General features: G+C 68.5%; 50 protein-coding genes and 1 pseudogene (2 of these 51 only partly in view). 29 read left to right on the top strand and 22 right to left on the bottom strand.

What is annotated here, in order from left to right; genetic code table 11:
- Both rpsA and ACFRAQ_RS33395 read left to right on the top strand, forming a co-directional pair.
- Positions 1 to 62, top strand: the end of a protein-coding gene (rpsA, locus tag ACFRAQ_RS33400; RefSeq protein WP_357285909.1) for a 30S ribosomal protein S1. 1,405 nt of this gene lie to the left of the window's left edge; the window shows 62 of its 1,467 coding nt (coding positions 1,406-1,467); its start codon lies beyond the left edge, outside the window; the stop codon is at positions 60 to 62.
- Positions 63 to 242: 180 nt separating this feature from the next.
- Positions 243 to 1,766, top strand: coding sequence for a phospholipase C (locus tag ACFRAQ_RS33395; protein ID WP_379106858.1), 1,524 nt, complete (start codon positions 243 to 245; stop codon positions 1,764 to 1,766).
- 115 nt (positions 1,767 to 1,881) lie between these two features.
- Here the strand turns inward: ACFRAQ_RS33395 and ACFRAQ_RS33390 are convergent, their stop codons facing one another.
- Entirely contained in the window at positions 1,882 to 2,100 is a 219-nt protein-coding gene (locus ACFRAQ_RS33390; protein ID WP_379106856.1) for a hypothetical protein, read from the bottom strand.
- Between the two features lie 288 nt (positions 2,101 to 2,388).
- Between ACFRAQ_RS33390 and coaE the strand changes: the two are divergent.
- Positions 2,389 to 3,333 (top strand): annotated as a pseudogene (gene coaE, locus ACFRAQ_RS33385) (dephospho-CoA kinase); the annotation flags it as partial.
- 76 nt (positions 3,334 to 3,409) lie between these two features.
- Here the strand turns inward: coaE and ACFRAQ_RS33380 are convergent.
- A complete protein-coding gene (locus ACFRAQ_RS33380) occupies positions 3,410 to 3,910 on the bottom strand; it encodes a DUF402 domain-containing protein (protein ID WP_379106976.1) in 501 nt (166 codons plus the stop codon).
- Between the two features lie 236 nt (positions 3,911 to 4,146).
- On the opposite strand from ACFRAQ_RS33380, the gene ACFRAQ_RS33375 reads away from it, so the two are divergent.
- The gene (locus ACFRAQ_RS33375; protein WP_379106854.1) at positions 4,147 to 4,623 is read left to right on the top strand and encodes a hypothetical protein; all 477 of its coding nucleotides are present in this window, start codon (positions 4,147 to 4,149) and stop codon (positions 4,621 to 4,623) included.
- A 73-nt stretch (positions 4,624 to 4,696) separates the two neighbouring features.
- Here the strand turns inward: ACFRAQ_RS33375 and ACFRAQ_RS33370 are convergent, their stop codons facing one another.
- Positions 4,697 to 5,281 (bottom strand): DUF402 domain-containing protein, encoded by a 585-nt coding sequence (locus tag ACFRAQ_RS33370; RefSeq protein WP_379106851.1) that lies wholly within the window; start codon positions 5,279 to 5,281, stop codon positions 4,697 to 4,699.
- A gap of 366 nt (positions 5,282 to 5,647) precedes the next feature.
- Here ACFRAQ_RS33370 and uvrB point away from each other — a divergent pair, with 366 nt between their 5' ends.
- Complete coding sequence (gene uvrB, locus ACFRAQ_RS33365; RefSeq protein ID WP_379106849.1) at positions 5,648 to 7,813, top strand: excinuclease ABC subunit UvrB; 2,166 nt, start codon at positions 5,648 to 5,650, stop codon at positions 7,811 to 7,813.
- 95 nt (positions 7,814 to 7,908) lie between these two features.
- Here the strand turns inward: uvrB and ACFRAQ_RS33360 are convergent, their stop codons facing one another.
- The gene (locus tag ACFRAQ_RS33360; protein ID WP_379106847.1) at positions 7,909 to 8,379 is read right to left on the bottom strand and encodes a VOC family protein; all 471 of its coding nucleotides are present in this window, start codon (positions 8,377 to 8,379) and stop codon (positions 7,909 to 7,911) included.
- A gap of 56 nt (positions 8,380 to 8,435) precedes the next feature.
- Here ACFRAQ_RS33360 and ACFRAQ_RS33355 point away from each other — a divergent pair, with 56 nt between their 5' ends.
- From ACFRAQ_RS33355 to ACFRAQ_RS33345, 3 genes are all read left to right on the top strand, one after another.
- Entirely contained in the window at positions 8,436 to 9,299 is an 864-nt protein-coding gene (locus ACFRAQ_RS33355; RefSeq protein WP_379106845.1) for a DUF6597 domain-containing transcriptional factor, read from the top strand.
- Positions 9,300 to 9,388: 89 nt separating this feature from the next.
- Positions 9,389 to 9,808: a DoxX family protein gene (locus ACFRAQ_RS33350; protein ID WP_379106843.1), complete on the top strand. Its 420-nt coding sequence runs from the start codon at positions 9,389 to 9,391 to the stop codon at positions 9,806 to 9,808.
- Between the two features lie 349 nt (positions 9,809 to 10,157).
- Positions 10,158 to 10,610 carry a universal stress protein gene (locus tag ACFRAQ_RS33345; protein ID WP_357097823.1) on the top strand — a complete coding sequence of 151 codons (453 nt, stop codon included), beginning with the start codon at positions 10,158 to 10,160 and terminating at the stop codon, positions 10,608 to 10,610.
- Between the two features lie 113 nt (positions 10,611 to 10,723).
- Here the strand turns inward: ACFRAQ_RS33345 and ACFRAQ_RS33340 are convergent, their stop codons facing one another.
- Positions 10,724 to 13,009, bottom strand: a complete 2,286-nt coding sequence (locus tag ACFRAQ_RS33340) for a HelD family protein (protein WP_379106841.1) — start codon at positions 13,007 to 13,009, stop codon at positions 10,724 to 10,726.
- Positions 13,010 to 13,167: 158 nt separating this feature from the next.
- Positions 13,168 to 14,502 carry a diguanylate cyclase domain-containing protein gene (locus ACFRAQ_RS33335; RefSeq protein WP_379106839.1) on the bottom strand — a complete coding sequence of 445 codons (1,335 nt, stop codon included), beginning with the start codon at positions 14,500 to 14,502 and terminating at the stop codon, positions 13,168 to 13,170.
- Positions 14,503 to 14,823: 321 nt separating this feature from the next.
- On the opposite strand from ACFRAQ_RS33335, the gene ACFRAQ_RS33330 reads away from it, so the two are divergent.
- The gene (locus ACFRAQ_RS33330; RefSeq protein ID WP_379106837.1) at positions 14,824 to 15,825 is read left to right on the top strand and encodes a beta-ketoacyl synthase N-terminal-like domain-containing protein; all 1,002 of its coding nucleotides are present in this window, start codon (positions 14,824 to 14,826) and stop codon (positions 15,823 to 15,825) included.
- 50 nt (positions 15,826 to 15,875) lie between these two features.
- On the opposite strand, the gene ACFRAQ_RS33325 is transcribed toward ACFRAQ_RS33330, so the two are convergent.
- Together ACFRAQ_RS33325 and ACFRAQ_RS33320 are read right to left on the bottom strand one after the other, a co-directional pair.
- Positions 15,876 to 17,624, bottom strand: coding sequence for a GAF domain-containing sensor histidine kinase (locus tag ACFRAQ_RS33325; RefSeq protein WP_379106835.1), 1,749 nt, complete (start codon positions 17,622 to 17,624; stop codon positions 15,876 to 15,878).
- 71 nt (positions 17,625 to 17,695) lie between these two features.
- Positions 17,696 to 18,343 carry a response regulator transcription factor gene (locus ACFRAQ_RS33320; protein ID WP_357097132.1) on the bottom strand — a complete coding sequence of 216 codons (648 nt, stop codon included), beginning with the start codon at positions 18,341 to 18,343 and terminating at the stop codon, positions 17,696 to 17,698.
- A 261-nt stretch (positions 18,344 to 18,604) separates the two neighbouring features.
- Here ACFRAQ_RS33320 and ACFRAQ_RS33315 point away from each other — a divergent pair, with 261 nt between their 5' ends.
- Both ACFRAQ_RS33315 and uvrA read left to right on the top strand, forming a co-directional pair.
- Positions 18,605 to 19,441, top strand: a complete 837-nt coding sequence (locus ACFRAQ_RS33315; protein WP_379106833.1) for a sigma 54 modulation/S30EA ribosomal C-terminal domain-containing protein — start codon at positions 18,605 to 18,607, stop codon at positions 19,439 to 19,441.
- A gap of 146 nt (positions 19,442 to 19,587) precedes the next feature.
- Positions 19,588 to 22,590, top strand: a complete 3,003-nt coding sequence (gene uvrA / locus ACFRAQ_RS33310) for an excinuclease ABC subunit UvrA (RefSeq protein ID WP_379106831.1) — start codon at positions 19,588 to 19,590, stop codon at positions 22,588 to 22,590.
- Positions 22,591 to 22,649: 59 nt separating this feature from the next.
- Here the strand turns inward: uvrA and ACFRAQ_RS33305 are convergent, their stop codons facing one another.
- The 4 genes from ACFRAQ_RS33305 to ACFRAQ_RS33290 form a co-directional block, all read right to left on the bottom strand.
- Positions 22,650 to 24,503, bottom strand: a complete 1,854-nt coding sequence (locus ACFRAQ_RS33305) for an ATP-binding cassette domain-containing protein (RefSeq protein ID WP_379106829.1) — start codon at positions 24,501 to 24,503, stop codon at positions 22,650 to 22,652.
- Positions 24,504 to 24,539: 36 nt separating this feature from the next.
- The gene (locus ACFRAQ_RS33300; protein WP_379106827.1) at positions 24,540 to 25,736 is read right to left on the bottom strand and encodes a type III polyketide synthase; all 1,197 of its coding nucleotides are present in this window, start codon (positions 25,734 to 25,736) and stop codon (positions 24,540 to 24,542) included.
- An 82-nt stretch (positions 25,737 to 25,818) separates the two neighbouring features.
- Complete coding sequence (locus tag ACFRAQ_RS33295) at positions 25,819 to 27,210, bottom strand: fatty acid desaturase (protein ID WP_379106974.1); 1,392 nt, start codon at positions 27,208 to 27,210, stop codon at positions 25,819 to 25,821.
- A gap of 305 nt (positions 27,211 to 27,515) precedes the next feature.
- Complete coding sequence (locus ACFRAQ_RS33290) at positions 27,516 to 28,346, bottom strand: LppX_LprAFG lipoprotein (protein ID WP_379106825.1); 831 nt, start codon at positions 28,344 to 28,346, stop codon at positions 27,516 to 27,518.
- A gap of 403 nt (positions 28,347 to 28,749) precedes the next feature.
- On the opposite strand from ACFRAQ_RS33290, the gene ACFRAQ_RS33285 reads away from it, so the two are divergent.
- Positions 28,750 to 29,586, top strand: coding sequence for a class I SAM-dependent methyltransferase (locus tag ACFRAQ_RS33285; protein WP_379106822.1), 837 nt, complete (start codon positions 28,750 to 28,752; stop codon positions 29,584 to 29,586).
- Positions 29,587 to 29,592: 6 nt separating this feature from the next.
- Complete coding sequence (locus ACFRAQ_RS33280; protein WP_379106820.1) at positions 29,593 to 30,201, top strand: TetR/AcrR family transcriptional regulator; 609 nt, start codon at positions 29,593 to 29,595, stop codon at positions 30,199 to 30,201.
- A gap of 75 nt (positions 30,202 to 30,276) precedes the next feature.
- On the opposite strand, the gene ACFRAQ_RS33275 is transcribed toward ACFRAQ_RS33280, so the two are convergent.
- Positions 30,277 to 30,645 carry a DUF1844 domain-containing protein gene (locus tag ACFRAQ_RS33275; protein WP_213560615.1) on the bottom strand — a complete coding sequence of 123 codons (369 nt, stop codon included), beginning with the start codon at positions 30,643 to 30,645 and terminating at the stop codon, positions 30,277 to 30,279.
- Between the two features lie 332 nt (positions 30,646 to 30,977).
- Between ACFRAQ_RS33275 and infC the strand changes: the two genes are divergently transcribed.
- From infC to ACFRAQ_RS33255, 4 genes are all read left to right on the top strand, one after another.
- Positions 30,978 to 31,676, top strand: a complete 699-nt coding sequence (infC, locus tag ACFRAQ_RS33270; protein WP_357286021.1) for a translation initiation factor IF-3 — start codon at positions 30,978 to 30,980, stop codon at positions 31,674 to 31,676.
- A gap of 64 nt (positions 31,677 to 31,740) precedes the next feature.
- A complete protein-coding gene (rpmI, locus tag ACFRAQ_RS33265) occupies positions 31,741 to 31,935 on the top strand; it encodes a 50S ribosomal protein L35 (protein ID WP_033090982.1) in 195 nt (64 codons plus the stop codon).
- A gap of 69 nt (positions 31,936 to 32,004) precedes the next feature.
- Complete coding sequence (rplT, locus tag ACFRAQ_RS33260; RefSeq protein WP_040807291.1) at positions 32,005 to 32,385, top strand: 50S ribosomal protein L20; 381 nt, start codon at positions 32,005 to 32,007, stop codon at positions 32,383 to 32,385.
- Positions 32,386 to 32,492: 107 nt separating this feature from the next.
- A complete protein-coding gene (locus ACFRAQ_RS33255) occupies positions 32,493 to 33,296 on the top strand; it encodes a TrmH family RNA methyltransferase (protein WP_379106817.1) in 804 nt (267 codons plus the stop codon).
- A 6-nt stretch (positions 33,297 to 33,302) separates the two neighbouring features.
- Here ACFRAQ_RS33255 and ACFRAQ_RS33250 read toward each other — a convergent pair whose 3' ends face one another.
- On the bottom strand, positions 33,303 to 33,875 hold the full coding sequence (locus tag ACFRAQ_RS33250; RefSeq protein ID WP_357285957.1) for a TetR/AcrR family transcriptional regulator: 573 nt from the start codon (positions 33,873 to 33,875) through the stop codon (positions 33,303 to 33,305).
- A 105-nt stretch (positions 33,876 to 33,980) separates the two neighbouring features.
- On the opposite strand from ACFRAQ_RS33250, the gene ACFRAQ_RS33245 reads away from it, so the two are divergent.
- Positions 33,981 to 35,432 (top strand): MFS transporter, encoded by a 1,452-nt coding sequence (locus tag ACFRAQ_RS33245; protein ID WP_379106814.1) that lies wholly within the window; start codon positions 33,981 to 33,983, stop codon positions 35,430 to 35,432.
- Between the two features lie 28 nt (positions 35,433 to 35,460).
- A complete protein-coding gene (locus ACFRAQ_RS33240) occupies positions 35,461 to 35,982 on the top strand; it encodes a hypothetical protein (protein ID WP_379106812.1) in 522 nt (173 codons plus the stop codon).
- On the opposite strand, the gene lipB is transcribed toward ACFRAQ_RS33240, so the two are convergent.
- Complete coding sequence (gene lipB / locus ACFRAQ_RS33235; protein ID WP_379106810.1) at positions 35,960 to 36,631, bottom strand: lipoyl(octanoyl) transferase LipB; 672 nt, start codon at positions 36,629 to 36,631, stop codon at positions 35,960 to 35,962. The two genes, ACFRAQ_RS33240 and lipB, sit on opposite strands and share 23 nt — an antisense overlap.
- Before the next feature lie 185 nt (positions 36,632 to 36,816).
- Between lipB and pheS the strand changes: the two genes are divergently transcribed.
- From pheS to ACFRAQ_RS33220, 3 genes are all read left to right on the top strand, one after another.
- Positions 36,817 to 37,875 carry a phenylalanine--tRNA ligase subunit alpha gene (pheS, locus tag ACFRAQ_RS33230; RefSeq protein WP_379106808.1) on the top strand — a complete coding sequence of 353 codons (1,059 nt, stop codon included), beginning with the start codon at positions 36,817 to 36,819 and terminating at the stop codon, positions 37,873 to 37,875.
- A gap of 32 nt (positions 37,876 to 37,907) precedes the next feature.
- Entirely contained in the window at positions 37,908 to 40,409 is a 2,502-nt protein-coding gene (pheT, locus tag ACFRAQ_RS33225) for a phenylalanine--tRNA ligase subunit beta (protein ID WP_379106805.1), read from the top strand.
- Between the two features lie 65 nt (positions 40,410 to 40,474).
- Complete coding sequence (locus ACFRAQ_RS33220; RefSeq protein ID WP_379106803.1) at positions 40,475 to 41,260, top strand: alpha/beta hydrolase; 786 nt, start codon at positions 40,475 to 40,477, stop codon at positions 41,258 to 41,260.
- Here the strand turns inward: ACFRAQ_RS33220 and rho are convergent.
- Positions 41,247 to 42,419, bottom strand: a complete 1,173-nt coding sequence (gene rho / locus ACFRAQ_RS33215; RefSeq protein ID WP_379106801.1) for a transcription termination factor Rho — start codon at positions 42,417 to 42,419, stop codon at positions 41,247 to 41,249. The genes ACFRAQ_RS33220 and rho overlap by 14 nt on opposite strands.
- 210 nt (positions 42,420 to 42,629) lie before the next feature.
- On the opposite strand from rho, the gene ACFRAQ_RS33210 reads away from it, so the two are divergent.
- From ACFRAQ_RS33210 to ACFRAQ_RS33195, 4 genes are all read left to right on the top strand, one after another.
- Entirely contained in the window at positions 42,630 to 43,139 is a 510-nt protein-coding gene (locus tag ACFRAQ_RS33210; protein ID WP_379106799.1) for a hypothetical protein, read from the top strand.
- Between the two features lie 24 nt (positions 43,140 to 43,163).
- Positions 43,164 to 44,204 carry a hypothetical protein gene (locus ACFRAQ_RS33205; RefSeq protein WP_379106797.1) on the top strand — a complete coding sequence of 347 codons (1,041 nt, stop codon included), beginning with the start codon at positions 43,164 to 43,166 and terminating at the stop codon, positions 44,202 to 44,204.
- Between the two features lie 202 nt (positions 44,205 to 44,406).
- Entirely contained in the window at positions 44,407 to 44,847 is a 441-nt protein-coding gene (locus ACFRAQ_RS33200; protein ID WP_379106794.1) for a hypothetical protein, read from the top strand.
- A gap of 329 nt (positions 44,848 to 45,176) precedes the next feature.
- Positions 45,177 to 45,899, top strand: coding sequence for a helix-turn-helix domain-containing protein (locus tag ACFRAQ_RS33195; RefSeq protein WP_379106792.1), 723 nt, complete (start codon positions 45,177 to 45,179; stop codon positions 45,897 to 45,899).
- On the opposite strand, the gene ACFRAQ_RS33190 is transcribed toward ACFRAQ_RS33195, so the two are convergent.
- From ACFRAQ_RS33190 to ACFRAQ_RS33180, 3 genes are all read right to left on the bottom strand, one after another.
- Positions 45,875 to 46,990 (bottom strand): GlxA family transcriptional regulator, encoded by a 1,116-nt coding sequence (locus ACFRAQ_RS33190; protein ID WP_379106790.1) that lies wholly within the window; start codon positions 46,988 to 46,990, stop codon positions 45,875 to 45,877. The genes ACFRAQ_RS33195 and ACFRAQ_RS33190 overlap by 25 nt on opposite strands.
- Before the next feature lie 2 nt (positions 46,991 to 46,992).
- Positions 46,993 to 47,871, bottom strand: coding sequence for an alpha/beta fold hydrolase (locus ACFRAQ_RS33185; RefSeq protein WP_379106788.1), 879 nt, complete (start codon positions 47,869 to 47,871; stop codon positions 46,993 to 46,995).
- 123 nt (positions 47,872 to 47,994) lie between these two features.
- On the bottom strand, positions 47,995 to 49,569 hold the full coding sequence (locus ACFRAQ_RS33180; RefSeq protein WP_379106786.1) for an FAD-dependent monooxygenase: 1,575 nt from the start codon (positions 49,567 to 49,569) through the stop codon (positions 47,995 to 47,997).
- A 222-nt stretch (positions 49,570 to 49,791) separates the two neighbouring features.
- On the opposite strand from ACFRAQ_RS33180, the gene ACFRAQ_RS33175 reads away from it, so the two are divergent.
- Positions 49,792 to 51,327, top strand: a complete 1,536-nt coding sequence (locus ACFRAQ_RS33175) for a DUF222 domain-containing protein (protein WP_379106784.1) — start codon at positions 49,792 to 49,794, stop codon at positions 51,325 to 51,327.
- 397 nt (positions 51,328 to 51,724) lie between these two features.
- Here ACFRAQ_RS33175 and ACFRAQ_RS33170 read toward each other — a convergent pair whose 3' ends face one another.
- On the bottom strand, positions 51,725 to 52,210 hold the full coding sequence (locus ACFRAQ_RS33170; protein WP_379106782.1) for a nitroreductase/quinone reductase family protein: 486 nt from the start codon (positions 52,208 to 52,210) through the stop codon (positions 51,725 to 51,727).
- Between the two features lie 89 nt (positions 52,211 to 52,299).
- Here ACFRAQ_RS33170 and ACFRAQ_RS33165 point away from each other — a divergent pair, with 89 nt between their 5' ends.
- Positions 52,300 to 53,199, top strand: a complete 900-nt coding sequence (locus tag ACFRAQ_RS33165; RefSeq protein ID WP_379106779.1) for an RNA polymerase sigma-70 factor — start codon at positions 52,300 to 52,302, stop codon at positions 53,197 to 53,199.
- A gap of 16 nt (positions 53,200 to 53,215) precedes the next feature.
- Here ACFRAQ_RS33165 and ACFRAQ_RS33160 read toward each other — a convergent pair whose 3' ends face one another.
- Both ACFRAQ_RS33160 and ACFRAQ_RS33155 read right to left on the bottom strand, forming a co-directional pair.
- Entirely contained in the window at positions 53,216 to 53,992 is a 777-nt protein-coding gene (locus tag ACFRAQ_RS33160) for an isocitrate lyase/phosphoenolpyruvate mutase family protein (protein WP_379106777.1), read from the bottom strand.
- Between the two features lie 66 nt (positions 53,993 to 54,058).
- Positions 54,059 to 55,795, bottom strand: a complete 1,737-nt coding sequence (locus tag ACFRAQ_RS33155; protein ID WP_379106775.1) for an LCP family protein — start codon at positions 55,793 to 55,795, stop codon at positions 54,059 to 54,061.
- 88 nt (positions 55,796 to 55,883) lie between these two features.
- Here ACFRAQ_RS33155 and argC point away from each other — a divergent pair, with 88 nt between their 5' ends.
- A protein-coding gene (argC, locus tag ACFRAQ_RS33150) for an N-acetyl-gamma-glutamyl-phosphate reductase (protein WP_379106773.1) crosses the window boundary here: on the top strand, positions 55,884 to 56,708 show its 5' portion. It continues 249 nt past the right edge of the window; only the first 825 of its 1,074 coding nucleotides appear in the window; it begins with the start codon at positions 55,884 to 55,886; the stop codon falls past the right edge of the window.

Raw genomic sequence — 56,708 nt, 5'->3', positions numbered from 1 at the left:
GCTCGCTCGCGAGCGATGCGCAGCTGGCCGCGCTGCGTGAGAAGCTGTCGGGCAACGCCTGATTCGCTGATCCGCGCTAAGCGATAACGAAAGTCCCCTGGTCCTCGACCAGGGGACTTTCGTTTACCAGCGGTTCGCTGGGCTGTCATGATGCGCGGGTTGGATACGAACTGGACGTGCGACCGATCCGTGTCGGCGCCGTCCCTTCACTGTCACTTCTAGCGGGAAGGCACCACCGGAGCATGGGCGTGTTCGCCGGAGTCAACAGGCGGGAATTTCTGGCGAAAGCCATGGCAGCGGGCGGTGCCGGCGCGCTGGCGTCGGTCGCCGGACCGATCATCGAAAAGGCTTACGCCGCAGACCCGGCGGGCATGGGCGGCCTCGGCGACATCGAGCACTTCGTGTTGCTCATGCAGGAGAACCGCTCCTTCGACCACTACTTCGGCACCATGTCCGGCGTGCGCGGGTTCGACGACCCGTCCCCGGCCTGGAACCAGTACGGCTACACCCCCGGCGTCGGCCCCACCGCGGACGGCTTCCTCAACCCGTTCCGCCTCGACACCACCCGCGGCGCCAGCCTCGACGGTGAGTGCATCAACGACCCGGACCACAGCTGGGCGGCCATGCACAAGGCGTGGAACGACGGCCGCAACGACGGCTGGATGCCCATGTCGATCGCCTCGGTCGGCCCCGGAAACGCGCCCGCCGCAATGGGTTACTACACCCAGGCCGACATTCCGGTGCACTGGGACCTGGCCAATGCCTTCACCCTGCTCGACAACTACCACTGCTCGGTGCTCGGCCCGACCGACCCCAACCGGTTGTATTGGATGTCGGCCACGATCGACCCCGAGGGTCACAACGGCGGCCCGCTGCTCGAGACGCCGACCCTGATCCCGCAGAACGCCTACAGCTGGCGGACCATGCCGGAGAACCTCTCCGATGCCGGCGTCAGCTGGAAGATCTACAACAACCGAGACGTCGGTCCGCTGTCGTCGGTGATCCTGGACGGCATGATGGGCTGCTTCAAGCAGGCCGCCGACCCGAATTCCGAACTGGCCCGGCGCGGTAAGGCACCGGCGTATCCGCAGGACTTCGCCGCCGACGTCGCCGCCAACCAGCTGCCCGCAGTGTCGTGGGTGATCCCGTCGCTGCTGAACTGTGAACACCCGGCGCTGCCACCGGCTTTCGGCGCGGTCGGCATCATGCAGGTGCTCGACATCCTCACCTCCAACCCGGCGGTGTGGGAGAAGACCGCGCTGATCATCAGCTACGACGAGAACGGCGGCTTCTTCGACCACGTCACCCCGCCGACCGCGCCCGCGGGCACGCCGGGGGAGTACGTCACGGTGCCGATCGACAAGAAGCACGAGGGCATCACCGGGCCGATCGGTCTCGGCTACCGCGTACCGGGCCTGGTCATCTCGCCCTACAGCCGGGGCGGCCTGGTCGCCTCGGAGACCTTCGACCACACCTCGCAGCTGCGACTCCTGGAGCGCCGCTTCGGAGTCGACGTGCCGAACCTGACCGCGTGGCGGCGCAGCGTCACCGGTGACATGACCTCGGCCTTCGACTTCGGTTCCGGCCCCGATGCGTCCAAGCCCGTGTTCGCCCCGGCGGACCGGAAGGTCAACGACGCCATCGCGCAGTGCGGTCCGAATATCGCCCTCGGGACCGCGACCGTCGGCACCCCGTACCCGGTGCCGCCGAACTCCATGCCCCGTCAGGATCCCGGCACTCGGCGCAAGCCCAGCGGCCTCGTGTAATTCCGCTGCCGCGTAAGGAGACACGCGCACAACACAGTGGCTCGGTCCGGTTCGGACCGAGCCACTGCGTATGTATGTGGCGAATCAGGGAGCGGTGCTGGAGATTCCGGCGGAATCAGCCGACGGTGGCAGGCACCCAGCGGCGGACGACGCCGGACTCGGGTGACTGTTTTCGCCTGGCGGTCGCGCTGTGCCGGGCCGGGCTGAACAGCGCGGTCAGCCAGGACCGTCCGTGCTCGGCGAGAGCGGCTGCGACGGCGGGGATCTCGATGCAATGCACGGTGCCCGCCAGGCCCAGACGGTGGCGACCCGTCTGGAGGTTCTTGGTGCTCACTGATGTTCCTTCTCTTGCGTGTTAACCGGCCTGAAGATCGCCTGCGGCGAACGATAGCCGAACAAAAGTGTGCGTCACCGAATTTTGCGGGGCGTGTGCCCCGGCGTGTCGGAATGTTGCCGACAAACGGTCGGGATTGGCCGGAAAAGTTGCGAAATGATCTCACCGGCATCACGGAACGGGCAAGGACTGTGCTTGCAGGTGAAACGACCGGGTCGAGCGGGTAATCCTGACGGGCCGAGTAACCCTGGCACGCGCCGGAACCGGCGGCGGTGCGAGACTGGTCGAATGTTGCGAATCGGTCTCACCGGAGGCATGGGCGCGGGCAAGTCCACCGTGGCCCGCATTCTCACCGAGCGTGGAGCCGTGCTCGTGGACAGCGATGTCATCGCGCGCGAGGTGGTCGCCCCCGGCACCGAGGGCCTGGCCGCCCTGGCCGCCGCGTTCGGCGACGACATCCTCGCCGCCGACGGCAGCCTCGACCGGCCCGCTCTGGCGGCCAAGGCCTTCGCCACCGACGAGGCCCGCGCCACCCTCAACGGCATCACCCACCCGCTGGTCGGCAAGCGCACCGCCGCGCTCATCGCCGCCGCGCCGGCCGACGGCATTGTGGTGCAGGACATTCCGCTGCTGGTCGAGAACGGCCTGGCGCCGTTCATGAATTTGGTGGTCATCGTGGACGCCGCCGAGGAGACCCGGGTGCGCCGCCTGGTTGAGTTCCGCGGCATCGACGAGGCCGACGCCCGCGCCCGCATCGCCGCCCAGGCCACCGACGCCCAGCGCCGCGCCACCGCCGACGTTCTGCTCGACAACAATGGCGCGACCGGCCTGATCGACGCCGAGGTGCACCGGCTGTGGGACGAGCGCCTCGTGCCCTTCGAACGCAATCTGCGCACCCGCACCCCCGCCGCGCGGCCGGAACTGCCCGTGGTGGAAGCGAATCCGGAATGGCCCGCGCAGGCGCGGCGGGTGATCGCCCGCCTCGCGCTGGCGTGCGCGGCCGACGCGGCGAGCATCGAACACGTCGGGGCCACCGCCGTGGCCGGCAAGCCCGCGGCCGACGTCCTCGACATCCGGATCACGGTCGCGGCCGGGGTGGACCCGGAGTCGCTCCGGGATCGCTTGGCGGACATCGGTTTTCCGCCGGTCGCCGCGAATGATCCGCTGGCAGCGGGCGTCGAGCTCGCGGCGGGGGAGCGGCTGCACGCCAATGCCGACCCGGGCCGTACGGTCAACCTGATCATCGGCGCCTAGCCGACGAGAAGGGCCGTCGGCACCCCTCGGTGCGGACGGCCCCTGGTTTCTCGGTCTACATCCAGGTGAGCGTGATGCCCTGGGCGGCCAGCCAGCCCTCGAAACTGTGTCCGTGCGCGGCGATTCCGTCGATGGTCGCCGTGGCGGACTCGATGGCCTGCTGGGCCTCGGCCAGGGTCAGGTAGTCGGCGGCGTGGGCGGCCAGCAGCTCGTCCACGTCGAGTAGCTCCACCTCTCTGCCCTGCCGCACCACCAGATCCAGGTAGTGGTCCACCGACTTCCACCGCTTCGGCCCGACCTGCGCGAACTCGCCGATGTCGATGTAGTAGTCCTGGTCGCGCAGATGCGCGGGGGTGAAGTGGAAGACGGTGGCGCGCAACGACACCGTGGGCAGCAGCCAGGATTCGATGTAGTGGAACTCGGGATGGTCCGAGGTGCGGGCCATGTACAGCCCCCACGGCTCCACCTGGTAGCGCTCCACCTGCCGCACGAAACCCTTGGGATCGATATTGGTGAGCTCGTCGATATTGAAGTACTCCACCTTGGGTCGGTGCAGATCCACCGCGGGCGCCCGAGTCATGTCATTCAGCATCGCGTGTCGAGCGGCGGTCGTCCAGGGGAGCGGGGGTGGCATCGCTCGCAGATTGCTGGAATCCGGTGCGGAGCGGGGCGAATATTCCGAAAACTCTATTTGAAGCGAGCGTGTTTCGCTATGGTTCGGTTGCGCTGTATCGTCGCGCACGACGACCCGCCGTTTCGTGGGCGGGGCCTCAACCGTAAGGGAATACCTGCATGAGCGAACAGAAAACCCGTGCCCGCCGGGTCGGCATGGGCCTCACGACCTTCGGCGCGGTGGCTGGGACCATCGTCCTGGCCGCGCCCCAGGCCGGTGCGTGGCCGACCGGCCTCGAGGTTTCCGGCACCAGCCACAATGTCGGCTGCTCCTACACGCTGACCGCGTCCATCGACGTCGACCGGCTGCTGTCGGTGGCCTTCCGTGACAACGGCGCCGAGCTGCCGGGCAGCCCGGTCACCCCGTCGCTGCTGAGCGGCAAGGTCACCATCAACTGGACTCCGAGCACCGCGGGCAAGCACACGCTGACCGTGACCCAGACCCTGATCTCGAAGTCGATCGACGTCGACGTGGCCGAGGCCAACCCGCTGACCAGCACCGGCAGCGTCGGCTGCGGCCTGAGCAGCGGCTCGAGCAGCCTGTTCCCGAGTCTGTCGGGCGGTCTGAACGGCCTGCTGCCGAGCATCTCCGGCTAGTCGGAGGGCGGAGATACCCGCAAGACCTCGCCCGGTCCGGATCCATCCGGACCGGGCGTTCGCGTTCCCGGGGTCAGAGCCAGGTGAGGGTGACGCCCTTGGTGGCGAGCCACCGGTCGACATCGTGCCCGCAGGCGCCGAGGCCGTCGACCACGGCGGCCGCCCGCTCGATGGCCCGGTGGGTCTGCGCGGTGTCGAACTGCCCGGCCGCGTGCGCGGTCAGCAGGTCGTCGATGCCGAGCAGTTCGGGCGCGCGGCCGGGCCGGGCCACCACGTGTAGGTAGTGACTCTCGGCGCGCCACTTCTTGTCCTCGCACGGCCCGTACTCGCCGATGTCGAGGTAGTGGGTCTGGGTCCGATCGTGGCCCGGGCGCAGGTGATACACGGTGGCGCGCAGCGACAGTTCGGGCAGCAGCCAGGACTCGACGTAGTGGTACCGCGGATTGTCCACTGTCCGTTCGATATACAGACCGAACGGTTCGGCCTGTAAACGCTCCACGGGGTGCAGAAACCCGCGATAATCGGTCCACGAGAGATCCGCGAGATTGAAATACTCGAGTCTGGGGCGATGCGGGGACACCGCGGGGGTGTCGTCGGTCGTCCGGTGCGGGCGCGCGCCATTGGTGGAATTCCGCTGTGGCGTAAACAAACCGGTCATCGCCATGCCTTCTCTCGAATCGTGCGACCAGCGAGCTCAGAGTACACCTGGAACCTGGGATTCAAACCGTCGTGAACGGACTGAGATCTACGCGACACCGATCGGCGTGGACGGTCTGAAATCCGTTGGGGTAACGGTCAATTCAGACATTAGAAGTCCTTTACCGAAATGAGTACCGGACTAGAGAATTCGGAGCCGTCGCGCGATTGGACGGGTGGGCTCCGCGCGGGCAGCCATCGCGCGGCGACGAGTCCGATCGTGACCCGGGGCCCTGCCGATCGTGACCCGGGTCACGGCCGGGTCCGCCCTCGGTGAACAGGCGAGCGGCTGGGTGTTCTTGTCGGTGGTCCGTCCTAGGCTGGTGCCATGGCTTTCGCAACCGAGATCCCGGACGACCTGCCGCTGGCTCATTCGGAGCATCGGCCCATCGGTGAGGTCGAGCGGACCGACAGCCAGTTCCAGGTGGTCAGCGAACACGTTCCGGCCGGTGACCAGCCGGCCGCCATCACCGAACTCGAGCGTCGCATCCGCGCGGGGGAGAAGGACGTGGTGCTGCTCGGCGCCACCGGTACCGGTAAGTCGGCGACCACTGCCTGGCTGATCGAGCGGTTGCAGCGGCCCACCCTGGTCATGGCGCCCAACAAGACCCTGGCCGCGCAGCTGGCCAACGAGCTGCGCGAGATGCTGCCCAACAACGCGGTCGAGTACTTCGTCTCGTACTACGACTACTACCAGCCCGAGGCCTACATCGCGCAGACCGATACCTATATCGAGAAGGACAGCTCGATCAACGACGACGTCGAGCGGCTGCGCCACTCGGCGACCTCGAGCCTGCTCTCGCGCCGCGACGTCGTGGTGGTCGCGTCGGTGTCGTGCATCTACGGCCTCGGCACGCCGCAGTCCTATCTGGACCGGTCGGTGCAGCTGGAGGTGGGCACCGAGATCGATCGGGACCGGCTGCTGCGTCTGCTGGTGGACGTGCAATACACCCGCAACGACATGTCGTTCACCCGCGGTAGTTTCCGGGTGCGCGGCGATACCGTCGAAATCATCCCCTCGTACGAGGAATTGGCGGTGCGCATCGAATTCTTCGGCGACGAGATCGAGGCGCTCTACTATCTGCACCCGTTGACCGGTGATGTGGTGCGTCAGGTGGATATGGTCCGGATTTTCCCGGCCACCCATTATGTGGCGGGTCCCGACCGTATGGAACGCGCGGTGCGCGACATCGAGGCCGAACTCGAGACGCGGCTGGCGGATTTGGAGAAGCAGGGCAAACTGCTGGAGGCGCAACGGCTTCGGATGCGCACCCAATACGACCTGGAGATGATCAAGCAGGTCGGTTTCTGCTCGGGTATCGAGAATTACTCGCGGCATATCGACGGGCGGCCCGCGGGTTCCGCGCCCGCCACTCTGCTGGATTACTTCCCCGACGATTTCCTGCTCGTCATCGACGAATCCCACGTGACCGTGCCGCAGATCGGCGGCATGTACGAGGGCGACATGTCCCGCAAGCGCAACCTGGTCGAGTACGGCTTCCGGTTGCCGTCGGCGGTGGACAACCGGCCGCTCACCTGGGAGGAGTTCGCCGAGCGGATCGGGCAGGCGGTGTACCTGTCGGCCACCCCCGGCCCGTACGAATTGGGCCAGACCGGCGGTGAGTTCGTCGAACAGGTGATCCGCCCGACCGGCCTGGTGGACCCGCACGTGGTGGTCAAGCCGACCAAGGGGCAGATCGACGATCTGGTGCACGAGATCCGGCTGCGGACCGAACGCGACGAACGCGTCCTGGTCACCACGCTGACCAAGAAGATGGCCGAGGACCTCACCGACTATCTGCTGGGACTCGGTGTGCGGGTGCGGTATCTGCACTCGGAGATCGACACCCTGCGCCGCGTCGAATTGCTGCGGCAGTTGCGCCTGGGCGAATACGACGTGCTGGTCGGCATCAACCTGCTGCGCGAGGGCCTGGACCTGCCCGAAGTGTCGCTGGTCGCCATTCTGGACGCCGACAAGGAGGGCTTCCTGCGCTCCGCCACCAGTCTCATCCAGACCATCGGCCGCGCGGCGCGCAACGTGTCCGGTGAGGTCCACATGTACGCGGACAAGATCACCGACTCCATGCGTCACGCCATCGACGAGACCGAGCGCCGCCGGGCCAAGCAGGTCGCCTACAACGAAGAGCGCGGCATCGATCCCAAACCGTTGCGCAAGAAGATCGCCGACATTCTGGACCAGGTGTACCGCGAGGCCGAGGAGACCGAGGTCGAGGTGGGCGGCTCGGGCCGCAATGCCAGCCGCGGCCGCCGCGCCCAGGGCGAGCCCGGACGCGCGGTGAGCGCCGGCGTCTACGAGGGCCGCGACGTGCGGAACATGCCGCGCGCCGAACTCGCCGACCTGATCAAGGACATGACCGCGCAGATGATGAACGCGGCCCGCGAACTGCAGTTCGAGCTGGCCGGGCGCCTCCGCGACGAGATCGCCGACCTGAAGAAGGAACTACGCGGCATGGACGCCGCCGGTCTGTCGTGACGGGAACCCTTCGGCCGGAAGGGGTTACGCGACCCGCTTCCACGGGCGTGTGGGGCGCGGGGCCCGTCGGGACTCCGCGCACCCACTCCCGGTGCTCAGGCTTGCTCCGCCATCCATTCGTTGACGCGGCGTTCGGCCTCCTCACGGGAGACGTCCTCGACGCGGGTCATGACGATCCAGCGGTGGCCGAACGGATCCATGACCCGGCCGTAGCGGTCGCCGGTGACGAAGGTCTGCGGCTCGGAGACGAAGCGAGCTCCGTTCTCGGTGGCCAATGTCGAGACCGCGTCCACATCGGGGCAGTAGTGCACCACGCTGGTGTGGACCCAGTCGGCGGCGGGCGCGCGCAGGCCCTCGTCGGGCATCGGCATGCCGACCTGGATGGTGGAGTCGCCGATCAGCAGTTCGGCGTGCGCGGCCTGGCCGTCGGGAAGATCGTTGCGGCTCAGCACCTTCGCGCCGAACACGGCGCTGTAGAAGTCGATGGCCGCATTGGCGTCGGGGACGGCCAGGAAGCAGGTGATGGAGTGGTAGTCCTGCGGGATCGGATTCACTGTGTCGCTCATGGCTACTACCTTCCCCGGCGCGGCCGCGATGGTCTTGTAAGAAAGCGACAGGGGCGATGACCAGCGCTGACAATCCCGAAAACCGGTTCGCGCCACGGCCGGTGCCGCCGCCGGAGGCCGCCAAGGGCATCCTGCGGCCGCGCCAGCAGAACGCCGCCAACAACCACGCTCGCCTGCCCGCGGGCGAACGGGTGTCGCGCTATGTCGAGTGGTACTGGGCGGTCCGCTGGGATCGCCGCGGTGAGCCGCCGTTCTCTGCCGAGGTGCTGCCGTACCCGTGCGTGAACCTGACCTTCGAGCGCACCCACGAGCGCACCGGCGCCTTCGTCACCGGCGTGTGGACCACCAAGTACGTGCGCGAATTGGCCGGGGCGGGTGAGACGTTCGGGGTGAAGTTCCGGGCGGGCGGCTTCGGCGCGTTCACCGGGCTGGATGTGGGCGCGCTCAGCGACACCTCGGTCCCGGCGGCCGAGATCTTCCCCGCCGCCGACACTCTGGCCGAGGCCGTGCTCGCCACCGGCGACCCGCTGCTCCGCCGCGAGCTGATCGAGGATTTCCTGGTGGCGGCCCAGGGCGTCGAGGGCGACCAGAGCGCCTACCGCCAGGTGCTGGCGATCATCGAGGCCATGGAGCACGATCGCGACCTGACCCGGGTGGACCAGGTCACCGAGCGTTTCGGCATCCCGGTCCGCACCCTGCAGCGCCTCTTCCGCCGCTATGTCGGGGCGGGCCCGAAGTGGGTCCTGCGCCGCTATCGGCTGCAGGACGGCGCGCACCTGCTGGCCGAGGGCCGCACCTCGGACCTGGCCGCGCTGGCCCTCGAGCTCGGCTATTTCGATCAGGCGCACTTCTCCAACGAGTTCGCCAAGGAGATCGGAATGCCTCCGCTCGAATACGCCCGCATCTCGCTACCATCCTGACAAACTGGCTGGTACGGGAATAGCGGTGGACCTGATGAGGTTGGTTGCCATGTCACCCAATGGCATATCGATCATCGAAGGAGCGGGCCATGGACGTGCTGGTGTTGATCGGACGGATCCTGTTCGCATTGCTGTTCCTCGGCTCGGGCTTCGGGCATCTGGCGCAGCGGGCGTCGATGGCGCAGTACGCGCAGTTCAAGGGCATACCGATGCCCACCCTGGCGGTGCCCGCCTCGGGCGTTCTGCTGCTGGCCGGAGGGTTGAGCGTGCTGCTGGGCGTCTGGGCCGACCTCGGGGCACTGCTGCTGATCCTGTTCCTGGTGCCGACCGCCTTCCTCATGCATGCCTTCTGGAAGGAGACCGATCCCGAGGCGAAGCAGGGCGAGATGGTGCACTTCAACAAGGACATCGCGCTGGCGGGCGCGTCGCTCATGCTGTTCGCCTTCTTCGCCCACGTCGGCCACGATCTCGGATTGACGCTCACCGGACCGCTTTTCGACCTCTCCTAGGAAATCCGCGGCGACCGGCAAATCGAAGTCACTGATTCCCGGGCCGTTCGTTGTGACGTGACACAACGAGCGGCCCGCGGACATTTCGGGCTTGTGACGAATCTCCCAGGCGTGCAAGGCTGTTGGCATTGTGTGTTCCGCGTCGCGATCGCCGGGAAATTCGCTGGTAGCCGGGGCCGTGTTCGGGGCGCGCCGGGAATGTCACAGTCGCCGATCCCGCCACGCAGTGTGATGTGTTGCGATATCGAATATTTCCGCCGGTTATGCCGCTATTGTCAGGCGAAGTTGCCGCGGTGAAAACCCCACTGTCGAGGATTCCGCGGCCCCGACCCTTGTACTTGGAGGAGAAATGACCGCCTACCGGACGATCGTCGTCGGTACCGATGGCTCGGACTCGTCGTACGTCGCCGTCGAGCGGGCCGCGGCTCTGGCCGGCGACGAGGGCGCCACGCTGTACATCGCCTGCGCCTACTTCCCGACCGACGACCGCGATGTCGCCGCGGCCGCGGACGTGCTGAAGGACGAGGCCTACCAGGTGCGCGGCTCCGCGCCCACCAGTGAGATCCTGCGCGTCGCCCGCGACAAGGCCGTCGCCCTCGGCGCGGTGAACGTCGTGGAGAAGCCTGTCGTCGGCGAGCCGGTCGAGTCGCTGCTGGACCTGGTCAAGGACGTGGAGGCCGACCTGCTGGTCGTCGGTAACCGCGGCCTCAACACCCTGGCCGGTCGACTGCTCGGCTCGGTGCCCTCGGACGTGGCCCGCAAGTCGCGTTGCGACGTGCTGATCGTGCACACCGTGCGCTGAGTGGGGCTGCCGCCCCACAGCCGGGAGGAAATCGGGGGCCTGGCCCCCGAACCCCCGTTCCTACGAAGCGGCCGAGCCCACCGGGCTCGGCCGCTTCGCTGTTCGCGGGCGGGTCACGCCAGCCGGTGCAGGACCTCCGGCAGGTCCTCGGTGTGCACGACGGCCAGCCGCTGGGTGGCGCGGGTCAGCGCCACGTACAGGTCGTTGAGTCCGCGCGGCGATTCGCTCAGGATCCGGTGCGGTTCGGCCAGGATCACCGCGTCGAATTCCAGGCCCTTCACGTCGTGGACGGTGAGCACCCGCGTCGAATCATCGGACAGGTGACCGAGTTCGGCGGCCAGGTCGTGCGGCACGATGACCGCCGTGGTGCCGGGATGCTCGGCCTCGGCCGCGATCAGCCGCTTGACCTCGTCGGCCAGCTCACCCGCCGTCACCCGGGTCGCGGCCGGATCGAAGCCGGAGTCGCGGACCGAGCGCGGCGCGGGCGCGGCCGGATCGATGGCCGCCAGCACGTCCCCGGCCACCGCCATGATCTCCGAGGGCGTGCGGTAGTTGACGGTCAGCTCGGTGAGCTTCCAGCGTTTGGCCACATACGGTTCCAGCACCTGCTGCCACGACGAGGCGCCCGCCGGATCGCCGGTCTGGGCGACGTCGCCGACCGCGGTGATCCACCGATTCGGGATGCGGCGCATGACCATCCGCCACGCCATGGCCGAAAGCTCCTGCGCCTCATCCACGATGACGTGCCCGTAGGTCCAGGTGCGGTCCCCGGCGGCGCGTTCGGCGGTGGTCTGGCGGGTGCGGACCTGCTGACGCTCGGCGAGCTGGGAGGCGTCGATGAGGTCGTAGGCCATGAGCAGTTCGGGGTCGAGGTCGTCCTCGAGATCCTGTGGCGCGGAACCGGTCAGGATGTCGAGGGCATCCTGCGCCTCGGCGAGCTGGGCCCGCCAGCGGCGGCGGGCGCGCTCGCGCTCCTCGCTGTCGTCGATGCCGAGCAGTTCGGCCAGTTCGTCGAGCAGCGGCGCGTCGGCGTCGCTGAACTCGCCGCTGTCGGAGCGCCGCAGTTCGGCCCGATCGGCCGCGCTGAGCTGTCCGGCCGCGTTGGCCAGGCGTTTGGGGTCGGCCCACAGCCCGCCCAGCACCTCCTGCGGGCTGAGGATCGGCCACAGTCCGGCGATGGCGCGCTGGATCTCGGCGTCGGCGCGCATCTCGTCGCGGATCTCGGTGAGATCGGTCTGGCTCAACAGGTTTCGCCCGCCCAGCGGGTTCGAGCCGATGGCGGCGGCGAGCTGATCGGTGAGCGCGTCCACCACCGCGGCCGCGAAGATGGGCCGGGCCAGGTTGTGCGGGCGGCGCGAGGAGCGGGCGCGGCCGCGGGCCTTGGTGACGATCTTGCGGTCGAGTTCGAGCTGGTGGCCGTCGAAGTAGAGCGGGATGGTCTCGCGCGGCACGTCCTGCCAGTCGCGCACCGCCTTCTTGAGCACCTCGAGCATGTCGAGGGAACCCTTGAGTTCCCCGGCGCGCAGCGAATCCTCCAGTGTCGCTTGCACTCCCGGATACAGGTTGCCGACGGTGGAGAGCAGCACGCCGGTCTCACCGAGCGAGGGCAGCACCTGCCCGATGTAGTCGAGGAAGGTGGAGTTCGGCCCGATGATCAGCACACCGGCTTTGTCCAGCTGCTGGCGGTAGGTGTAGAGCAGATAGGCCGCGCGGTGCAGCGCCACCGCGGTCTTGCCGGTGCCGGGCCCGCCCTGCACCACGAGCACGCTCTTGTGCTCGGAGCGGATGATCGCGTCCTGCTCGCTCTGGATGGTCTCGACGATGTCGTTCATGTGCCCGGTGCGGGCGGCGTTGAGGGCGGCCAGCAGCGCGCTCTCGCTGCCGACCCCGCCGTCGGCGCCGATCACCCCCGCCGCCTGGGCGGCCTCGAGGCTCAGGTACTCGTCGTTGACCCCGGTGACCTTGCGGTTGCGGGAGCGGATGTGGCGCCGCCGGGTCACCCCGTCGGGGGCGGCGGTGGTGGCCAGGTAGAACGGCCGGGCCAGGGGAGCGCGCCAGTCCAGCAGCAGGGTCTCGTAGTCGGCGCTCTCGTCGAGGATGCCGATGCGGCCGATGTAGCGGTTCTCGCCGTCGCCGTCGTTCTCGCCCGGGGCGATGTCGATGCGGCCGAAGCACAGGCCGTGTTCGGCGGCGTCGTACTTGGAAAGATCCTCGGAGTAGAGCTGCGTGAACGACTCGCGCTCACTGCGCGCCTGCGGGGTGCCGCCGGTTTCCAGGAGCACGGTGCGCAGCCGCCGCTGGGCGTAGGCGCGCATGCCGTCGAGCTGTTCGTAGAGCTTCGTGAGGTACTGCTGCTCGCGTTCCAGGTCCGGAGATGCCGCGTCAGCGGAATCGGGCACAGAACGCTCCTCGGTGAGGTCGGGCAAGACGGAACTCCTTGTTCACCACGTCCGCCGTGCGGGGACGGCGCGCGAAGCATCGAGAACAGAGTTGTCGAGTCTAGTGCGCCTTGCTTGCCCGCGCCGTATCGCCAGGTGACGAGGCGTGGGTGTCCGGGTTACGAGGCGTGGGTGCTGTCGGTGCGCCGCGCCAGCGGACTGTTGTGGTGGTTGGGCGGCTTGGCCCGGTACATGGCCAGGTCGGCGTCGTGCAGCACGGCTTCCGGTGTGCGGGTGTCGCCGGCGTGCAGATGGGTGACGCCGACGGAGGCGTCGACCTGGATGCGGTGTCCGCGCGCGACGATCGGCTCGGAGGTGGCCTGCCGCAGCCGGGCGATGAGGGCGTCCAGATCGTCGCCCAGGGTGCGCCCGGACAGCAGTACCAGGAACTCGTCGCCGCCGATGCGGCCCACCACGTCGTCGGCGCGCAGCCCGCGTTGCAACCGCTGGGCCACGATCTGCAGGACGGTGTCGCCGATGGCGTGGCCGAGGGTGTCGTTGATGGTCTTGAACCCGTCCAGGTCGATGAACAGCACGCTCGACACCGGCAGCGTCTCGGTGGTGCCCAGCGCCGCCGCCAGCCTCGACAGCACCAGCGACCGGTTGGCCAGCCCGGTGAGCGGGTCGTGGGTGGCCTGGTACTCCAATTGCCTTCGGCTGGCCCGGAATTCGGTGATGTCGTTGAACGAGGACACCGCCGGGGAGTTCGGGTCCTCGGGGTTGAGCAGGCGGCTGTTGGCCGAGAGCCAGCGCCGCTGCCCGTCGGGGCGGTCCAGCCCGAACACGAACCGCGTCACGTCCTCGCCGGTGGCCAGGGTGCGGATGACCGGATACCAGGTCGAGGGCATGGGCTGGGCGTTCGCGTCGAGCAGGCACAGTGGCAGGTCGTCGATATGGGTGCCGATCAGGTCCTCGGCGTCGTAGCCGAAGATGCGGCGCGCGGCCGGATTGGCGGATTCGATGCGGCCGTCGCGGCCGATCACCACCACGCCCTCGTCCAGCTGCGACACCACGGAGGTGAAGAACTGCTCGGCGCGCCGCTGGGCGGCCTCGGCGCGGCGCTGCGGGGTCAGGTCGTGCACGACGACCTGATAGGCCAGATGGTCGTGCCAGGCGGTCAGCACCGACACGGTCTCGACCTCCACCGAGTGCCCGTCGCAGCGCAGCAGGGTCATCTCGGCGGGGTCGGAGGCGTTGCCGGCGATGGTGAGCCGGCGGATGCGGTCGAGCATGGGCGCGACCGACGGCGGCGCGACGAACTCGGTGACGGGCCGCCCGATGACGTCCTCGGGTTCTGCGGCCGCCAGCATGCGCAGCAGCGCCGGATTGGCGTAGACGATCATTCCGCGTTCATGGACCACGATCCCGTCCGGGCTGTAGTCCACCAGGGACCGGTAGCGCTGGGCCAGCTGTTCGGCGTCGGCCGGGAGGTTTGCCCGATCGTTACCCACCATTTCGTTCACCCCCTGATCGTCGGTGCGGAACACGTCGATGGAGCACGGCACCATTCTGTTATCTGGAAATTTGCTGCTGCAGCTTGCCGACCGTATTGAATGAATTACCGGAGAGGAGCGATGTAAATGCCTGGCACTATCCCCGTCCCGATTGCCGACGGTCAGCATCAAGATCATATGACGATTGCCGGTATCGGTGCCGTGACCGGGTACGGCTGGGGCCGAGAAACCCTCTGGGAGGGTTTGCTGAGCGGCAAATCCGCAGCCCGGCTACATCCAGGGTACGGGCCCGGACGCGATCGGCACGGGTGGATTGCCCGCGTGCCGGAGGGCGGTGATCCGGACTTACCGCCGAGCCGCTACCTCCGCGCGGTCCTGGACTCCGCGCGCGAAGCGGTCACCGACGCCCGCGGCCGCGGCTGGCGGCCCGGCCGGACCGTCGGACTGCTGCACGCGATCGTGCTCGGCAACCTCGACGAGTGGCAGGAGTTCTTCACCGTCGACGGCGGGCAGCGGCGCTCACGCGACTATCTGCGGCTGATCCCCTCGACCCCGGTGTCGATGCTCATGAGCGAGTTCGGCTTCCACGGCCCGGCCATGAACGTGAGCGCCGCCTGCTCCTCGCTCAACGTGGCCCTGGTCACCGCCCGATTATGGATGGACCACGGCCTGGCCGACGATGTACTGGTGGTCGCCACCGACCTGTCGGCCTCCCCGGACATGGTGCAGGCGTTCGTGAATCTGGGCGCGGCGGTCTTCGACGCCGATCCGCTGGAGGCGTGCCGGCCGTTCCAGGAGGGCAGTCGCGGCTTCGTCTTCGGAGAGGCGTCGGTCGCGTTGATGCTCACCCGCGACGCCGACCGCCCCTACGCGGCGGTGCTCGGCGGGGCCATGACCAGCGACGCCTACCACGTCGTCTCGGTGGAGCCCTCGTACGAGCAGATCTTCGACTGTGTGCACCGCGCCCTCGCCGCGGCGGACGTCCGCCCCGAGGAGATCGCCTGCCTCAGCGCCCACGCCTCCGGCACCGCCCAGTGCGACGCGGCCGAAACCGCGCTGCTGGCCCGGATTTTCGACGACCGCCCGCAGGTGACGGCGCTCAAGCCGCTGGCGGGGCACTGCCAGGCCGCCTCGGCCGGGATCGAGGTGGCCGCCGCGGCCATGGGCTACGAGCGCGGTGTGCTGGTGTCCGCGCCGATCGTCGCGCCCACACGGGCCCGCCTGGTGGACGGCGTGCAACCCGGCATCCGCGGCCTCACCCTCAAGACCGCGCTCGGCATGGGCGGCAACAACAGTGCGGTGGTGCTCGGCCCGATCGTGTGACACCGGTCGGTGCGGTCGCGTGACACGGTCGGTGCGGTCGCGTGACACGGTCAGTGCAGCGGCACCGACCAGTGCAGTTTGGTCCCCGTGGTGGTGATGTCCTCATCGTCGTCGCCGCTGTCGGCGCGGCGCGGGTACACCGCCAGCCGCCCGCCCGCCTGCTCGGCGCGGCGCGCCAGATTGGTGAGCCCGCTGGGCGTGATCGAGTCCGGGATCCCGCGGCCGTTGTCGGCGACCACGATGGTGAGATCGTCGGCCACCCCGATGTCGATGGTGATGGTGTCGGCCCCCGAATGCCGGACCGCGTTCGAGACGGCCTCGCGCACAACGGCTTCCGCGTGATCGGCGAGCGCGGGCTCGACCACCGACAGCGGGCCGGTGATGTGCATGAGCGCCCGGATGTCGGTGGCGGTGGTCTGCTGCTTGACCGCGCGCTCGATGCGCTGGCGCAGCCGGGTGCTGTGCCCGTCGCCGCCGTGCAGGTCGAAGATCGAGGTGCGGATCTCCTCCACCACGTCCTGCAGATCGTTGATCGAGTCCGCGAGCCGGCGCTGCACTTCGGGCACCCGCGCGCGCGGCACCGTGCCCTGCAGCGCCAGCCCGATGGCGAACAGCCGCTGGATGACGTGGTCGTGCAGATCGCGGGCGATGCGGTCGCGGTCGGTGAGGATGTCGAGTTCACGCATGCGCCGCTGCGCCACCGCCAGCTGCATGGCCAGCGCGGCCTGATCGGTGAAGGCGGCGATCAGCTCCACCAATTCGTCGGAGTAGGGCGCGGATTCGGCCGAGCGCAGCGTGATCAGCACGCCCAGGGTGGAATCGGGGGTGTGCAGCGGCAGCACCAGGGCCGGGCCGATATCGGCGATCGGCGTGCCCAGGTCGATGTGGCGGCCGTCGTCGAAACGCAGCGGCGTGCGGGTGGTGAGGGCCTGGCCGACGGCGGTCTCGACGGTGCGCACCGCGTGCCCGGCGGGCGGCTCGCCCGGCCCGGACCACTGCGCCACCACCAGCTCGGTGACCCGCTCGGGCGCTTCCTCGGGATCGGCGACCACGGCCAGCAGCGCCTGCTGGGAGGCGGTGAGTTCGCGCGCGTGCGCCACCACGTGCGCGAGCACCTTGCTGGGTTCGGTGTCGGCCAGGAATTCGGTGGCGATGTCGCGGGTGGCCTCGATCCACGCCTGCCGGGTGCGGGCCTGCTCGTAGAGCCGGGCATTGTCGACGGCGATACCGGCCGCGGCGGCCAGCGCCTGCAGCAGCACCTCGTCGTCCTCGGTGAAGGGGTGCCCGCCGGATTTCTCGGCGAGATACAGGTTTCCGAAGATCTCACCGCGGATGCGCACCGGCATGCCCAGCAGGGTGCGCATGTCCGGGTGGTGCTCGGGAAACCCGACGGCGGCGGGATGGCGGGTCAGATCGTCCAGGCGCAGCGGTTCGGGCTTGTCGAGCAGCAGTCCGAGCACGCCGTGGCTCTCGGGCATCGCCCCGATCTTGACCCGGGTCTGCTCGTCGATGCCGTGGAAGATGAACTGGCTGGGCTGTTGTTCGTGCCCGAGCACCGCCAGCGCGCCGTAGCGGGCGTCGACCAGGATGGTGGCCGCGCGCACGATGGTGCTCAGCGTCTGGTCCAGATCGAGCCCGGAGGTGACCAGCAACATCGCCTCGACCAGCCCGTCGATCCGATCGCGGGCGTCGATGATCTGTTCGACTCGGTCCTTGACCTCGGTGAGCAACTCGCGTAATCGCAGCTGCGACAGCGTTTCACGCACCGAGTAAGGGCCGGTGCGGGGAGTGTCGTGCATGTATGTCCTGCGGTCCGGCGGATACGCCACGTCAGCGCGATTCTATGCGCGCCGAGGTTGCCGTGCGGTTGTCATGCCGAACGTGGTTGTCCTGTACGCAATTTCGACGCCAGCACGGCCGCCTGGGTACGGCGTTCCATCCCGAGTTTGGCCAGCAGCCGCGACACATAGTTCTTGACCGTCTTCTCCGCCAGGAACATCCGTTCGGCGATCTGCCGGTTGGTGAGGCCGTCGCCGAGCAGGTCGAGCAGTTTGCGTTCCTGATCGGTCAAACCGGCCAGCGGGCCGTCGAATTCGGTGCTGCGCCGCAGCCGGGCCATGAGGGCGGCGGCCGCGCGATTGTCCAGCAGCGAGCGGCCCGCGCCCACCTCCTTGATGGCCTTGGCCAGCTCCATGCCCTTGATGTCCTTGACCACGTAGCCGCTGGCGCCGGCCAGGATGGCGTCCATCATGGCCTGCTCGTCGGTGTAGGAGGTGAGGATCAGGCAGCGCAGATCGTCGATGTCGGCCAGCAGGTCCCGGCACAGTTCGATGCCGTTGCCGTCGGGTAGGCGCACGTCGAGCACCGCCACGTCGGGGCGCAGCGCCGGGATCCGGGCCAGCGCCTGGGCGACGTCGCCGGCCTCGCCGACCACGGTCAGCTCGGGGTCCTCTTCCAGCAGATCGGTCAGACCGCGGCGGACGATCTCGTGATCGTCGACCAGGAAGACTTTGATCACGACGGCCTCCAGGATGTCGGTGATGCGCGGTCGGTTCGCGCGCGTGCGCGAACGGTCCCGGCCAACGTAACTCGCGGCGCGGCAACGGGATACCGCCGAAGGTCCCTAATCTCCCGGATGATCGGCGGCCCGAGATCTTTTGTCGGAGACTTTTCCCCGAAAGTGGTCTGTTTCGGGACTTTCGGCACTGTCGGGCCCGCGTGACGTGTGTTGCCATGGAATTCGGTTGCCGGGTCGGATACAGGGAGAGCGGGGTCGGCTATGGGCGCGTTCGATGTGTGGTCGAGTGGAATCGATCCCGATTTCGTGGTGACCACGCACGGGCCCGTCCCGTCGGGGGAGGTGACCCGGGTGGTGCGCGGACTGGGCAGGATATTGCGCCGCCACGGAGTCGGCGGGCCGGTGCGGGCACGCCTGCGCTGGCCCGATCCCGACCACGGCGATCCCGAGGACGGCACCACCCTGGTGCAGGCGAGTGTCCGAGCGCTGGGGAAGGCGTTCCGGGTACAGGTCGCGGGGCCGGGACGGTTCGCCGCCACCTTCGCACTGGAACGGCTGGACCTGCGACTGGGCTGCCCGCCGGACGAATTGTCCCGGCCCTGGCCGGATCCCGCGCGGCCGTCGCTGTCCGCGATCACCGAGCCGCGGCCGATCGTGCGGCGCAAGGACTGCCGACTACAGGTGGCCACACCCGCGGCGGCGGCGCGCGTGCTCGACGCCATGGACTACGACGCGCACCTGTTCATCGACGCCGACACCGGATCCGAGGCGGTGGTCTGCTGGACCGGGCCGCTCGGGGTGCGCACGCTGGGCCGCCCGCGTGACGGCGTGCCCATGCTGCTCGAGGACGAGGCGGTGGCCCGGCTGTGCCTGGGCGGGCTGCCGTACCTCTTCTTCATCGACGCCGATGTCCGCCGCGGGCGGCTGCTGTACCGCCGCTTCGACGGCGATCTCGCCCTGGTCACCGCGGCCGGGTCCGAGGATCGCGCCCGCGATCGGGAGCGGGCGCGGCAGCCGCGGGTGATCGCGAGCTGCGTGCGCCGGGCGCTGCCCAGCGCGGCCGGGGCCGCCGGGGCGATCACCGAGAAGTCGGCCTGAGCCGGTGCGGGCGACATCACCCTCGCCCGTCGCAATAAACACACTGTGACCAGCGTTTCAGCTCTGGTATCCAAACTTGTCGGTGGGTGCCCCTAGCATGGCGTCGGGGGTATGTCTGGATGCCGGAACGTTGGAAGGATGGCCAGGTGGCGGATCGCCTGACGGTGCGCGGAGCACGGGAGCACAACCTCAAAGGGGTCGATCTCGACCTACCCCGTGACAGTCTCATCGTTTTCACTGGTCTGTCCGGGTCCGGAAAGTCCTCGCTGGCTTTCGACACCATCTTCGCCGAGGGACAGCGCCGCTACGTGGAGTCGCTGTCGGCCTACGCCCGGCAGTTCCTGGGGCAGATGGACAAGCCGGACGTGGACTTCATCGAGGGCCTGTCCCCGGCGGTGTCCATCGACCAGAAGTCGACCAACCGGAACCCGCGGTCCACGGTCGGCACCATCACCGAGGTCTACGACTACCTGCGTCTGCTGTTCGCGCGCGCGGGCACCCCGCACTGCCCGGTCTGCGGTCACCTGATCGCCAAGCAGAGCCCGCAGCAGATCGTGGATCAGGTGCTGGCCATGCCGGAGGGCACCAAGTTCCAGGTGCTCGCGCCGGTGGTGCGCACCCGCAAGGGTGAGTTCGTGGACCTGTTCGAGTCGCTGAACGCGCAGGGCTATTCGCGGGTCCGGGTCGACGGCGTGGTGCATCCGCTGACCGATCCGCCCAAGCTGAAGAAGCAGGAGAAGCACGATGTCGAGGTGGTCGTCGACCGCCTCGCCGTGAAGCCGAGTTCCAAACAGCGCCTGACCGATTCGATCGAGACCGCGCTGCGGCTGGCCGACGGCATCGTGGTGCTGGACTTCGTGGACCGCGACGAGCACGCCCACGATCGGGAGCGGCGCTTTTCCGAGCGGCTGGCCTGCCCGAACGGGCACCCCCTCGACATCGAGGACCTGGAACCGCGGTCGTTCTCCTTCAACTCGCCCTACGGCGCCTGCCCGGATTGCACCGGTCTGGGTATTCGCAAGGAGGTCGATCCGGATCTCGTTGTGCCGGACCCGGATCTGAGCCTGGCCGACGGCGCGATCGCCCCGTGGTCGCGCGGGCAGACCGCCGAGTACTTCACCCGCCTGCTGTCGGGCCTGGCCGAGGCCATCGGCTTCTCCATGGACACGCCGTGGAGTCAGTTGCCGCTCAAGGCCCGCAAGGCGGTGCTGGAGGGCAGCTCCGAGCAGGTCCACGTCTCCTACACCAACCGCTACGGCCGCAAGCGTTCGTATTACGCCGATTTCGAGGGTGTGATGCCGTTCCTGCAGCGGCGCATGGACGCCACCGAGTCGGAGGCGATGAAGGAGCACTACGACGGGTACATGCGCGACATCCCGTGCCCGGTGTGCGCCGGCGCGCGTCTGCGGCCGGAGATCCTCGCGGTCACGCTGTCGGCCGGCACCGAACGCCGCTCCATCGCCGACATCTCGGATCTGTCGATCGGCGATGCCGCGCACTTCCTGAACACCCTCACCCTCGACGACCGGCAGGCCGCCATCGCCGCGCAGGTGATCAAGGAGATCCAGGCGCGCCTGGGCTTCCTGCTCGACGTCGGCCTGCAGTATCTGACGCTCTCGCGCGCCGCCGCCACTCTCTCCGGCGGTGAGGCGCAGCGCATCCGCCTGGCCACCCAGATCGGGTCGGGTCTGGTGGGCGTGCTGTATGTGCTGGACGAGCCGTCCATCGGCCTGCACCAGCGCGACAACCGCCGCCTGATCGAAACCCTCACGCGCCTCAAGAGTCTCGGCAATACGCTGATCGTGGTCGAGCACGACGAGGACACCATCCACGCCTCGGACTGGGTGGTCGACATCGGCCCGCTGGCCGGTGAGCACGGCGGTCAGGTGGTGTACTCGGGTCCTTACGAGGGGCTGCTGAAGGACAAGGATTCCCTCACCGGCGCTTACCTTTCCGGGCGCGAGCGCATCGACCTGCCGCTGGTGCGGCGGCCGATCGACAAGAAGAAGCAGCTCACCGTGGTCGGCGCGACCGAGCACAACCTGCGCGACATCGACGTGAATTTCCCGCTGGGCGTGCTCACCTCGATCACCGGCGTCTCCGGTTCGGGTAAGTCGACGCTGGTCAACGACATTCTGGCGACCGTGCTGCAGAACAAGCTGAACGGCGCGCGTCAGGTGCCGGGCCGCCACACCCGGGTCAACGGCCTCGATCACCTGGACAAGCTGGTGCAGGTGGACCAGTCGCCGATCGGCCGCACCCCGCGCTCGAATCCGGCCACCTACACCGGCGTCTTCGACAAGATCCGCACCCTGTTCGCGGCCACCACCGAGGCCAAGGTGCGCGGCTATCAGCCGGGCCGGTTCTCCTTCAATGTGAAGGGCGGCCGCTGCGAGGCGTGCTCGGGTGACGGCACCCTGAAGATCGAGATGAACTTCCTGCCGGACGTGTACGTCCCGTGCGAGGTCTGCCACGGCGCGCGGTACAACCGCGAAACCCTCGAAGTCCACTACAAGGGCAAGACCATCGCCGAGGTGCTGGACATGCCGATCGAGGAGGCCGCGGACTTCTTCGAACCGGTGACCTCGATCCACCGCTATCTCAAGACGCTGGTGGACGTCGGTCTCGGGTATGTCCGCCTGGGCCAGTCGGCCCCGACGCTGTCCGGCGGCGAGGCGCAGCGCGTGAAGCTGGCCGCCGAACTCCAGAAGCGTTCCACCGGCCGCACCATCTACATCCTCGACGAGCCCACCACGGGCCTGCACTTCGAGGACATCCGCAAGCTGCTGACCGTCATCAACGGCCTGGTCGACAAGGGCAACACGGTGATCGTCATCGAGCACAACCTCGATGTCATCAAGACCTCCGACTGGGTCATCGACATGGGCCCCGAAGGCGGTTCCGGCGGTGGCATGGTCATCGCCCAGGGCACCCCGGAAGACATCGCGGCGGTGCCGGACAGCTACACCGGCCAGTTCCTGAAGGATGTGCTCGCGGCGCAGCCGGCCGCCCTCGCCGAGCCGAAGCCCGCGAAGAAGGCGGTGGCCAAGAAGGCGCCCGCGAAGAAGGCCGCCCCGAAGACCGAGGCCCAGGCCGCGGCCACCAAGAAGGCCGCCGCGGCGCGCCGCAAGGCCGCCGCGCTGCGCTGACCGTCCGGCAGCGCGAAGGCCCCGTACCGGAATCGGTACGGGGCCTTCGTCTTTCGCTCCTACTCGGCGGCCGCGAGCGGCGGCTCGTGTTCCGTGACCTCGGCGATGTGCCCGAAGTCGAGTTTGACGAGCTGGTCGGCGCAGTCGAAGTACCGGTCGTCGTGGGTGATGACGATGACGGTCTTGCCGCGGTTCTTCAGCGAGACCAGGATCTCGCGGTAGAACACGTCACGGAACTTCGGCTCCTGATCGGCGGCCCACTCGTCGAACAGGTAGATCGGCCGGTCCTCGAGCAGCGCGGTCAACAGCGCCAGGCGCTTGCGCTGCCCCTGCGACAGGTCGATCGTCGACAGCCGGCCGTTCTCCACGGTCACCTTGTGATCGATCCGAAGCTCCTTCAGGTACTTGCGGACCTCGTCGTCGATGCCGTCCTCGAAGCCGAGGTAGTCCTCGAACAGGTGGAAGTCGGTGAAGACCGCCGAGCTGTTCTGCCGGAACCACTCGATGTTCGTGTGGTCGATCGTCTCGCCGTTGAGCGTGAGATGGCCGTGCTGCGGGACGTAGAGGCCCGTGATCAGTTTGGCCAGCGTCGATTTACCGCTGCCGTTGCCGCCCACGATGAAGCTGATCTGGCCGGGTTCGAAGGTCAGATCGAGTGGGCCCAGGTGGAAGCCGGAGCCGTCGGCCTGCGGCGGGGCCATGGGTCCGCCGTTGGGCAGCGGGTGCCCGCCGTGGCCGACGAACCTGTGCCCGTTGACATCCGGCCGGTCGACACCCTGCGGACCGTGGCCCGGAGGCGGGCCGCCGGGATGCGGCCGGCCGCCGCCGGGGCGCTGCCCGGGACCCGGGCCGGGGTGCGGTCCGGTGCCGGGCAGCGGCGGGATCGCGGGCGGGGCCTCGGTCAGGTAGCTGTAGCCGACGTCGTTGAGCTCGAGCCGTGCCGCGGTGACCGCGGCGCGCTCGGTGTAGGGCAGCCGCGATTCGTCGTGCGCGGTCTGGATGGACAGATTGAGCGACCGGATCTTCGCCAGTGCCACGTCGCCGCGCAGCAGGTCCGGGATGCGGTGCATGAAGTTCTGCATCGGCATCGCCAGGAACGTGGTGACGAGCACGTAGCCGACCATCACGTTCTGCGGCAGTTCCAGCGCCCGCGCCAGCCCGAACAGGATGAGCGCCATGGTGGCCAGCTGCAGCAGCTGCCCGAACCCTTGGGCCACGGTGAATTTCGATCCGGCGTCGATGTTCTGCGCCCGCAACGTCTCCGCGGAGCCGAGCAGGTGCTTGTCCATGAAGTCGCGCCGCCGCCCGCGGTGCAGCTTGAGCTCCTTGATGCCCAGCGACACCGCCTGGAAGGAGCGCAGCAGCCCGTCCTCGTTCTCCCGCGCGGACTGGTACAGCGCCCGCACCCGCTTGAGAACCAGTTCCACACAGGCGATTCCGAGCAGCGTGCCCGCCACCGTAGTGGCGAAGATCGGCCCGGACACCACCGCGAGGAACACGAAGCAGCCCACGATGGTGGCCAGATCGATGCAGATGCTCGGGATGGCCGTCACCGCCTGCGACAGCGCCCGCACGTCCTCGGTGAGGGTGGCGATCAGCCGGTGCTGGCCCAGCCGCTCCAGGTGTTCCAGCGGCGCGGACACGATGCGGGAGCTCAGGTCCGCGCGCAGCCGGTAGATGGCGTCCTGCGCCAGCCGGATCAGCAGCACCTGCGAGATCACGCCGCTGATCAGGATGACCAGGGCGGTCGCGACGAACGCCTGGACGGTGACGCCCGGATGCGGTTCCGGTGACACCACTCCCCGAATCAATGTCACCAGGTAGGTATTGGCCGCACCGCAGACGAGACCGGAGGCGATGACGCCGGCGATCCGCATCCACGAGATGGAGATGAGGAATCTGATGAGTTGCATGACTGCTGGCTCTCTGGACTGGACGGGTCGGGCTGGTCAGGAACGGATGACGTCGAACACGACGCCCTCGAGGGTGACGCCGGGCGCGAAGGAGAACGCCACGCCCGTCGAGATCGGCTGGGACGCCGACTGCGCGACCATCTGCTCGAGCACGAAGATCAGCGAGACGCTGAGCATGTTGCCGTACTCGGCGAGCACGTCCCAGCTGGTGGCGGCCTCTTCGGCGCCGAGGCCGAGCGAGCGCACCGACTCCTCGATGATCTTGGGGCCGCCCGGGTGGATCGCCCACAGATCGATGTCGGACTTGGTGAGGCCCTGGCGCGCGAGGACCTCGGTCACCACCGGGTCCACGCCCCGCAGGATGTACTGCGGCAGGTTCTCCGACAGCTCGCAGGTGATGCCGTTGTCGTTGACGCCCAGCACGATTCCGTCCTCGGCGTCGTCGAACAGGTAGCTGAAGCTGTCCCGGATCACGATGGATCCGGCCGGCAGCTTCTGGTGCGCCTGCCGGGCGCCGATGACCACCGCGCCGCAGCCGTCGCCGAAGAGGCTGTGAATGATGACGTCGTTGACATTGTCGTCGAACACGGCGTTGACCGAGCTCAGCTCGATGCAGATGACCAGCGCCTTCTTGTCCGGGTGCGCCCGCACGTAATCCGTCGCGGCGCGTACGGAGTTCATGGCCGCGGCGCACCCCATGAAGTTCACGACGACCCGGTTGACGGTGGGGGACAGGCCCAGCTGCTTGACCACGGCCACGTCCACGCCGGGCGCGATGAACCCGGTGCTGGTGGCGAAGACCAGCATGCCGATCTCGGCGGCCGGGTCCTCGAGGTGGGCGACGGCGCGGCCGGCCACGTCCACGGCCAGCGGCACCGCGTGGTCGTAGAAGGTGTTCATGCGGTCGCGGATGGTGCCCGATTCCCGGCTGTAGGACAGGAATTCGGGGTCGATCGGGTTCACCGCGAGGTGGCGGGTGGTGACCCGGGTCTTCTGGTAGATCCGCGGGATCCGGGCCTGCTGGGCCGGATCGGTGAACAGTCCGGCGACCTGGGCGGCGGCGTCGGCCTGCGCGAAGATCTGCGCGGGCGCACCGGTGGCGATGGACTCGATCACGCCGACGGTGGTCGGCGGGGCCGGCGGCAGCGGGGTCGGCGCGAAGTCGTAGCCGGGCTCGCCTCCCGCGAACCGGGCGGCGGGCCGGGCGGCCCCTTCGTCGATGGTGATGGACACGAATGACTCCCCTCGTATTCTTTGGTGAAACTCGCGGTGCGGCCGGCGCATGTTCCGGCGCGCCGCGGTGTTCGGAATCGGCTCAGACCGTGCCGATTCCGGTGAAGCCCTGCGCGGTGTAGACGACACAGGTCTTCAGGGCGAGCGGCGAGAAGTGCTCCTTGACGAACCCCCACTTGCGCTCCACCGCGTCGTCGGACGGCGCGAGGATGTAGGTGCGGATCTGCTTGGGGAAGCGGTCGGTGAAGAAGCTCTTGGCGGGAAGCCATTCCACGCCGAACTTCGCCGACTCCTCACGCAGCACGTCCTCGGTGGCGATATTGGCGAAACCGCTGCGCTGGTAGGGCAGTACGTGATGGACGCGGTGCGAGCTGAGGCCCGCCGACAGGAAGCAGTCCAGGTAGCGGTTGCCGACCACCTTGAGGTCGTAGGCTTGTTCGATCTGGTCGACGCCCCAGTCCTCGGAGTTGTGCTCGAGTTCCTCGGTCTCGACCTCGAAGTCGTGGCTGGCCACCACCAGGAAGGTGGAGACCCACAGGGTGATCACGAATTGCAGGGCCCAGGCCCAGAAGTCGCCCATCACGGTGAAGGCGATGAGCTCGCCCAGCAGCAGGAACCGCGCGCCGAAGGACCCGATGAAGTGCGGCAGCGCCCCACCCCAGGTGCCGTACATGTCCTTGATGCCCACCTTGCGGGTGAGGCGGCAGACGTCGAGCAGGCGGAAGGTCATACCGGTGACGGTGTGACCGAACTTGTGCAGGGTGTGGATCGGCACCCGGTACAGCCGCGGGATCCGCATCATCATGGTGAAGACGTTCTTCTTGATGTCGACTTCACTCTGGGTGTGCGGGTGGTGCAGCAGGGCGTGGCCGTCCGCGGTCACGAATGCCAGTGCGACGTAATTGAAGTCGAAGGCATTCGTGTAGATCTTGTTCATGCCCTTCTGGGCACGGTGGATGGCGTAGTGCCCGAACCCGGCCAGCGAGCTGCGCAGCAGCACCATGGCGATCACGAAGACCGGCAACGGCATCCAGGACCGCTCGAACAACCGCAGGCCCTGCACCGCGAAGTACGCCACCGCGAGAATGGCGACCACGATATTGAAATAGGTGTCCATGCGCCGGATCCGGGCGGCCAGCTCGGGTTCCTTGAGCCGCGCCTTCACCTTGTGCAGCAGGTCGTCCTTGTTGTCGAAGCTGAACTTCGGGGTGTCGCGCCAGCTGTCGAAACCCTCGTTGAACAGGAACGCGGGCGCGTTGGCCTTGGGGTGGATGTCCTCCGGCAGGGCGTCGCGGTCGAGCGCGTACTTCTTCAGAATCTTGCCGATGGCTTCCGGATTCTTGTGGTACGAACCGACAATCGAGGTGATGTCGCGGTTCTTGGTGCGGCCGATGAAGAACTCGCCGCCCGGATGCTTGGAAATCCAGTCGGAGAGGTCGTAGGCTTTCCCGTCGTAGACCCAGACGTTGGAAATCGGCGGCGGTCCGTCGAGCGGGGGCCGGCGGAATTCATCTGCTGGCGCCTGCCGTTCGATCGTCGCCTCGGCCTCGGGCCGTTCGATCGTCATAGCTTTCCTCCACACGCACACACCGCGTTCGAACTTACGGATGGAATCGTCGGCGTTGCGGCTTGCAATTCACTGAACAATCTCTTAAGTGGGCTTTTGTTAACAGCGGCCCGGAAAAAATGCGAAAGCCGGCCGGGGTCGGACGACAGCTGTTGCCGCCGTTGCTCGTTCCCCGAACCGGCTCCCCACTCACAGGGCGGATAGACGGGTGACTAGCCGCCGGGCTTGGTGACGTGCACCGGCTTCGCCCAGTCGGACAACGTCACGGTGACGGTGCCCGCGTCCTTGGTGACGATGGCGCGCACCAGGTTCGGGCCGGTGCCCGGCGAGGCGGCGTTCGAGGGCAGGGTGGTGCCCGTACCGCTCGGCGGCGCGACGTCCTTGATGTACAGGGTGATCGGGAACTCGCCGCCGTCCTTGCCGATCTGCGGGACGACCGGGTCCATGACGTCGGCGGAGATGGTGCCGCTGACCTTCACGGTGTCGACGCCGTCGATCTTCTCGCGGCCTTCGGCCTTGGCGTTCTTCACCTGCGAGATGGCGTAGGCCAGACCCTTGTCCTTGTCGAGCAGGACGCCCGGGTCGTAGATCTTCTCGGCGGGGCCGACGGGGGCGTACTTGGTGCCGTCACCCGTGTAGAGGGTCTTGTCGACGACCATGAACTTGGTCTTGGTGAAGTCGCCGTCCTGCTTGACCTTCACCTCGGCGTCGCCGATGGCCTGGCCCTGGCCCTGCGGCTGGTTGGTGACGTCGGCCTTGATGCTCTTGACCGACAGCGTGGGCAGGTTCTTGACGTCCAGCACCACGTGCACCGACTGCAGGGTCTGGGTGGTCTTGGCCGATTCGGCGACGATCTGCGCGCCCTCGGGCAGCTGCGCCGGCGGCGCGGCCTGCGAGGTGGTGGCCTTGCTGTCCGAGTTGGAGGACGAGGTGCAGCCCGCCACCAGCGCGGCGGTCGCGGCCGCGGCGATCATGATCGGGAGGACGCCGCGCCGAATCCGGCTGCCGGACGTGCGGTTCCCTTGGGATATCAGGTCATTCATGTACAACCCCCGAAGTCCATTCGATCTCGTAGTGAGGGCAGCCTTGCCGCTGCCCGTCGTAGTATGCAGGACGTCGCCCGCGCTCGCGCCGATCGGTGCGATACTCCGGCATCCAACCAGCACCGGCTCGATGTCGCCACGCTGTTTCGATCATCCAGCCGCACAGGCGATCAGCCCGCAACCAGCTATGTCGCATGTCCGGTCGAGCGTTAACAATCCGGCCGAGATCGCGGCAAGCCGATGCGCCCGATTCTCCGGATGCCCCTCCGTCGCTGGCTGTTTGCCATCCGGTCGCTGAACGTTCAGCGTAAACCGTTACCCGGGGCGGGTATTGACACGTTCCCCCGGCCGCGAGCAATATGAACGTGCGTTCATGAACAATCGTTCATAATAGGAGTCGAGCATGACCGAGATCGTGAATACCGCCCAGTCCGAAGCCTGGAACGGCTACGAAGGCGAACACTGGGCAGGCCACTACGACCGCTACGACGCCGTGAACCACGGCTTCGACGAACCTTTGCTGACCACCGCCCGCATCGCCGACGGCCACCGCGTCCTCGATATCGGCTGCGGTAACGGCCAATTGACCCGCGCCGCCGCCCGCCGCGCCGGCGCCGGCTCCGCGACCGGTGTCGATCTCTCCGGCCCGATGCTCGCCCGCGCCCGCGAACGGGCCGCCGCCGAAGCCGTCCCCAATGTCGGCTTCGAACAGGGCGACGCCCAGATCCATCCCTTCCCCGACGCCGCCTACGATGCCGCGCTGAGCCGCTTCGGCATCATGTTCTTCACCGACCCGGTGGCGGCCTTCGCCAATATCGCCCGCGCCCTGCGCCCCGGCGGCCGCCTGGCCTTCGCCGCCATGACCCCGCTCCCGGGTACCGATCTGGGCGCCGTGTTCGGCGCCGCCGCAGCCCATCTCGGGGATTTCGCGGTCAGCCCCGCCGAAGGCCCGTTCTCCGAGCCCGACCGCATTCGGGACCTGTTGTCCGCCGCGGGTTTCGGGGAGATCGGCGTCGACTACCGTGAGGCCGATGGCATCTGGGGCGACGACATCGCCGACGCCACCGACTTCATCATGGGCTGGGGCCCGGTCCGCTTTCACCGCTCCCTGGCCGGGTTCGCCACCGACACCGAAGTCCGCCAGGCGATCTCCACGGCCCTGATTCCCTACGCCACCTCCGGCGGCGTCGTGCTGCGCGGATCGGCCTGGCTCGTGACGGCCGCGACCCCGCTACCGTAACGATCCATGTCCCCCCGCAAGGCCGCGGCGCTGCGCGCCACCGACGACACCCTCCACGATCACCTCGTCGTCACCGCGCAACGCCTGCTCGCCGACGGCTCGGCCGCCACCCTCACCGTGCGCGCCATCGCGCGCGCGGCCGGGGTGGCCGACGGCGTCCTCTACAACCACTTCCCGGACAAGGACGCCCTGCTCGCCGCCGCGGTCCGCGCGCACGTCGACGCCGCGCACCGCGCGCTCGGCGCACTGCCCGCCCCGGGGGAAGCGACCGTCGCGGAGAATCTCCGTATATATCTGAGCGCGGGCCTGGACCTGCACCGCGCGGTGCTGCCGGTCTTCGCGGGCCTGCTGTCCGCTCCGGCCGTGCTGGATCGCTTCGCCGAACTGCCGACCGATCAGCCCGACTGGCGAGTACTGCTCTCGGACTACCTGGCCGGTGAGCGGCGACTCGGCCGCCTCGCCCCCGACGCCGACACCGCCGCCGTGGCGGCCGTCCTGGTCGGCGTCTGCCACGACCGGGTCCTCAACGCGGTGCTGCCTGGCATGTCATCGCCCGCCGTCGAGCCCGCGGCGGTCGTCGCGACGCTCCTCGACGGCATCGGCCCCAGGACGTAGAGGCCGCTCGAACAAAAACGGCCCGCCCCGAAAGAATTCGGGCGGGCCGTTTTCGACAGATCGATACCGGTTCGGTCAGTACACCGGGCCGGTGTACTTCTCGCCCGGGCCCGCGCCCGGGGCATCGGGGTATTCCGAGGATTCGCGGAACGCGCGCTGCAGCGACTGCAGGCCGTCGCGGATCGGACCGGCGTGCGGGCCGAGGTATTCGACCGACGCGGTGACCAGGCCGGCGAGCGCGGTGATGACGCGACGCGCCTCGTCCAGGTCCAGGTGGGGGCTGCTGGCCGGGTCCGGTTCGCCGAGGCCGAGCTTCTCGGCCGCGGAGCTCATCAGCATGACGGCGGCGCGGCTGATGACCTCGACCGCGGGGATCTCGGCCAGTTCGCGCACGACCTCGCCGTCGATGAGGGCGGAATCGTCGTTCAGGGTAGCCTCGCTCATGGGGTAGAGAATGCCATCGCGCGGGTCGGCGCTGGTCGCGGGGGCGGCCGATTCGGAGCTCACGGCTATGAGTGTTAGACTCTTCCGCGACGACCGCCCTGGACTGGTTCCTGCAACCGACTCGGGGCATCAAGTGGAGCCCGACTCCCACCGTCAACCAGCGCTGACAGCGCGAGGTTGAACGGTCCGGTCGCCCATCATTTACGTGATGGGTTCTGCGCGTGGGTTTTTCCTGCGTGCGGTGCGATGCGAGCTGTTTGCGTCGCGGATCGGTCGACTCGGGCCCCGTGCCGGTGAAATACCGGAGCGGGGCTTTCGTGTTGAAATTGGGGTTGCAGTTATTGCTTGCGGTCGTTGACGAACCGCTTGACCTAGGAGGCCCCATCAGCACTGAGACCCGCATCAACGATCGCATCCGCGTTCCCGAGGTCCGACTCATCGGACCCGGCGGCGAGCAGGTTGGGATCGTGCGTGTTGAAGATGCACTACGCGTCGCTCAGGAAGCTGACCTCGACCTGGTCGAGGTCGCGCCCGATGCACGCCCGCCGGTGTGCAAGATCATGGACTACGGCAAGTTCAAGTACGAGACCGCGCAGAAGGCGCGTGAGTCCCGGAAGAACCAGGTCCAGACCGTGATCAAGGAGCAGAAGCTCCGCCCGAAGATCGATGACCACGACTACGCCACCAAGCGCGGCCACGTGATGCGCTTCCTGGAGGCCGGGTCGAAGGTCAAGGTCACCATCATGTTCCGTGGTCGCGAGCAGTCGCGCCCCGAACTCGGGTTCCGGCTCCTGCAGCGACTGGCCGCCGACGTCGCCGACCTCGGATTCGTCGAAACCTCGGCCAAGCAGGACGGCCGAAACATGACCATGGTCCTCGCGCCGCACAAGGGCGCGAAGACGCGGGTGAAGGCCCAGAACGACGCGAGCTCGACGCAGCAGCGCAGCAGTGCGCCCGCGCCGGCTCCCGCCGAGGCGGCCCCGGCCGAGACCGCGGCTCCGGCTGCCGAATCGGCCACCCCGCAGCAGTAATAACGAGAAGCTCCGGAGGCGTGTGGTACTCGCGCGCCTCCGGCACGACAGAACTGAGGAATCCATGCCGAAGATGAAGAGCCACAGCGGCGCCTCGAAGCGATTCAAGGTGTCGGGCAGCGGCAAGCTGCTGCGTCAGCAGGCGAACCGTCGCCACCTGCTCGAGCACAAGCCGACCACCCGGACTCGTCGTCTGGACGGCGTGGAGGTCGTCGCCAAGGCCGACGTCGCTCGCGTCAAGAAGCTGCTCGCCAAGTAATTCGGCTGAGCCGACCGACCAACCTCCGGGTGCGATCGCCGCACCCCCTATTCGATCAAGGACTGAAAAGTGGCACGCGTCAAAAGGGCCGTCAACGCTCAGAAGAAGCGCCGTTCCGTTCTCGAGGCCTCCAAGGGCTACCGCGGTCAGCGGTCGCGCCTGTACCGCAAGGCCAAGGAACAGCAGCTGCACTCGCTCACCTACGCCTACCGGGACCGCCGGGCGCGGAAGGGTGACTTCCGTCAGCTGTGGATCACTCGTATCAACGCCGCCGCGCGTCTGAACGACATGACCTACAACCGCTTCATGCAGGGCCTCAAGGCCGCCGGCATCGAGGTGGACCGCAAGATCCTGGCCGAGCTCGCCGTCTCCGACGCCGAGGCCTTCGCCCAGCTGGTCGCCGCCGCCAAGGCTGCCCTGCCGGCCGACGTCAACGCCCCGGCCGCCTGATTCGGTCTGCGTGACAAAGCAATAGCCGAAACGACCCGCGGACGATGTTCCGCGGGTCGTTTCTTTTCTTCTCGTATCTCCGCGTATCTCCCAAGGGACAGGTGGCCGTGAGCGCTGATTCCATCGACTGGCGTAACTCCCGGATCGTGTCGGCGGTCAAGCTGCACCGCAGTCCGGTCCGCCGCAAGACCGGTCTGTTCCTGGCCGAGGGCGCGAATTCGGTCGAGGCGGCGCTGGACACCGGCCGGGTCGAGGAGCTGTTCTTCTCGGAGAAGGCCGCCGAACGCGAGCACGCGCTGGTCGCCGGGGCCGCCGCCCAGGGGGTGCGGACCACGATGGTGACCGACCGCGCCGCGGAGATGCTGGGGGACACCGTGACTCCGCCGGGCCTGGTCGCGGTGTGCCGCCACGTGGACGTGCCGCTGCGTGAGGTGCTCGACGCCGCCCCGCGCATGCTCGCCGTGCCGGTCGAGATCGCCGACCCGGGTAACGCGGGCACCCTGATCCGCGTGGCCGACGCCGTCGGCGCGGACGGCGTTGTGCTCGCGGGTGATTCGGTGGACCCGCACAATGGCAAATGCGTACGCGCTTGTGCCGGAAGCCTTTTCCATGTCCCCGTGGCCCGCTCCCGCGATATCGACGCCACCCTCGACGCGCTGGAGGCGGCGGGCATCGCGATCCTGGCCACCACCGCCAAGGGCGAGGTCGACCTCGACGACGCCGATGAGATCCTGCGCGGCCCGGTCGCGTGGCTGTTCGGCAATGAGGCGCACGGCCTGGACAAGGCCATCGCCGCCCGCGCCACCCACCGGATCCGGATTCCCATCCACGGTCGCGCGGAGAGCCTGAATCTGGCTGCCGCCGCGGCTATCTGCCTCTACTCGAGCTCGCGGGTGCAGCACCGCGCCTGATCCCACTCAGATGCCGTCGGCTTCCAGGTTCTCCATGATCTCCTCGGCCCAGGGCGCGGCGATCGGGTTCGGGCCGGTGAGTCCCATGGCCGTCATATTGGTGAGCAGCATGCCGGTGCCCATGAAGCGGCGGACCTCGTAGGCCGACGCCCCGGTGAGCTCCCGCGCGACCAGGTAGATATTGCCGAAGCGGGCACGGATGACGTCGCCGATGGCGGGGTCCGTGCCCGCCGCGGCGATCCCCTGGAGAAAGACCCGTGGCAGGTCGCCGTCGAGCAGGAAGTCGCCGAAGCGTTCGCCCATGGCGTCGAGTCGCTCTTTGGGGGTCGCGTCGGCGGGGGCCTGCGCGGCCCCCTCGCGGAAGAGCCCGTCGACGCGATCGCAGACTCGTTCCAGCACCGCCAGGAACAGTTGCAACTTGGTGCCGAACAGCCGGATGACATACGGCTGCGAGACGCCCGCGCGGCGGGCGATCTCATCGGTTTTCGTTGCCGCGTAACCGGATTCGGCGAAGGCGGAGATGGCCGCGCGCAGCACTTCCTCGCTGCGTTCCTCGGCCGTCATCCGGGTCCTGGTCATGGTGGGCGCGCCTCCTGGTCGTTGGGGAATCATCCTTCCCGTTGACATGTTATCAGTCGATGCATACTCTCTAGTTATCAGTCGATTACAACAAGGGGATCGGACATGACTGAGACACTCGAAACCTCCTCGCTCACCGGCAAGGTGGCCGAACAGGCCCGGCAGCGCCCGCTCGCCGCCGTCCTCGCCGCCGTGGGCATTCCGATGTTCATGGTCACGCTCGACAACCTCGTGGTGACCAACGCGCTGCCGGTGATCCGCACCGAGCTGCACGCCTCGCTCTCGGACCTGCAGTGGTTCGTGAACGCCTACACGCTGGCCTTCGCCTCGCTGCTGCTCACCGCCGCCGCCCTGGGCGACCGGCTCGGCCGCCGGCGCGTCTACCTGGGCGGCATCGCGCTGTTCACGCTCGGCTCGGCCGCGTGCGCGCTGGCCACCGAACCGTGGATGCTCATCGCCGCCCGCGCGGCCCAGGGCTTCGGCGGGGCGGCCGTCATGCCGCTGTCGCTGACGCTGCTGTCCGCGGCGGTGCCGGAGAAGATGCGCAGCGCCGCCATCGGCATCTGGGGCGGCATCTCCGGCCTCGGCATCGCGTTGGGCCCGGTGGTCGGCGGCGCGGTCGTCGACGGCCTGAACTGGCAGTGGATCTTCTGGCTGAACGTGCCGATCGGCCTGATCGCGGTGCCGCTGGTGGCCCGGGTGCTGAACGAATCCTTCGGCGGCGCACGGCGATTGGATCTGCTCGGCCTGCTGCTGTCGGCGGGCGGCGTGCTCGCGGTGGTGTGGGGCGTCATCCACGGCGCCGACGACGGCTGGACCTCGGCCAAGGTGCTGACCGGGCTGATCGGCGGCGCGATCGCGCTCACGGCGTTCGTGGTCTGGGAGAGCCGGACCGCCGATCCGATGTTGCCGCTGCGCCTGTTCCGCAAGCGCGGCTACGTCATCAACGTGGTGTCGTTCACCTTCTCGCTGGGCACCTTCGGCTCGATCTTCCTGCTGGCCCAGTACTTCCAGGTGGTGCAGGGGTATTCGCCGCTCGCTTCCGGTGTGCGGACGCTGCCGTGGACCATGGCCCCGATGGTGGTGGCCCCGCTGGCCGGTCTGATCGTGGACCGGGTCGGCGCGCGGGTGCTGGTGTCGATCGGTCAGGCGCTGCTGGCGGCCGCGCTGCTGTGGATGGCCCTCACCACGAGCGTGGACGTGTCCTACAGCCACTTCGTGCTGCCGTTCGTCCTCGGCGGCGTGGGCATGGGCCTGACCTTCGCGCCCACGGCCACCGTCGTGATGGCCACGGCGTCACCGGCGGACCAGGGCATGGCCTCGGGCGCCAACAACACCATCCGTGAGGTCGGTGTGGCCATGGGTGTCGCGGTGCTGGCCTCGGTGTTCGCCTCGCACGGCTCGTATATGAGCCCGGCGGACTACGTCGACGGCCTGATCCCGGCGGTGAAGGTCGGCTCGGTCATCGTGGCGCTGGGCGCGTTCGTGGCGCTGCTGCTGCCCGGCCGTCGCACCGCTGCCGAATCGGATTCCGGCGCAACCGTTCTCGCGCACTGAGCCGGATCGAATCGAAGGGAGAAGCATCATGTTCGAGACCCTCCTGCTGCTGGCGATCCCGACCCTGGTGCTGCGGCTGCTCGGCGCCCTCGGCGTGGCCCGCTTCGCGACCTGGCGGTCCGCCGCCGCGCATGGCCTGGCGTTCATGCTCGTCATGACCGGCACCGCGCACTTCGTCCCCGACTCGGTGACGGTCATGCCGCATCACAGCGACCTGGTCGCCATGGTCCCGTCGTTCGTGCCGTTCCCCGACTTCACCGTCTACACGACCGGCGTTCTGGAATACCTGGGTGCGCTCGGGCTGATCCTGGTCCCGTTCCGCCGACTCGCGGGTCTGGCCCTGGCCGTGCTGTTCGTCCTGCTGCTGCCCGCGAATATCCATGCGGCCGTGGACAATGTCTCCTTCGACGGTCAGGCGGCCACACCGGTGTGGTTCCGGATTCCCGAGCAGCTGGTCTACATCGCGGTGGCCCTGTTCGCCGCGCTGGGAACCGCGCCGATCGTGACCGCGATCCGGCGGGTCCCGGTCAGGGCAGGGGAGACGGGGTAGCGCTCGCCTCGAAGGCCCCGGCGATGGTCGCGACGACGCGCTCCATCGTCGGGGCCGCGTCGGTGTCCAGTTCCCTTTCCACCGACGTCATGTCGACATCGGGCAGTCCGCAGGCGACGGCCAGCTTCCAGGGCGACAGGTCGCCGGTGACATTGAGGGCGAACCCGTGGGTGGAGACATTGCGGCCGACGCGCATGCCGATCGAGGTGATCTTGCGGCCGGTATCGCGGGTCCAGACGCCGGTGAGCAGCTCCGAGCCGGGCGGGGTGACGCGGCGCTCGGCCGGGATGCCGAGGTCGGCCAGCGCCGCGACGATGCGCAGTTCCACATCGCGGATCAGATCCACGACGCCCTCGCCGGGCTGCAGCTTCACGATGAGATAGCCGACCAGCTGGCCGGGCGCGTGGTAGGTGAGCTGGCCGCCCCGGTTGGTGGTGAAAACCGGGATGTCGGTGTCGGGGGCCGGCAGATGCTGCTCGGGGGTGCGGCGGCCGATGGTGAAGGTCTGTTCGTGGCTCAGCAGCCACAGCGTGTCGGGCCGCTGGTCGGCGACGCGCTCCTCCCACATCTCCTGCATGCGGTCCATCGCCGCCGAGTACTCGATGAGGCGGTCGGAGTCGTCGATCAAGGTCAGGGGCCGGGACTTCACGAGTCCATTGGTACCACCGTTGTGGTCACCACCACGCCGAAGGGTGGGCGCGAGCTGGGAAAATCCAGGTGAGGTGGGCTGATTACAAGGTTTACGATGCGACCAGCAAGAATGGGTGGGCAGTAACCATTGCCGATAAGACTTTCCGCCCGACCCGTAACCAGCCTGGGGAGTGACGAACCATCGTGGCCGATGACAACAGTGCCGAGCAGACCGCCGCGTTGAGCGAGGAGTCGCTCTCCGCCGCCGCGGAAGCCGCGGAGAAGGCGTTCGCCTCGGCCTCGACCCTGGACGAGCTGGCCACGGCCAAGACCGAGTACATGGGTGGCAAGTCGCCGATCTCGCTGGCGCAGCGGTCCCTGGGCGCGCTGCCCAAGGAGGAGAAGGCCGACGCGGGCAAGCGGGTGAACGTGGCGCGCGGCCGGGTGTCGCAGGCCTACGAGACCCGCCAGGCCGAGCTGCTCGCCGAGCGCGACGCGGCGGTCCTGGTGGCGGAGACCATCGACGTGACCCTGCCCGCCGACCGGCGCGCCCCCGGCGCGCGGCACCCCATCTCGGTGCTGTCCGAGCGGGTCGCGGACGTGTTCGTGGCCATGGGCTGGGAGGTCGCCGAGGGTCCCGAGGTCGAGACCGAGCACTTCAACTTCGACGCCCTGAACTTCCTGCCCGACCATCCGGCCCGCACCATGCAGGACACCTTCCACATCGCGCCGGAGGGGTCGCGGCAGGTGCTGCGTACCCACACCTCGCCGGTGCAGGTGCGCACCATGCTGTCTCGCGAGCTGCCGATCTATGTGGTGTGCCCGGGCCGCACGTTCCGCACCGACGAGCTGGACGCCACCCACACCCCGGTGTTCTCGCAGATCGAGGGCCTGGCCATCGACAAGGGCCTGACCATGGCCCACCTCAAGGGCACCCTGGACGGGTTCGCGCGGGCGCTGTTCGGCCCGAACACCACCACCCGCATGCGGCCCAGCTTCTTCCCCTTCACCGAGCCGTCCGCCGAGGTGGACGTGTGGTTCGAGGACAAGAAGGGCGGCCCCGGCTGGGTCGAGTGGGGCGGCTGCGGCATGGTGAACCCGAAGGTGCTCATCGCCAGCGGCATCGACCCCGAGGTGTACAGCGGCTTCGCGTTCGGCATGGGCCTGGAGCGGACCCTGCAGTTCCGCAACGGCCTGCCGGACATGCGCGACATCGTCGAGGGCGATGTGCGGTTCACGCTGCCGTTCGGCATCCAGTCCTGACCTGACCCCGATACGAGGAAGCGAAACGTCAAGTGCGAGTAGCTCAGTCCTGGCTGACGGACATCCTGCAGCGGACCACCCCCGGGTGGTCGGTGACGGCCGAGGAGCTCGACGCGGGGTTCGTCCGGGTCGGTCTCGAGGTCGAAGAGGTCGACCATCTGGCGCCCATCGGCGGTGACATCGACAAGCCGCTGGTGGTCGGCCGGGTCGCCGAGATCACCGAGCTGACCGAGTTCAAGAAGCCGATCCGCTTCTGCAAGGTCGACGTCGGCAACGCCGAGCTGCAGGAGATCGTCTGCGGCGCACGGAACTTCGCCGTCGGAGACCTGGTCGTGGTGGTGCTGCCCGGTGGCGAGCTGCCCGGCGGATTCAAGATCTCGTCGCGGAAGACCTACGGCCACACCAGCAACGGCATGATCTGCTCGGTCGCCGAACTCGGCATCGGCAAGGACCACAGCGGCATCCTGGTGCTCGAGCCCGGCACCGCCGAGCCCGGCGCGGACGCCAACGAGCTGCTGGGCCTGGGCGACACCATCATCGAGCTGGCCATCACCCCCGACCGCGGCTACGCGTTCTCCGCGCGCGGTCTGGCGCGTGAGCTGGCCTGCGGCTTCGACCTGGAGTACGGCGATCCGGCCGTGCGGCTGCTGCCGGACTCCGAGGTCGAGGCGTGGCCGGTGAAGATCGAACCCGCGTCGGGCTGCACGCGTTTCGCGGTGCGCCGGGTCACCGGCATCGACCCGAAGGCCGTGAGCCCGTGGTGGCTGCAGCGCCGCCTGCTGCTGTCGGGCGTGCGCCCGATCTCCCCGGCCGTGGACGTCACCAACTACGTGATGCTCGAACTCGGTCAGCCGCTGCACGCCTTCGACGCCGCCAAGGTGCGCGGCGGATTCGTGGTGCGCCGCGCCAACACCGGCGAGACCCTGCGCACCCTCGACGAGGCCGAGCGCACCCTCGACGCCGAGGACGTGGTGATCGCCGACGAGTCCGGCGTCATCTCGCTGGCCGGCATCATGGGCGGCGCGAGCACCGAGGTGTCGGACACCTCCACCGACATCCTGCTCGAGGCCGCCACCTGGAACCCGGTGGCCGTGGCCCGCACCGCGCGCCGCCACAAGCTGGGCTCCGAGGCCAGCCGCCGCTTCGAGCGGATCGTGGACCCCGAGGTCAATATCGCCGCCCTCGATCGCGCCGCCACCCTGCTGGCCGAGATCGCCGGCGGCACCGTCGAATCCGTGCTGACCGACGTGCGCGTGCCCACTCCGGCCGCGGCGCCGATCACCATGGACATCGACCTGGCCGACCGCACCGCGGGCGTGCACTACGCGCCCGGCGCGGCCACCCGCCGCCTGCAGCAGGTCGGCTGCGCCATCGAGGTGGGCGTCAGCGAGGCCGGTCACCCGCAGCTGATCGTGACCCCGCCGTCCTGGCGTCCCGACCTCACCCAGCCCGCCGACCTGGTGGAGGAGGTGCTGCGCCTGGAGGGTCTGGACCAGATCCCGTCGGTGCTGCCCACCGCCCCGGCCGGACGCGGCCTCACCGCCGCCCAGCTGCGTCGCCGCGCCGTGAGCAAGGCGCTGGCGTTCGAGGGCTGCGTCGAGGTGCCCGCGCCGGTCTTCATGCAGGCCGGTGTCTTCGACGCCTGGGGCCTGGACGCCGACGACCCGCGCCGCAACACGCTGCGGGTGCTGAACCCGCTCGACGTCGAGCGCGCGGAACTGTCGACCACGCTGCTGCCCGGTCTGCTGGAGATCGCGGCCCGCAATATCTCCCGCGGCCAGCGCGATCTCGCGATCTACGCGATCGGTCAGGTCACCCTGCCGACCGAGCGGACCGCGCCTGTCGGTCTGCTGCCCGTGGATCGCCGCCCGACCGACGACGAGATCCAGGTCCTGCTCGACTCGCTGCCCGAGCAGCCGACCCGGGTCGGCGCGGTCCTCACCGGCCGTCGCGAGCCGCGCGGACCGTGGGGCCCGGGCCGCCCGGTCGAGGCGTCGGACGCCTTCGCCCTGGTCGACGCGATCGCCCAGGCCGCCGGTCTGACGATCGAACGCCGTGCGGCGCAGTTCCTTCCGTGGCACCCGGGCCGTTGCGCCGAGCTGCTCGTGGACGGCGTCGTCGTCGGCCACGCGGGCGAACTGCACCCCGCCGTGCTGGAGCGCTCCGGCCTGCCGCCGCGCACCTGCGCCTTCCAGCTCGACCTCGACGCCCTGCCGCTGCGTGAGATCCGGCCCGCCCCGGTGGTTTCCGCGTTCCCCGCGGTGCTGCAGGACGTCTCGGTCAGCGTCGACAAGGCTGTCCCCGCCGTGACGGTGGAGAACGCGCTGCGCACCGGCGCGGGCGAACTGCTCGAGGACATCTCCCTGTTCGATGTGTACGAGGGCGCGCAGGCGGGTGAGGGCCGCAAGTCCCTGACCTACGCCCTGCGCTTCCGCGCCACCGACCGCACCCTCACCGAGGACGAGGCCAGCGCCGCCCGCGACGCGGCGGTCGCCCGCGCCTCGGACGCGGTGGGCGCGGTGCTGCGCGGCTGATCCCAGGCCACCCGCGAAAGGGCCCCGATCCCGGTGGATCGGGGCCCTTTCGGTATGAATGAACCATGTGGCATCCGGCGACGCCCGTCCTCAACGCCCTCAGCTATCAACCGGGTGAGCGCGGCATCATGGAGACCCCCGAAACGTATGGGTTCGCCTATGCGGACCTGTACTTGCGGACCTCGGACGGGGAGACCGTCAACGCGTGGTTCGTGCCGGCGGTAGGGGAACCGGTGGGGCACATCCTGTTCGCGCACGGCAATGGCGGGAACATCGGCGATCGGTCACCGATGCTGGGCATGCTGGCGTCGGCCGGATTCGATGTGATGATCTTCGACTACCGGGGGTACGGGCGCAGTACCGGGCGGCCGGGCGAGAGCGGGACGTATCAGGATGTGCGGGCCGCGCGGGAGGCGTTGCTGGCGCAGCCCGGGGTGGACGCCGAGCGAGTGGTGTATCTCGGCAAGTCGCTCGGCGGGGGAGTGATGCTGGAGTTGGCGAATGCGGCGCCACCCGCGGCGCTGCTGCTCATGTCGACCTTCACGAGCATGCGGGACGCGGCGACGGCGGTGTATCCGTTCCTGCCGAAGATCTTCGTGCCCAACGCTTATCCGAGTCTGCGGCGGATCCGGCGGTTGAGCTGCCCGGTCCTGATCATGCACGGGGACGCGGATGAGCTGTTGCCCGTGCGGATGGGGCGGGAGTTGTTCGCGGCTGCGCCGGAGCCCAAGGAGCTGGTGATCTATCCGGGCGGGCTGCACAACAATCTGATCGGATTCCCCGGCTGGGCCGAGCGGGTCGCGTCCTGGGCGGCGGGCGTACTGCCGCCCAGGCGGCTCATTTCCGGATGATGTTGGCGAGGAACTCGGCATTGCCGCCGGTCTTGCGCAGGCCGTCGAGGAGCAGGTCGAGGGCGCGCTGATCGTCCAGATCGGCGAGAGTGCGGCGCAGGGTGGCGACGGCCTGGCGTTCGGCGGGATCGAGCAGCAGATCGTCGCGGCGGGTGCTGGACTTGGCGATGTCCACGGCCGGGAACACGTGGCGGCCGGCCAGGGTGCGGTCCAGCTTGAGCTCGGCGTTGCCGGTGCCCTTGTACTCCTCGAAGATGACGGTGTCGGCGAGCGAACCGGTTTCGACGAGCGCGCTGGCCACGATCGTCAGCGAGCCGCCGTTCTCGATATTGCGGGCCGCGCCCAGGAACCGCTTGGGCGGCAGCAGCGCGGTGGAATCCACACCGCCGGAGAGGATTCGGCCCGAGGCCGGTCCGGAGGTGTTGTAGGCGCGGGCCAGCCGGGTGAGCGAGTCGAGCAGGACGACGACGTCGCGGCCCTCCTCGACCAGGCGCTGTGCCCGTTCGATGGCCAGTTCGGCCAGTGCGGTCTGCTCGGCGGGGGAGTGGTCGAAGGTGGCGGCGACCACCTCGGCGGGGACGCCGCGGGACAGGTCGGTGACCTCCTCGGGGCGTTCGCCGACCAGCACCAGCATCAGGTGCGCCTCCGGGTGGTTGACGGCGATGCCGTGCGCGATCGACTGCAGCACAGAGGTTTTGCCCGCCTTGGGCGGTGCGACGATCAGCGCGCGCTGGCCCTTGCCGATCGGCATGATCAGGTCGGTGACGCGGGTGGTGAGCTTGTTCGGCTGGGTTTCCAGCCGCAGCCGCTCGTTCGGGTGGATGGGCGTCAGGTCCCGGAAGTGCGGTCGGGCGCCGAGCTCGGCGGCGGACCGGCCGTTGACGGTGTCGACGCGGACCAGGGGAGCTTGCTTGCCGCCCTTGGGATTCGGCTGAGCCAGTCCGGCGATGAGGTCGCCGCGGCGCAGTCGGTGCGTGCGGATCAGGCGGGCCGGGACGTGGACGTCACGGGGACCGGGCAGGTAGCCGTCGCGGCGCAGAACGCCGTTCTGGCCCTGTAGATCCAGGATTCCCGTTGCGGGAGTGAGTGTTTCGATGTGGTCGAGGGCCGGGGCCGGATCGCTGGATACGACCGTGGGCCGGATTTCGGTGGTTGTCATGGTGTTTCTCCTTGCTGTGGCCGGGATGCGGCCGAGGGCGGTGGGGCACCGCGGATGAATATCGAGTGATCCCCGCAAAGGGCGGGACCTGCTCGGGTGGGGGAGGTAATCGCGGTGGGAGGGACTCTGCGTCAACCTGCGTCCACGGGATCGCGACGCCCTCACGGTACGTCACCCCGCGGGGCGCGGTCAATGCGTAGCCTGGAACCCATGAGCGATGCCCAGGAACTCGCGGCGCTGTTGGCGCAGCTGCCGGACGCCGAACTCGCGGGTGTGGTCGGAGCCGCCACCGAGGGCCGGGCTGGTCTGGCCGCCCTGCACGCGGTGGCGCGATCCCTGGCGGACACTCTCGGTCATGCCCCGGATGTCATCGATGTGACTCCTGACACCCTGCCGGTGGCAGGCTATTCACAGTCTGAGACGGTCGGGGGATCCGGGCAGGTCGGAGCGGGTCCGGTGGCGCCCGGGATACCGGTACCGCCTGCGGGTATCCCCACCGCGCCCTCGATTGGCGGCTATTCCTCCGCCGGCGTCCCTACTTTCGAGTCAGTTCGCGATAAGGTCGAGCAGCGCTACGGGACCTCGCAGGGGATGGGCGAGCTCGATCGGCAGACACCAGTGGGCCGTAGCGTAGAGGAACAGTGGGAAGCGCGGGCCGAGGCCGCGCGGGAACGACTGGATCAAATTCGAAAATCGATGCAGGGCAACGATTCCGAGTAGGTCCGGCGTTCCGTCCGAGAATGGGTGGAACCTTTGACCGAGCCGCGCGAAATTGCCGAGAAACTGCTGGATCTCCAGGTCGACTTCATTGTCGCCGAGGTCTCCGGCGACCGCTTCGCCGAAGTGATCGCCCGCGATGTGGAAGCGGTGATCGGCGTCGCCGACACCATCATCTTCCGCGACGTGGTCGAGATCGATCAGGCCAAGCAGACCGTCGCCAATGTCATCGACCTCATCGGCGGCAGCCCGGTGCTGGGCGAGATGGTCGGCACGCTGGCCGACACTCTCTACGAGGACATCGCGGGGAACACCGAGTACACCCTCGGTGACGTGGTCGACCGCGAACCGGTCGAACAGCTGCTGGAGAAGCTCTTCGGCATGCACCAGGCCCAGGAACGGATCCTGGAACGCCTCACCGAGAGCCCCCTGATCGCGACCGTGGCCGCCAAGTTCGTGGACAAGCTGGTCGACGATCTCATGGAGACCAACAAGCAGATGGCCTCGAAGATTCCCGGGGTCGGCTCGCTGGTGTCGATGGGCACCAATGCCGCCAAGACCGCGCGCAAGGCGGCGGAGAAGGCCGGCGGCACCTTCATCGGCGAAATGGCCGGAAAGGGAGCGCAATTCGCGCTCAAGCGGACCAATAACGCCATCCGCGAGATGCTGCGCGACGCGCCCGTGCACGACGCCGCCATGGAGTTCTGGGACCTGCACGCCGGGGAACCGGTCAGCGGCCTGCGCGAGTACCTGTCGCAGCAGGACCTGAAGGATCTGGCGCTGATCATTCACCGGATCGCGGTGACCACCCGCAACAAGGAATACGTCGGCGTGCTGGTGGACCAGGGCGTCGAGGTGTTCTTCGAGAAGTACGGCGACCATACCCTGGCCGCCATGCTGCCCGAGCTCGGCCTGTCCGAGGCGGTCATCGCCGAGGAGATCCTGCGCTACGGCCCGGCCGTGGTGGAGGCCGCCAAGCGGAACGGCGTGCTGGCCAAGCTGATCCGCGAGCGGCTGGAGCCCTTCTTCCTGTCCGAGCCGGTGCTGGCGGTACTCGCCGGGAACTGACGCCCGGTATCTGTCACGGGGCCGCACGCGGAATCCGCGTGCGGCCCTGGCTCGTTCCCGCCGGGGCGGTGCTCGCCGGTCCCTGGAGGGTGGTGTTCGCCGGTCCCTGGAGGGTGTGGTGCTCGTCATTCCCCGGAGGGCTGTGCTAATCATTCCCTGGAGGGAATCGCGCACCCCATTGATTCCTCGCAGACTCATGGTCATGACGAACAGCAACGAGACCGCCATCGACATCAATGACCTCACCGATCGCTACATCGCGCAGTGGAACGAGCCCGACCCGCAGGTGCGCCGCAAGCTCATCGCCGACCTGTGGGCCGAGGACGGCGTGCAACTCCTCGTCGATCCGCCCGAGGACATGCGCAACGCGGCCGCCGAGCTGAACTTTCCGATCCCGGCCCTCGAGGTCCGCGGCTACCACGCTCTCGAGCGTCGCGTGGAGCGCGCCTACGACATGTTCATCGGCACCGGTCACCGCTTCGTGCGGCGCGGGGAGGCGACGGCGCTGCTGCACCATGTCATCGCCGTCACCTGGTCCATGGTGACCGAGGACGGCGCCGTGGTCGGTGGCGGCCTGGACGTGCTGGCGCTCGACGCGGACGGCCGCATCCGCACCGACCACCAGCACATCGCGGTCGCCTGACGGTCTCGGTGAAAACCGTTGTGCGACCGGCGATACCGCGCCGCCGGTGGACCCTTCATCGGGTCCACCGGCGCGACCCGGGCCTGTCTTTCGGCACGCCTCACGGACAACGGCGACCCGAGGTGCCCGCGTTCGTGCCGTCCCCTCGCAGACACCCGATATCGCCGTGCGGTACCTCGTACGGCGTAGAAAGCATCGCCAGCGGCAGCGGTGCGGGTCAATGCGCGGCGCTGTCCCAATTTGTCCCAGTCACCGGCTCCGGTAGCTTGACCTGCGGCGGTGCGAATTCCGCGGCCGCACACGTTCTTCGGTCGGTTCGGGAGGTATGGGTGACGGCGTCGCGTGCGGAGATCGCGGATTATGTACGCGCGCGACGCGAGGCCGCGGGGCTGACCCGCGCCGAACTGGCCCGCCGCGCAGGCGTTTCGGAAGCCCTGATCCAGAAGATCGAACAGGGCACCCGACAGCCCACCCCGGTCGCGCTCGGTGCGTTGTTCACGGCACTGGATGTGCCGGTGCAGGCACGCGAGCACGCCGCCACCCTGCTGCAGCCCGAGTTGCTCAGTTTCGGCACCGATTTCACGCCACCCGAACCCTATGAACTGGATTTCCTGCGCGGGCTGCCGCATCCGGCCTGCTTCCAGATGATGCCCACCGTCGACCTGGTCGCCGCCAATGACGCCTACCTGCGGGCGTTTCCGGGCCTGGAGCCGGGCGACATCATCCTCGAATGGATGATGCTGGATCCGCGGGCGCGGGAGGTCATCGAGGATTGGGAGCGCGAGGCGCATTTCATGGTGTTCGGCTTCCGGTTCATGGCCGCGCCGATCCACTCGCCCGAACGGATCGCGGCCATCATCGAGCGGTGCAGTGCCGCACCGGAATGGGAGCGGTTCTGGTCGACCGAGGTCTCGCCCGCCGATATCGAGCGCCGTCCCATCCGGGTGCGGTCACCCGAGACCGGTGAATGGGTGAGCATGCACGTCCAGCTCTTCAAATTCGAACTGCCGCAGCGGCCGTGGTGGATCTACTCGCTGGTGCCCGTGGGCTGAACCGGGCCCAGGGCGAAATGCTGGCGGTAGCGTTCGGGCGTGGTGGCCAGGCGGCGGGCGAACACCCGGTGCAGGGTCTCCCCGTGGCGGTAGCCGACCTGCCGGGCGATCGCGCCGATGGTCAGTTCGGTGGACTCCAGCAGTCGCCGGGCCGCCTCGACCCGCAGATCCTCCACGAATGCCGCCGGGGCGCAGCCGGTTTCGGCGTGGAAGGCGCGGGCGAAATGACGTTCGCTCATCCCCGCGCGTGCGGCCAGCCCGCTGACGGTGAGCTCGTCGCCGAGGTGATCGGGGAGCCACCGCTGCACGGCCCGGATGGCGGGCGTGCGGGCGGGCTGACTGCGCAATTGCGCGCTGAACTGGGCCTGACCGCCCGGACGGCGGGTGAACACCACGTACACCCGCGCGATCATGGCGGCCGTCTCGCGACCGTGGTCGTCCTCGACCAGGGCCAGCGCCAGATCGACGCCCGCGGACATGCCCGCCGAGGTCCAGCGATTGCGGTCGCGGACGTAAATGCGGTCCGGTTCGACGGTGACCCGCGGATAGCGCTGGGCGAGTAGCGCGGTCGAACCCCAATGGGTGGTGGCCCGATAGCCGTCGAGCAGGCCCGCGGCGGCCAGCAGCAGCGCGCCCGCGCACACCGACGTCACCCGGCGAGCCTTGCGGGCGAGGGCGGGGAGAGCGGGGACCACCGCCGCCGCCCCGGGACCGTGGACATCGCCGCCCACCACGATGAGGGTGTCGAAGTCGTCCCCGGCGGCGATGTCCTCGAGCGAATGCGCGACCGAGAGGGTCAGTCCGCCATCGGCGTCGATGGGCAGCCCGCCCGGCGACGCCGTCAGCAGCCGATACGGCAGTGCGGGGGAGTCGCCGTCCGAGGCGTCCGCGGTCTCGCCGAGAGCGCCGGCCGGACCACGCAATTCCGGTGGCAGCCGATCCGGCGGCGTCTCGACGATGGTGTTGAGGAGCGCGAACACATCGAGCGGTCCCGCCAGTTCGGAGATCTGCATGCCTGGGAAGACGACGAAGACGATGGTGCGAGGCGCGGGCACCTCCCGATCATCGCAGTCGGCGCGCGCGGCTGCCATGGTCAGTGGCTGACCGATCCGGCCGGATCGCGGGTGGTGTGGCGGTCCAGGAACGGGATCAGCAGCGCGGCCACCCGGTCGGGGAACTGGGCGTGCGGATAGTGGCCGCCCTGATCGACCAGGACGTACTGGCCGAGCCCGGTCGGCAGGCCCGCCACGATCGCGCGGGCTTCGTCCTCGGGGTGCGGGTAGTCCGGATCGTCCGAGCCCATGATCACCAGTGCGGGACAGCGGACCTCGGGAAGCCGGGCCGCGGCGTCGGCCGGGGTGGTCTTGCCGGTCTTCATGAACTCCGCCCAACGGCCGGGGCGTTCCAAGAGGGTCCGCAGCTCGGCGAGGTAGTCGTCGTGATCGGCGGGCGCGGTCGGATAGGCCACGCCGTCGAGGTACCGGAACCACAGCCGGGGCGACTTCAACAGCTGGGTGCCGACCAGCTGCAGCAAGCCGCGGCGGTGGCGGCGATCCGACCAGAGCGCGCCGAAGTCGACACTCTGGGTGAGGGTGAAGGGGTTGATCTCGACGATCGCCGACACCAGCTCCGGCGCCTCGGCCGCCGCGACGGTGGCCGAACCACCCGACAGCGAATGCCCGACGATCACCGCCGGTCCCCCGAAATGCCGGATGACTCCGAGCAAGTCGAGGGCCACGTCGGTGCGGCTGATGGCGGCCTTGCCGGTCACCGACGGCCAGTCCAGGCTGGACTCGCCGTGCCCGCGCATATCGACGTTCACCACGCGGTACCCGGCGGCGGCCAGGGGGGCGACCAGATGACGGAAATCCCTCCGCCAGGTCCCCATCCCGTGCGACAGCACCACCAAGGGGCCGTCACCGGTCACGTCACACGCGATCCGCCCGTGCTCGAGCTCTACATACTCGGTCATTTCCCGGTCCTTCCCAGCGATTTCGCTCCGATGCCGCGGTGGGCGGCATGCAGGAATTGAACGCCGGAAGCGGGGTTCGGCCGAGGGCTCAGGCAGGGCGGATCAGTGGTGTGGCCGATCCGGTCAGTCGCTGACCGCCCCGACCCGCACCTCGGTCTTCGCCGTTTCGGAGGCGCCGAACCAGGTGGTGAGCGCGTCCCGCAGCGCCGACTCGGCCGGGTCCACGGGTTCGTCCACCGTTGCGGCCCAGGCGATGTGGGCGTCCGGGCGGATCAGCAGGGCGTCGGCGGGACGGTCGTCGGTGGTGGCGACCCGGAGGTCGACACGGCCCGACCACTCCTCGGCGATGGCGCGAAGGTCCGGGCGGTCGGCCAGGACGAGCAGAACCGGGCGGGCCGTGTGCAGGAGCTCGGCGACGCGGGTGTCTCCTTCATCGGTGCGCAGCGGCAGGTCCGGGGCGACGGTGCCGGTCAAGGGATGCTGGTTGGGGTTCGGCAGCGGGTAGCGCAGCTCGGTGCCCGCGATGAGCGCTCCGACCCGGCGCAGGGCGGGCTCGTCGGTGAGGAGTTCCTGGAACAGTTCCCGCAGCGCCAGCGCCGCCGGATCGTCACCGCGCCGCAAGGCCACCTGAGCCTGGGTTTGCATCATGATGCGGGTGCCGGCGAAGTACCGCTCCTCGTGATAGGTGTCCAGCAGCCCCTCCGGTGCCCGCCCGTGCAGGTCGGCGGCCAGCTTCCAAGCCAGGTTGATCGCATCGAGCATGCCCGCGTTGAGGCCGACACCCGTCATGGGGAAGGCGTGGGCGGCATCACCGGCGATGAAAACCCGTCCGGCCCGGTACCGTTCGGCCTGGCGGGCCTGGAACTGATAGCGGGACAGCCGGATCGGGTCACCGAGCGGGAGGTCGACGCCGAGGATGCGTCGGATGCTGTCCCGCAGCTCGGCCAGGGTCAGCGGCTCGTTGTCGTCGGTGTCGTCGATGGTGTCCTCGGTGGTCTGGATCATCATCGTGCCCGGGGCGAGCGACCCCATCGCGAACACGCCGTGCTCGGTGCGGGTGAAACCGGCTGCGACGGTGCCGAACCCGGGGACGTCGAGGTCCCCGTTCTCGCGCTGCGTCACCGAATCCGGCACACTGACCTGCCCCAACCGGTTGACCTCCGGATAGGTGGCACCCGGGAAACCGACGCCCGCCAGATCGCGCACGCGGCTGCGCGCACCGTCGCAGGCCAGCGCATAGCGCGCGGTGAGCCGGTAGTCACCGTCCGGGCCGCGCACGTCCAGTGTGACCGTGGCGTCGTCTTGTTCGAGGGCGGTCACCTCATGGCCCCGGCGCACTTCCGCGCCGAGCTCGGTCGCCCAATCATCCAGCAGCTGTTCGAGTTTCGGCTGCGGCAGGTGCATGGCCTGCAACGGCGAATCAGCCAAGGGGCTGAAGTCCACATGCAAACCGCCGAACGGGATCGCCGCCGTGGGACCGGCGTCCACCCCGATCTCGCCGAGCCGCTCGGTCAGCCCCCGATAGTCCAGCAAGCGCAGTATCTGCCCGCCCAGTCCATTGGCCTTCGGCACGGTCCGCAGCTGCGGCTGCCGCTCCAGGACGATCGGCCGCACCCCGGCCAGCCGCAATTCGGCAGCCAGCATCAGGCCCGTCGGGCCCGCACCCACGATGATCACGTCGGCATCGGTACTACGCACTCGCACTACTCCGTTTCCGTGGGTTTTCGCTACGGGCAGCGATTTTGCAGCATGGTGGGGGTCTTGCCGCAAGGGGCGGGGTGCGATATACATTGAAGAGGGAAGCGGTTCGGCCGCCTCCCTTTTTTGTGGCCTGGACCGGATGGGCCTTCTTGAGTGAAAATGCTTGTATCACAATAGGATTCAGCTATCACCCCTGTTCTATCGCGGTAGAATAGAGGAATGGATTCGAATGGGGTGACACTCGACGACTGTGGTATCGCTGAACTGGCGGCTGCGGTGGCGAGCCTGACTGAATCCTTGCAGGGCGGGAAGATGGTGGAGTTCTCCGACGAGGATGTTGTGTCGTTGATGCGGCAGCTCGAAACCTGTAAGCGTCAGCTCGCCGCACTCGATACCCGTCTGATCATCGAAGCCGGAGAACGTTCGCTGCATTCGCGCAGTGGTGCGGGGAAGATGGTGCCGTTTCTGCGTCACACTCTCGGGCTGTCCCGTTATGACGCGTCGGTGCGGGTGAAGGTCACGCACCACTGTGGGGAATTCGTGCAGCAGACGGGCCATGTCGCGCCGCCGGTGTTGCCGGTGGCGGCTGAAGCGTTTGCGGCTGGTGAAATTTCGCGTGATCATGTGCGTCACATCCTGGATGTGATGAACCACCTGCCCCTTGATGTTCCCGCTGAGGCTCGTGCGGAGGCCGAGCAGATCCTGGTCGATTACTCCCGTCATGGGTGGCCGGATGATTTGTTGAAGATCGGGCGTGACATTCTCGCGCGCTTGGATCCGGATGGGAAGGTTGTCTCCGATGCCGATCGTCGTCGCCGTCGTGGGGTCACGTTGTGCCGTCCCGGTGTGGATGGCATGACGCGGATCGAAGGGTGGATCACCCCCGAGTTGCGTGCGCTGCTGGACGCTGCTTTTGCGAAGCTGGCGCGGCCCGGTATGTGTAACCTCGAAGACAGTGAAAGCCCCACCGCGCGTGACGGTTTCATCGAAAATGACGTGCTCGACGCTGCTGCCGGTCGTGACCGTCGTGATGCGGGGCAGCGCATTCATGACGCGTTGTTCGCGTTGCTGCAGCCCGGTGTGGATGTGAGTGATCTGGGTTCGCATCGTGGGATGCCGGTCCAGGTTGTGTTCACGATGAGCTTGGCGGATTTCGAGAACGGGACCGGGGTCGCCACCACCGCCTCCGGGACCCAGGTGTCAGTCGCTGAGGCGTTGAAGATGGCCGCGAATTCGCACCCGGTGATCGCGGTCCTCGATGGGGACGGGATGCCGCTGTATCTGCAACGCTCCCGCCGCACCGCCAGCGAAGCGCAGCGATTGGCGCTCCTGGCCCGCGACAAGGGATGTACCCGACCCGGGTGTGAGCAACCTGCCAGTATGTGCGCCGCCCATCATGTCACTGACTGGGCCAAGGGCGGGCCGACCGATATCGATAATCTGGCGTTCGCGTGTGATCACTGCCACGCGTTGATCAATGATGGCCCGGATGGCTGGAAAACCGTTGTGATGGGTAAGGACTCACCTCACGCGGGCCGGGTTGGGTGGATCGCTCCGAAGAGTGTTGATCCCACCGGGACCCCGCGTGTGAACGATCGTCATCATGTGGGGCGGGTGATCGCTGCTGCGGTCGATTCGAGTTGTCGGCAGTGGCGCTCACGGGTGTCGTCGAAACCGAGCCGTTCGTGCCTGACTGGCGTGCGCAAAGCTACGCGGAGTGTGGTCACCTCGCCTGCCCTGCCGGACTGGGGCTGACGCCGGGCCGGGAACCGCTACCCGCCGCCCCCGGCCCACGGACTACACGCATCACCTTCTCGAGAGAGAAGACCCGAAGAACCCTTGGACGACAAGCCACTTCGAGAATCCCACCCGCCGCTGTCCCCCTACGCCGGGACGATGCACGGCCGAACCTCGAGGGGCTGGTAGGTGAGGGGGCCTCGTGAACTCGGCCACCCTCTCTTCCTTTTCCTGTCTTCTCCGGTGGGGGCTGGTAGGTGAGGGGGCCTCGTGAACTCGGCCACCCTCTCTTCTTTCTCGTGTCTTCTCCGGTGGGGGCTGGTAGGTGAGGGGCCTCGCAAGCTCGGCCACCTCTCTTCCTTCTCCAGGCGTCCTTTATCTCTTTGTCTTTGGGTCTTTGGTTTTTCGTCGCTACCTACACACGGCTGAGGACAGCGATAGGAAACTGCCGCGGGCTCAACGCCCGGTAAGTATTGAAGTGTGGGTACGTGGCAGCGAGAGTGCGCCAGTGCGCGTCATATTCGGCCGAATCAGTAACCACCCGGTAGGTGACGGGAAAACTGTCGCGCCCGATCCGAACCCGAGCCTTATCGGTGGCAAGAAGGTTCTTCCACCAGTTGGGCACACCGGGATGGCCGCCATTGGACCCGCAGACCAGCAGATCATCGCCGGACCGGACGAGCATCAGCATGACCGGCCGCGGCTCGCCGGACTTGCGGCCGGGAACGGTCAGCTCGAAGACAGGATCGCCGAAGAGAGTGGCGAAGCGGGTGCCGCCGAAACGCGTGTAGAGACGACGGTGGACGCGGGCGTAGAAGCGGGCCACGCCGCCCAGGTAGGTGCTGGAGTAGAAGTTGAAGCGGCCCATCAGGGTCAGCTTGCCGGGTTCGGCGCCGGTCATCGGATTTCCCCTCGGGACGGCGGGTATTCGAGTTGACTGTACATGGTGTCCAGCGAGTTGACGCGGGGGCTACTGGCTAGGCTTCGGGCATGGGGACGGACACACATGACGCGGCCGGGGTGGACGAGTTCGATGGGCTGCGACCGTTGTTGTTCACCGTCGCCTACCAGCTGCTCGGTAGTGCGGCCGACGCCGAGGACGTGGTGCAGGACAGCTACCTGCGGTGGCGGGAGACGGACCGGGCGCGGGTCGAGAATCCGCGGGCGTACCTGACCACCGTGGTGACGCGACAGGCGCTGAATCATTTGCGCACGGTGCGCCGACGCCGTGAGGAATACGTGGGCAGCTGGCTGCCCGAACCCATCCGCACCGACGCCGACGCCGAACACAATGTGCTACTGGCGGAATCAGTATCGATGGCCATGCTGCTGGTACTGGAAACCCTGGGGCCGACCGAGCGGGCGGTGTTCGTGCTGTCCGAGGTGTTCGGCCACAGTTTCGTCGAAATCGCCGGAATGGTCGGCAAATCCGATGCCACGGTTCGCCAGATCGCGCATCGGGCTCGCGCGCACGTGCGGGAGCGCCGCAAGCGGTTCGAACCCGGCGCCGAGACGAGCCGCGCGGTGATCGAACGGTTCCTGCTGGCCACGCAGACCGGCGACACGCAGACGCTGATGGATGTCCTCGCGCCGGACGTCGTCCAGATCTCCGACGGCGGCGGAAAGGTCACCGCGGCCCGGAAACCCGTCGTGGGCGCGGATCGGGTCGCGATCTATCTGGTGCGGCTGGCGCGGAACGGCATCGCGGACATGACCGTCGAGTTCGGTACATACAACGCACTGCCTGCCGTCCTGTTGCGCACCGCGGATGGCCGGCTCGACACCGTGCAGCTGATCGAAATGACCGGCGACCGCATCACCGGGCTCTACGCGATCCGTAACCCGGACAAGCTGCGGACCGCCGAACTCGCGCGGGTGCTCGCTCGGTGACCGGCCGCCGCGGAGGTCAAGGCTCCAGTACGCGCTGAATCGTTGCGTAACTGGGGATCTCGGCGACCAGCGGATGACCGTGAGCCACGGATTCCGCCGTGTGCACCGCGGCCGCCAGGGCCGCGCGGTACAGCAGTGACCCGGTGCTGATCCGTCGGACACCCAACCCGCCCAGCTCGGCCACCGTCGGCCCGCTGGGGGAGAACAGGATGTTCAACGGCGCGCTCAACGCCGTCGCGAGGGCCCGAATCCCGTCGGTGTCGGTGATCCCGGGCACGAAAATGCCATCCGCGCCACACTTCTCGTAATGCTGGACCCGCTCCAGCGTGGAGTCCGCGTCGATGCCGAGCCAGTAGGTGTCGGTGCGCGCGTTGACGAACAGCTCGGGCACGCGAGCCTTCACCGCCGCGATCACCTCGCCGTGCTCACGAGGATCCGCCAACGCCGTATTGGATCGACTGTCCTCCAGATTGATTCCCGCGATCCCCGCGTCCGCGAGTTCCGCGCAGAACTCCGCCACCTCGTGCGCGTCGGTGCTGAACCCGCCCTCGATGTCCACGGTGACCGGGATGGTCAGCCGGCCGAGCCGCCGCGCCAGCGCGAGGGTCTCGGCACGCGTGGCGGCGGTGCCGTCGGGCAGTCCGGCCGCGGCCGCGACGCCCAGGCTGGTGGTGCCCAGCGCCGGGAACCCCGCCTCGGCGAGCATGGCCGCCGACCCGTAGTCCCACGCGTTGGGCAGGACCAGCGGCCGGTCACCGTGGTGCAGACTGCGGAAGAGATCGGTCTTCGTCATGGCGGCACTCCGTTCGTCGACGGTGGGTCACGCGGGTCGCGGCGCTGGCAAGTCACGCGGGTGGGATCAGTTCACGCAGGGGATCTTCGAGCCGATGGTGGTGGTCACCGGCTTGCCGGAGTCGGGCGCGTCCGAGGTGGTCGTGTCCGTCGTCGCGGCCAGGCTGGTGCTGGAGCCGTTGGCGGTGGTGGTGGGCGTGGTGGAGGTGGCCGTCGGGTCCAGGGACGTCGGGATCTCGAGGTCGCTGCCGACGACCAGCTTCACGTGCCCGGCCGACACCGACGTCGACGGGCTGACCGGCAGGCCGCCGAACATCTCCGACACCTGCTTGGCGTCGGTGTCGGCGCCGGTGCCGTAGTACACGGTCGAGCTGGTGCCGTCGGCGTAGGAGGCGTTGGCGACCTCACCGGCCGGGAATCCCTTGGCGGTCAGCAGCTTCGACACCTTGGCCGCCTGACCGGGGGTGCCGCTGGCGTTGACCACGTCCAGCGTCGAGGTGGGCGTGACGATCGGGGCGCTGGGCGCGGCCGGAGTCGAGACGCCGAACGCCTCGCGCACCGTCTTCTTGATCGCCACCGGATCGATGACATTCACGTCCTGGCCGTCGACATTGTCGTAGCGCAGCACCGGCAGCGTGCGGAACTCCACCGACGGCGAGTCCGCGCGACCCAGGGTGGTGGCGAAATCGGTGAGGCTCCAGCCGTCGGAGAGCACCACGTCCTTGTGCGCCACATCGATCAGCGCCTTGAGCCGACCCGGATTGGTCAGCGTGCCAGAGCTTTTCATGGAGTCCGCGACCGAAGTCAGGAACGCCTGCTGCCGGTGGGTGCGGTCCAGGTCGCCGTTCTCCAGGCCGTGCCGCTGCCGCACGAACGCCAGCGCGTCCGAACCGTCCAGATGCTGCGGTCCCGCCGGGAACTGCGCGCCCGAGTAGTAGCTGTCGTCCACGGCGTGGTTGAGGCACACGTCGACGCCGCCCAGCGCGGTCGCCAGATCGTAGAAACCCGCCAGCGAGATCTCCGCGAACCGGTTGATCGGGACACCGGTCAGCGCCTTCACGGTCTGAACGATGCTGGCGCGCCCGGCTTCCCGGCCCTGCCGCTCCAGCTCGGGGCCCTCGGCCATGCCCTTGGCCTTGAGTTTCTCCTCGACCGTGTACTTCTTGAGGCCGTACGCCTCCTTGATCTTGGCGTGGTCGTAGCCCGGAATGCCCTGCACCGGCACATAGTCGTCGCGCGGGATGGAGAACGCGACGATGTGCTTGAGGTCCTTCGGAATGTGCACCAGGATCAGCGAATTGGCGTTGTAGCCGCCCTCGGAGCCGTCGCCGGCGTGCAGCTGGTCGAGGATGTCCTTGGGAAGGTCGTTGCCGTTCAGGTCTTTTCGGGTGTCGAGGCCGATCAGCAGCATGTTGATGTCGCCGTCGAGGTTCACGTCCTCGGGCGAGATCGCGCCGGAGCGGGTGAAACCCTGGTCCAGGGTGGTCTCGCCGTACCAGACGATGCCGGTGATGCCCATCACGCTCGCCGCGACCATGGCCATGGCGCCGCGTCCGACCAGCCGCAGCTTCTTGTCGCGCGCACGTTCGGCGGGGGTGCGTTCGCGGCGGTCGGCGCCGCGGCCCGGCTTCTCGCCGCCGCCCTGTCGATCCTCGCTACGACGGCGGCCCGCGCGCGGGGGGTTCGAGTCGCCCTGGGCGCGCCGCGAACGGCGAGGTGCGGGATTCGGCGTCTCCGGTGCCCGGCGTGAGCGGCCCGGCTGGGGGCCGACGACCGGCAGCGGTTGGGTGGCGTCGTCGTACATGGCGTTGTCGAGTGTGCCGTAAGCGGCGCTTCCTGTCAGATTTCCGCCCGGTTGTGAATGAGCTTGCACAGTCGTGCATAATCATCACATGGTGGATACCTCGAACGGGCCCCTGCGGGTCGCGGTAGCTGGTGCGAGCGGCTACGCGGGAGGTGAAGTGCTGCGCCTGCTCCTCGGACACCCCGCCTACCGAAGCGGGCGCCTCGAGATCGGGGCGCTGACCGCGGGCTCCAACGCCGGCACCACCCTCGGTGAGCTGCAGCCGCATCTGCTGCCGCTCGCCGACCGGGTGCTCGCGCCCACCACCGTCGAGGAACTCTCCGGCCACGACGTGGTCTTCCTGGGCCTGCCGCACGGCCAGTCCGCGGCGATCGCCACGGCCTTGCCGGACTCCACGATCATCATCGACTGCGGCGCCGACTTCCGGCTCACCGACGGCGCGGCCTGGGAGAAGTACTACGGCACCCCGCACGCCGGCCACTGGCCCTACGGGCTGCCCGAACTGCCGGGCGGGCGCGACAAGCTGCGCGGCGCCACCCGGATCGCCGTCCCCGGCTGCTACCCCACCGTGTCGAGTCTGGCGCTGGCCCCGGCCGTCGCGGCGGGCATCATCGAACCGCGGGTGAATGTGGTTGCGGTGAGCGGCACTTCGGGCGCGGGACGCAAACTCGACGTGGGCCTGCTCGGCTCCGAGGTGATGGGCTCGATGCGGGCCTACAGCATCGCGGGCGCGCACCGGCACACCCCCGAGATCGCGCAGAACCTGAAGGCCGCCCAGCTTTCCGGCGGCACGACCGGTGCCGATGTGAGCGTTTCGTTCACCCCCGTGCTGGCCCCGCTGCCGCGCGGCATTCTCGCCACCTGCACCGCCCCCACCACCGTGGACGCCGCCCAGGCCCGGGCCGTCTACGAG

The organism is Nocardia sp. NPDC056611 (assembly GCF_042792755.1).
GTDB lineage: Bacteria > Actinomycetota > Actinomycetes > Mycobacteriales > Mycobacteriaceae > Nocardia.
This window is presented reverse-complemented; position numbering and strand designations above follow the sequence as displayed.

Bases quoted from the DNA above. Each gene is read 5' to 3' on its own strand.
- ACFRAQ_RS33190 (WP_379106790.1), bottom strand. From the start codon at position 46,990: ATGGCAGCCGCGCGCGCCGACTGCGATGATCGGGAGGTGCCCGCGCCT.
- ACFRAQ_RS33185 (WP_379106788.1), bottom strand. From the start codon at position 47,871: ATGACCGAGTATGTAGAGCTCGAGCACGGGCGGATCGCGTGTGACGTG.
- ACFRAQ_RS33165 (WP_379106779.1), top strand. From the start codon at position 52,300: ATGGGGACGGACACACATGACGCGGCCGGGGTGGACGAGTTCGATGGG.
- ACFRAQ_RS33345 (WP_357097823.1), top strand. From the start codon at position 10,158: ATGACCGCCTACCGGACGATCGTCGTCGGTACCGATGGCTCGGACTCG.
- ACFRAQ_RS33275 (WP_213560615.1), bottom strand. From the start codon at position 30,645: ATGAGCGAGGCTACCCTGAACGACGATTCCGCCCTCATCGACGGCGAG.
- ACFRAQ_RS33170 (WP_379106782.1), bottom strand. From the start codon at position 52,210: ATGACCGGCGCCGAACCCGGCAAGCTGACCCTGATGGGCCGCTTCAAC.
- ACFRAQ_RS33245 (WP_379106814.1), top strand. From the start codon at position 33,981: ATGACTGAGACACTCGAAACCTCCTCGCTCACCGGCAAGGTGGCCGAA.
- ACFRAQ_RS33220 (WP_379106803.1), top strand. From the start codon at position 40,475: ATGTGGCATCCGGCGACGCCCGTCCTCAACGCCCTCAGCTATCAACCG.
- ACFRAQ_RS33325 (WP_379106835.1), bottom strand. From the start codon at position 17,624: ATGCACGACACTCCCCGCACCGGCCCTTACTCGGTGCGTGAAACGCTG.
- ACFRAQ_RS33305 (WP_379106829.1), bottom strand. From the start codon at position 24,503: ATGCAACTCATCAGATTCCTCATCTCCATCTCGTGGATGCGGATCGCC.
- ACFRAQ_RS33350 (WP_379106843.1), top strand. From the start codon at position 9,389: ATGGACGTGCTGGTGTTGATCGGACGGATCCTGTTCGCATTGCTGTTC.
- ACFRAQ_RS33375 (WP_379106854.1), top strand. From the start codon at position 4,147: ATGAGCGAACAGAAAACCCGTGCCCGCCGGGTCGGCATGGGCCTCACG.
- ACFRAQ_RS33370 (WP_379106851.1), bottom strand. From the start codon at position 5,281: ATGACCGGTTTGTTTACGCCACAGCGGAATTCCACCAATGGCGCGCGC.
- ACFRAQ_RS33355 (WP_379106845.1), top strand. From the start codon at position 8,436: ATGACCAGCGCTGACAATCCCGAAAACCGGTTCGCGCCACGGCCGGTG.
- ACFRAQ_RS33285 (WP_379106822.1), top strand. From the start codon at position 28,750: ATGACCGAGATCGTGAATACCGCCCAGTCCGAAGCCTGGAACGGCTAC.
- rpmI (WP_033090982.1), top strand. From the start codon at position 31,741: ATGCCGAAGATGAAGAGCCACAGCGGCGCCTCGAAGCGATTCAAGGTG.
- ACFRAQ_RS33290 (WP_379106825.1), bottom strand. From the start codon at position 28,346: ATGAATGACCTGATATCCCAAGGGAACCGCACGTCCGGCAGCCGGATT.
- ACFRAQ_RS33335 (WP_379106839.1), bottom strand. From the start codon at position 14,502: ATGGTGGGTAACGATCGGGCAAACCTCCCGGCCGACGCCGAACAGCTG.
- uvrB (WP_379106849.1), top strand. From the start codon at position 5,648: ATGGCTTTCGCAACCGAGATCCCGGACGACCTGCCGCTGGCTCATTCG.
- rho (WP_379106801.1), bottom strand. From the start codon at position 42,419: ATGACAACCACCGAAATCCGGCCCACGGTCGTATCCAGCGATCCGGCC.
- ACFRAQ_RS33210 (WP_379106799.1), top strand. From the start codon at position 42,630: ATGAGCGATGCCCAGGAACTCGCGGCGCTGTTGGCGCAGCTGCCGGAC.
- ACFRAQ_RS33240 (WP_379106812.1), top strand. From the start codon at position 35,461: ATGTTCGAGACCCTCCTGCTGCTGGCGATCCCGACCCTGGTGCTGCGG.
- ACFRAQ_RS33160 (WP_379106777.1), bottom strand. From the start codon at position 53,992: ATGACGAAGACCGATCTCTTCCGCAGTCTGCACCACGGTGACCGGCCG.
- ACFRAQ_RS33360 (WP_379106847.1), bottom strand. From the start codon at position 8,379: ATGAGCGACACAGTGAATCCGATCCCGCAGGACTACCACTCCATCACC.
- ACFRAQ_RS33250 (WP_357285957.1), bottom strand. From the start codon at position 33,875: ATGACCAGGACCCGGATGACGGCCGAGGAACGCAGCGAGGAAGTGCTG.
- ACFRAQ_RS33175 (WP_379106784.1), top strand. From the start codon at position 49,792: ATGGATTCGAATGGGGTGACACTCGACGACTGTGGTATCGCTGAACTG.
- ACFRAQ_RS33200 (WP_379106794.1), top strand. From the start codon at position 44,407: ATGACGAACAGCAACGAGACCGCCATCGACATCAATGACCTCACCGAT.
- ACFRAQ_RS33315 (WP_379106833.1), top strand. From the start codon at position 18,605: ATGGGCGCGTTCGATGTGTGGTCGAGTGGAATCGATCCCGATTTCGTG.
- ACFRAQ_RS33155 (WP_379106775.1), bottom strand. From the start codon at position 55,795: ATGTACGACGACGCCACCCAACCGCTGCCGGTCGTCGGCCCCCAGCCG.
- ACFRAQ_RS33280 (WP_379106820.1), top strand. From the start codon at position 29,593: ATGTCCCCCCGCAAGGCCGCGGCGCTGCGCGCCACCGACGACACCCTC.
- ACFRAQ_RS33395 (WP_379106858.1), top strand. From the start codon at position 243: ATGGGCGTGTTCGCCGGAGTCAACAGGCGGGAATTTCTGGCGAAAGCC.